The sequence below is a fragment of the Serratia sp. PL7 genome (genome assembly GCF_945957435.1).
Map to the genome: position 1 here is coordinate 56,287 of NZ_CAMFLB010000033.1, position 41,884 is coordinate 98,170.

A 41,884-nucleotide genomic window follows, 5' to 3' on the forward strand; every position below is an offset into this window, starting at 1 on the left:
AGCGCAAAAGGCCATGCTACAGGACGCCATCAACCGCTTCTGGTGGCCAGCGCTGATGATGTTTGGCCCCAACGATAGCGATTCACCCCACAGCGCGCAGAGCATGGCCTGGAAGATCAAACGCCACAGCAATGACGAGCTGCGGCAGAAGTTTATCGACAACACCGTACCGCAGTTGGAAGCCTTGGGCATGACCGCCCCCGATGCCGATTTGGCATGGGATGAGGCCAGCGGACATTACCGCTTTGGCGAGATCGACTGGGCAGAGCTGCACGAAGTGATCCAGGGGCGTGGGCAGTGCAACCACGAACGTCTGCAAGCCAAGCGTAAAGCCTGGGACGACGGCAGTTGGGTACGGGATGGTGCCATGGCACATGCCAGCAAACGCGCGGCAAATGCAGCTTAATCGAGGAGAGAAAAATGACTCACGCCGAATGGCCGTTGTATGAAGTGTTTATCCGCAGCAAGCAGGGTTTGGCCCATCGTCACGTGGGCAGCCTGCATGCAGCAGACGATCAGATGGCGCTGGAAAACGCCCGCGATGCCTACACCCGCCGCAGTGAGGGCTGTTCGATCTGGGTGGTGCAATCCTGCCACCTGATCGCCTCTCAAGCAGAGGATCGGGCGGCATTCTTCGATCCTTCCGACGATAAAATCTACCGTCATCCCACGTTCTACACCATCCCCGACGGCATCAAGAACATGTAGAGGCAGGCCATGACGATGAGTAACGCAGCAACAATCAGCTATGCCCTGCGCTTGGGCGATACACCGCTCATTCTGGCACAGCGCCTGTGCGCTTGGTGTGGCCATGCTCCTGAGCTGGAGATCGACCTGGCACTGGCCAATATTGGCCTCGATCTGCTGGGTCAGGCACGCAATTTCCTGGCCTATGCCGCCGAGCTTTCCGGCCCGCAACACAGCGAAGACAGTCTGGCCTTTGGCCGCGACGAACGTGAATTTCACAACCTGCTGTTGGCAGAACAGCCCAACGGCGGCTTTAACGACACGCTGGTACGCCAGTTCCTGCTCGATACCTACCACGTACTGCTGCACCGGGAATTGAGCCGCAGCAAAGACAGCCAACTGGCCGCCATTGCCGCCAAATCGCTGAAGGAAGCGGATTATCACCTGCGCTTCAGCCACGACTGGATGATCCGCCTGGGTGACGGCAGTGAAATCAGCCACCAGAAGATCCAACAGTCATTAAACGACCTGTGGCGCTTCACCGCCGAGCTGTTCCACGCCGATGAGATTGAACTGCAACTGGCCGAGCTGGGCATTGCCGTCGATCCACGCCAGTTGCAGGCACCGTGGCAGGCCATGGTGAACGACACGCTGCAACAGGCCACGCTCGCGCTGCCCACCGAGCAGGCATTTCGCCACGGCGGTAAGCAAGGGCGGCACACTGAACACCTCGGCCCGATGCTGGCAGAAATGCAGTTTCTGCCACGCGCTTACCCGAACTGTAGCTGGTAGAGGCAAAGATGAATATCACCCGACTGCAACCGGCCGAGATCCCGCAGATCTGGCACTGCTTACAGCAGATCAACGATCCCGAACTGCCGGTACTGTCCATTACCGATCTGGGCATGGTACGTGACGTGGAGCGTGACGGTGCAGGCTGGCACATCACCTTTACCCCCACCTATTCCGGCTGCCCGGCGACCGAATACCTGCTCAACGCCATTGAACAGACGCTGAACGAGGCAGGTTTCAGCCCGGTAAAGATCACCATCTGCCTCAGCCCGGCCTGGACCACCGACTGGATGAATGCGGATGCTCGCCAGCGTCTGCGTGAATACGGCGTGGCGCCACCGCAGGGGAAAACCTGTGAAAAGCCTTTGGCTCACGGCCCGGTGCAGTGCCCCCGTTGCGGCAGTGAGCACACGGAAAAGATCAGCGAGTTCGGTTCCACCGCCTGCAAAGCGCTTTACCGCTGCTGCGAATGTCGGGAACCGTTCGACTATTTCAAATGTATTTAGGAGCACTGAAAACCATGACGGTCTTTCATCGCCTGAATGTCGCAGCCATCGAGCGCGAAACGCCGGACGCCGTAGCCATCACGCTGCGCGTCCCGGACGAACTGAAATCCCATTACGGCTATACCCCTGGTCAACACCTGACGCTCAAGGCGCGGGTCAACGGTGAAGAGCTGCGCCGCTGCTATTCCATCTGTAGCGCACCGCAGGACGGCGTATTACAAATCGGCATCAAGGCGATCCATCAGGGGCGTTTCTCTTCGTTTATCAACCAAAGCCTGCAGGTGGGCGACGAGTTGGAAGTGATGCTGCCGCAGGGCCGCTTTGGCTACCAGCCGCAGGCACAAACCCAGGGCAACTATCTGGCGATCGCCGCTGGCTCCGGTATCACGCCGATGCTATCGATCATCAAGGCGACGTTGCAATTGGAACCCAACAGCCAGTTCACGCTGATCTACGGCAACCGCACCAGCCGCTCGGTGATGTTTAAGGAAGCCCTCTCGGATCTGAAAAACCGTTATCCACAGCGCTTCCAACCGCTGTATCTCTTTAGCCAGGAAAATCTCGACAGCCCGCTGCTCAGTGGCCGCATCGATCGTGACCACCTGACCGCGCTGGGTAACACGTTAGTGAACTTCAACGAGTTCGACCACGCCTTTATCTGCGGCCCGGAAACGATGATGGACGACGCGCACACCGTGCTGGAGCTGGCCGGTATGCCTGCCGAACATATTCACAGCGAGCGTTTCAACACCAGCGGCATCGTCGCCCGGCCGGCCAACGCAGGCAGCCGCAACGCGACTCAGGTAGAGATCCGGCTCGACGGCCGCAGCCTCAAAATCGACGTCGGCAGCGAGGATGACAGCATTCTGGATGCCGCATTACGTCAGGGGGCCGATTTGCCCTACGCCTGCAAAGGCGGCGTCTGCGCCACCTGCAAATGCAAGCTGAAGGCCGGTGAAGTGGATATGGCGATCAACTACAGCCTGGAGCCGGATCAACTGGCGGCAGGCTATGTCTTGAGCTGCCAGTCTTGGCCACGCGGAGAAGGCGTGGTGCTGGACTTTGACGTTTAGGAGCCGACGATGGAAACCCCTTGGATCCTGCGCGAACAGCAGCAACGCGTGGTCACACTGACGCTGCACCGCCCCGATGCCCGCAATGCGTTGAGCACAGCCTGCCTGGAGCAGTTGGTTTATCAACTGGAACAAGCCGATAGTGACGCCGACGTCGGTGCCGTGGTGATCGCCGGTGCCGCCCGGTTCTTCGCTGCCGGTGCCGATCTGCGCGAATTACAGCAGCAGGATGTCGCCGCCACCCAGCTCGATCACCGCCCTTTGCTATGGCAGCGATTGGCCCAGTTCAGCAAACCCTTGCTGGCGGCAGTGAACGGTTACGCGCTCGGTGCAGGCTGTGAACTAGCTCTGGCCTGCGACATTACCCTCTGCGGCGAAAGCGCCCGCTTCGGCCTGCCGGAAATCACTTTAGGCCTGATGCCCGGTGCCGGTGGTACTCAACGCCTGATCCGCAGCGTGGGCAAGTCCCGCGCCTATCAAATGGTGCTGACCGGCGAAGCCATCGACGCCCGCTGCGCACTGCAAACCGGGCTGGTAAGCGAGGTTTGTGTCGACGCATTAACGCTGGAGCGTACTCAACAACTGGCCCAACGCATCAGCCAACAGGCACCGCTGGCGCTGCGCGCGGCCAAACAGGCACTAAAACAGGCACAGGAAACCAGCCTAAGCCAAGGCTTGCAGATGGAACGCCAGCAGTTTATCACCCTGGCCGCCACCGAAGATCGCCGGGAAGGCATTGCCGCCTTCTTCGAAAAACGTACACCGAACTATCAAGGGCGCTGATTTATGGAAAACGCATTAATTCTTAGCCACATCGAAGCCGGGGTGTTGACCATTACCCTGAACCGCCCCGATCGGCTCAACAGCTTTAACGATGAAATGCACCACCAGCTCAGCGAGGCGCTAACCGTAGCGGAGCGAGATGACAGCGTGCGTTGTGTGCTGATCACCGGTGCCGGGCGCGGCTTCTGCGCCGGGCAGGATCTGAACGATCGTAACGTCAGTGTGGATCAGGCCCCCCCGGATCTTGGGCTGTCCGTAGAACGTTTTTACAACCCGCTGATCCGACGCCTGAGCGCCCTACCCAAGCCGATTGTCTGCGCGGTCAATGGCGTTGCTGCCGGAGCAGGTGCCGCGCTGGCAATGGCCTGCGATATCGTGGTGGCCGCCGACAACGCCAGCTTTATCCAATCCTTCTGCAAACTGGGCCTGGTGCCAGACTCCGGCGGCAGTTGGTATCTGCCACGCCTTGCCGGGCATGCGCGAGCCATGGGTATGGCGCTGCTGGGGGACAAAATCAGTGCTCAGCAGGCGCTGGAGTGGGGAATGATCTGGCAGGTCGTGGCTGCCGCAGAACTGGCCGATCACACCCAAAGCATGGCCAAACAGCTTGCCACCCAACCTACCTACGGCCTGGGGCTGATTAAAAAGGCCATGTACCGCTCGGCCAGCAATACGCTTGACCAGCAGCTCGATTTAGAGCGCGATTTGCAACGCTTGGGTGGCCGTAGTGACGACTATCGCGAGGGCGTCAGCGCCTTCTTTGCCAAACGCCAACCGAACTTCAGCGGGAAATAGCATGAGAGAGAAAATGGCGGTGAATGCCATAGCCACCTCCGCTACGGTGGCCGTGATTGGTGCCGGAACCATGGGGATCGGCATTGCTCAGGTGGCCGCCGCAGCAGGGCATCAGGTCAAGCTGTTCGATATCGCCCTGCCCGCCGCCTCCCGCGCACTTGAGCAGCTCGAGCAACGCCTGCGCAAGCGGGTCGAGGCAGGTAAAGCCGATGCCCACAGCACCGAAACCCTGCTGGGTCATATTCAGTTGACCGGCTCGTTAAGCGATCTGGCTGACTGCAGCCTGGTGATCGAAGCGGTGGCAGAAAAGTTGCCGATCAAACAGAGCCTGTTTCGCGATCTGGAGGCGATATGCTCTACCGATACGCTGTTTGCCAGCAATACCTCGTCACTCTCTATTACCGCCATCGCCAGCGCGCTGCAGCATCCGCAGCGCATGGCGGGCCTGCACTTCTTCAACCCGGCTCCGTTAATGAAACTGGTGGAGATCGTCGGTGGGCTGGAAACCAGCCCGGAAACGCTGAGCAGCCTGCAAACCTTGGCTCAACAGTGGGGTAAACACAGTGTCGTGTGCCGTTCTACGCCAGGCTTTATCGTCAACCGCGTCGCCCGGCCTTTCTACGGTGAAACCCTGCGCGCTCTGGAAGAACAGATTGCCGATCCGGCCACCCTGGACGCCGTACTGCGTGATGCTGGTGGCTTCGCCATGGGGCCACTGCAACTGACGGATCTGATCGGTCAAGACGTCAACTATGCCGTCACCGAATCGGTCTATCACGCCTTTTATCAGGACAGCCGCTTTACTCCTTCACTGGTGCAGCAGGAACTCGTTGCTGCCGGGCATTTGGGCCGCAAGAGTGGCCGGGGTTTCTACCGTTATGACAGTGAGCAGGCCCTACCGTCAGCAACTTTTGCTTCGGCGGTAACGGCTGACTTGCCTCAGTCCGTCACGTTGCACGGCGACTGGTCGGCCATGGGCGAGTTTGCACAGTTGCTGACGGGAAATGCGGCGGCGATCAAATATCCTGGCCAGACCAGTCCGTTTGCTCGGATCGATGAAGTTACATTTATGTTAACAAATGGTAAAACGGCAAGCCAAGTCGCCGAAGAAATCGGATCGCCCGTGGTTCTGTTCGACCTGTCCGTCAACTATCAGCACGCCCCCGTTATCGCCATCAGCAGCGCCGAACAGAACACGGTGCCGCACACGGCCAAGGTCATCCGCCTGCTGCAATCGCTGGGTAAACAGGTGATCCACCTGCCGGACTACCCGGGCCTGCTGGTGATGCGCACCGTCGCCATGCTGGCTAATGAAGCCCTGGACGTGGTGAACAAAGGCGTGGCCAACGCCGCCGATACCGACGATGCCATGCGGTTTGGCGTCAACTACCCGCAAGGTCCGCTGGCCTGGGGCAGCAAGCTCGGCTGGCAACAGATCCTCACCACGCTGGAAAACCTGCAACGTTATTACGCAGAACCCCGCTATCGCCCAATTCCGCTGCTGCGCCGTTATGCCGCCAATTATTCAGGAGCCCAATGCTGATGAATGCCAACACTCCCCGCGCGCTGGCCCAGCGCTGCGCCGAACAGATGTTTAGCCAAGATACTTGTGCACAGGCAATGGATATGCGCATTGATGCCGTGGATGCTGGCATGGCCAAAGTCAGCATGACCGTCGGCCCGCAGATGCTCAATGGCCACCAGACCTGCCACGGTGGCCAACTGTTCAGCCTCGCAGATACCGCCTTTGCTTATGCCTGCAACAGTCAGGGGCTGGCAGCAGTCGCTTCTGGCTGCACCATCGATTTTATCCGTCCCGCGCTGGCAGGCGACCGCCTCACCGCCTGCGCTGAAGTGCGCCATCAGGGTAAAACCACCGGATTGTACGACGTTGAGATCGTTAATCAATTAGGGAAAACCGTCGCCTGGTTCCGTGGCCGCGCCCATCGGTTGGGCCACAGCATTTTAGGAGAGCAGCCATGAATCAGGCTTTTATTTGCGATGGCGTCCGCACGCCGATTGGCCGTTACGGCGGCGCGCTGGCAAACGTGCGGACCGACGATTTAGCCGCCCTGCCGCTGCGTGCTCTGTTGGAGCGCCACCCCAACGTGGACTGGTCACGGGTGGATGATGTCATCCTCGGCTGCGCTAATCAGGCCGGAGAAGACAACCGCAATCTGGCCCGTATGGCGGCGCTGCTGGCCGGACTGCCACAAAACGTTTCCGGCACCACCATCAACCGGCTATGCGGTTCGGGGTTGGATGCGTTGGCGATGGCGGCCCGCAGCATCAAGGCCGGAGAAGCCAGCCTGCTCCTGGCCGGAGGAGCCGAATCCATGACCCGTGCCCCGCTGGTCATGGGCAAGGCGGACAGCGCCTTCAGCCGTCAGGCACAGATGTTTGATACCACCATCGGCTGGCGGTTTGTTAACCCACTGATGCATGCGGCTTTCGGTACCGACTCGATGCCGGAAACCGCCGAAAACGTCGCGGCGCAGTTTGGCATCAGCCGTGCCGATCAGGATGCCTTTGCTCTACGCAGCCAGCAGCGCACCGCCCTGGCACAGCAGCGGGGGATCCTGGCACAGGAAATTATTCCGGTGAGCCTCAGCGGCAAGAAAGGAGTCATTACTCAGTTCAGCGAAGACGAACACCCACGCGCAGAAACCACGCTGGAGCAACTGCAAAAACTGAAAACACCGTTCCGTCAGCCGGGTTGTATCACCGCCGGGAATGCCTCTGGCGTCAACGACGGTGCGGCGGCGCTGATTGTCGCTTCCGAAGCCATGGCCTTGCAGCAAGGTTTGACGCCACGGGCACGCATTGTCGCTACCGCCACCTGCGGCGTAGAACCGAGATTGATGGGGATCGGCCCGCTGCCCGCTACCCGCAAAGTTCTGGAAATCGCCGGGTTAAGCCTGGCGCAGATGGACGTCATTGAACTTAACGAAGCATTCGCCGCACAGGCGTTGGCGGTGTTGCGCCAGCTTGGTCTGCCGGATGATGCCGAACAGGTCAATCCCAACGGAGGTGCCATCGCTCTTGGCCATCCATTGGGCATGAGCGGTGCGCGCCTGGCGCTGGCCGCCCTGTTTGAGCTGGAACGTCGCGCTGGCCGTTACGCACTGTGCACCATGTGCATTGGCGTCGGTCAGGGCATTGCCATGATTATAGAGCGTGTCTAACACCTGCGAGGCTAAAAAGATGACTACAAATCCACGGCCCATCGACGCGATTGAATTTGCTTCACGCGACGAAATCGAAGCATTACAGCTGGAGCGCCTGCAATGGACCCTGCACCATGCCTACAACAACGTACCGATGTATCAACGCAAGTTCGATCAGGCCGGCGTTCACCCGAGCGATCTGAAACAACTGAGCGATCTGGCGCTATTCCCCTACACCACCAAGCAGGATCTGCGTGACAACTACCCGTTCGACACCTTTGCCGTGCCGATGGAACAGGTGGTGCGCATTCATGCTTCATCTGGCACCACAGGCCGCCCAACGGTCGTAGGTTATACCCAGCGGGATATCGATAACTGGGCCGATATTGTCGCCCGCTGCCTACGCTCTGCCGGGGCCACAGCCAAAGACAAAATCCACGTTGCCTACGGTTATGGCCTGTTTACCGGCGGGTTGGGCGCGCACTATGGCGCAGAACGTCTGGGTGCGACGGTGATCCCGATGTCCGGCGGCCAGACGGAGAAGCAGGTGCAGCTGATCCTGGATTTCAAACCCGACGTGATCATGGTGACCCCTTCCTACTGCCTGACACTGATCGACGAGCTGGAACGCAAAATGGGGGGCGATGCGCGCAACTGCTCCCTGCGTTTGGGCGTGTTCGGTGCAGAGCCCTGGTCAGAATCCCTGCGCCATGAGATCGAGTCACGCATGGGGATCAAAGCGCTGGATATCTACGGCCTTTCCGAAGTGATGGGGCCGGGGGTAGCGATGGAGTGTGCCGAAAGCGGCGGCGGTCCGACCATCTGGGAAGACCACTTCCTGCCGGAGATCATCAATCCTGAAACGGGCGCGATACAGACTGACGGCGAGCATGGCGAACTGGTTTTCACCACGCTGACCAAAGAGGCACTGCCGGTGATCCGCTATCGCACGCGCGACCTCACCCACCTAATGCCAGGGGATGCCCGCAACATGCGCCGGATGGGCAAAATCACTGGCCGTTCCGACGATATGCTGATCATTCGCGGCGTGAACGTATTCCCGTCACAGGTTGAAGAACAGATTATGCAGTTCGAGCATCTGTCGCCGCATTATCAGTTGCAGGTGAGCCGTGCCGGGCATCTGGATACGTTGGCCGTGCGGGTGGAGCTGAAAGAGTCGGCTCTGACGCTCAACCACCAGCAGCGTTGCGATATCTGCCACCAGTTGCGTCACCATATCAAATCGATCGTTGGGGTCAGCACCGACGTCAGCATTGCCAACTGTGGCGATATTCCTCGCTCGGAAGGCAAGGCCCAGCGCGTGATCGATCTGCGACCACGTTAAGTTTTGCCCCCTCACCCTAACCCTCTCCCACAGGGAGAGGGAACCGATCGAGTGTGCTTGAAATTAGTGTGACTCACCTTGGATGGGGAGGCGATCACGTTTGTGGAGGCTACCTCTTTACCTCCAAACGAGTAGGGGCTATCAGCTCCCTCTCCCTGTGGGAGAGGGTTGGGGTGAGGGGCAAGCCTTTGTCATTTATGCTAATGTCGTGTCTCAGCAAAAGCTTACCCAGGGAAAAATATGGAACATAAACTGGACGACTTTATCCGCCATGCGTTAAGCGCCCAACCGATCAGCGGCACCTCGCTGATCATCTCACTCTACGGCGATGCGCTGAGCCATCGCGGTGGTGAAGTTTGGCTGGGCAGCTTAAGCGCACTGATGGAAGCCCTGGGCTTCGGCGATCGTTTTGTCCGTACCTCAGTGTTTCGTTTGCAAAAAGAGGGTTGGCTGGACGTAGAAAAGATTGGGCGGCGCAGCTATTACCGCGTTACCGAACAGGGGATGCGCCAGTTTCGCCATGCCGAATCCAAAATCTACCTTAGCGAACAACCGCAATGGGATGGCAAGTGGGAGCTACTGCTGTTGGAAAGTGCGGAAAAAACCGAGCGCGCACGGCTGAAAAAAGAGCTGGGCTGGCTGGGCTTTGGCCAGATCGCCAACAACCTGATGGCCGCCCCTACCCATGCGCAAACCGACGTCACCGCCCTGCTTGGCGAGCTCAACGCCAGTGAACAGGTGATCTACTTCCGTGCCGACTATCCCTATAACCGTTCCGAACAGACGCTGCGGCAAATGGTCGCCAACTGCTGGTCGTTGAGTGAGGTGGCCGGTTACTACCATGAGTTTATCGTCTCCTTCCGCCCGTTGATGGCCTTACTGCGCGAAGCCGACGAGCAGGAACTGACGCCCCTGCGATGCTTTCAGATTAAGCTATTGTTAATCCACTTTTTCCGCCGCGTGGTGTTGAAAGATCCCCTGCTGCCTGATGCCCTGTTACCCGCTCAATGGGAAGGCCAAATAGCCCGCAACCTGTGCATCAATATCTATCAGCGAGTGGATCGCGCCGCGACGGAATATGTCAGCGCCTTGGCAGAAACCTCCATCGGCACCTTACCTGCACCCAGTGCCGGTTACTATCGCCGCTTTGGCGGACTGCCGCGCGATCCCACTACATTTTAAGGAGTTTGTGCTATGCCTGTGTATCAGATTGACGGTTTGACGCCGGTGGTCGATCCCAGCAGCTATGTTCACCCCACCGCGGTACTGATTGGCGACGTGATTATCGGCAAAGGCGTCTACATCGGCCCCAATGCCAGCCTGCGCGGCGACTTTGGACGCATTGTGGTCGAAGACGGTGCCAACGTGCAGGATAACTGCGTAATGCACGGCTTCCCGCTGCAAGACACGGTGGTGGAACAAGATGGGCATATCGGCCACAGCGCCATACTGCACGGCTGCCGTGTGCGCCGTAACGCGATGATCGGCATGAATGCCGTCATCATGGACGGTGCGGTCATTGGTGAGAACTCCATCGTCGGCGCGGGTTCCTTCGTCAAGGCCGCCGCAGAGATTGCCGCCAACCAACTGGTGATCGGCAGTCCGGCAAGGGTGATCCGCGAGCTGACCGAACAGGAATTAGCCTGGAAACGCACGGGTACGCTCCAGTATCAGGAGTTGGTCTTACGCTGCAAAAACAGCCTGAAAGAAGTGGCCCCTCTCACTGAACCAGAGCCAGGGCGCCAACGCCTAAACTTCGGCGACCACATCATCCCCAAAAGCCAGCTTTAGTTGTTGGCCGGGCCGCAGCCCGGTCAACATTACTCCATACCCTGCACCGGTGCTTCAGTTGCAACCGATGCCTGCCCTCGTCGACTGTAGAAATAGATAGCTACCAACAACGCGGTGAAGGGAATGCCAAACCACAGCGTCATTCTAAAGAAGTCCGTGAACAACGTGGTTATCATCAAGCCGGCCATCAGCAGCGCCCCCGCCAAGGTAAAGTAAGGATAACCCCACATGCGGAACTTGAGATGCGTCTGCGTATGCTGGCGGCGGAAGAACAGGTGGGTAACAAAGATCATCAACCAGGTGAAACAGGCACCGTATACCGAAATCGACATCATCACCGCAAAGGATTTCTCTGGAGCGGCAATACTCAGCACGATAGAGACAATAATCCCCACGCAGGAGAGCGCCAGCGCGTTGACCGGAATACCCCGTTTGCTAAGCCGCCCCAGCGCCGCCGGAGCCTGCCCGGCACGGGACAGTGAAAACATCATCCGGGTGGTGATATACAACTGGCTGTTCATGGCAGACAGTGCCGCAATCAGTACCACAAAGTTAAAGATCCCGGCGGCGGCTGGCAGATGGATCACGTTCATCGCCACCAGGAACGGGCTTTCACCGGTGCCAGACTGCCGCCACGGCACGATGGCCAGCATCAGCGATATCGACATCATATAGAAGATAAACAGCCGCAGAATGGTGCCTTTAAACGCGCTTTTCACGGCAACCACCGGGTTTTTCGCTTCCCCTGCGGCAACCGCGATCATCTCAATACTCAGATAGCTGAATATCGATACGATCACCGCAAACCACATGCCTTTCACCCCAAACGGGAAAAAGCCGCCGTTGTCAGTGAAGTTACGGATGCCGAAAGTCGGGTTAGCGGAAAACGCCAGGATACCGATGCCAATCATGATAAACGCTGAAATGGCCACCACCTTGACGGTAGAGAGTGCATACTCCACCTGGCCAAAAGACTTGACCCCAACCACGTTGACGACGATCACCGCCGCCGAGAACAACAGTACCCACGGCCAGATCGGCGTGCCTGGGAACCAGAACTGCATATACATGCCGATGGCGGTCACCTCAGTGCCCACCGCCAACACCACGCAAGACCAATAGGAATAGCGCACCAGAAAGCCAAACAGCGGGCTGAGGTAGAACTCGGCATAGTCGCCGAACGATCCTGGGGTTGGGTGCTCAGAGGTCATTTCCGCCAGGCATCCCATCAGCAGTAGCGCAATCACCCCGCCGATAAAATAGCTCAGCAGTACGCTTGGCCCAGCCATCTGGATCGCGTAAGCACTCCCCAGAAACAGGCCGGTACCGATGGCCCCACCGATCGCCAGCATCGACATCTGTCCGGCGGTCAGGTGTTTTTTCAGCCCATCCTGCCGCTGGGCGATAGCGTCAAAACGTTTCGCATCTTTCATGGTTGCTCACCTTTTTATGCGGTACGGGTAACGTCAAGGATGGCGGCGGTCACATAGTCCAGGTTTTGCTGGTTCAGGCCAGGCAGACACATCCTGCCGGGCGCCACCAGATAAATGGAATATTGCTGCCGCAGTTGGCCGAGCTGGCGTTCATTCAACCCGGTGTAGCTGAACATGCCCTTTTGATCGCGGATGCGGGTATAGTCCAGCGTGGTACCGCCCTGCTCCAGGCCAGCCGCCAGGCCAACGCGCATCTGTTTGATGCGTTGACGCATGGTGGTCAACTCACTGGCCCACAGTTGGTATAGCTGCGGGTCTGCCAGCAGGGTTTCCACAATTTGGCTACCGTGTGTCGGCGGGCAGGAATAACTGCGACGGATCAGCGTTTTCAATGCGCCCTTCACGTTCACCGCAGCCTCTGCAGTAGCACAGCGCACCGACAGCCCCCCTAAACGCTGGCCATACAGCGCCACATTCTTGGAAAATGAGTTGCTGACCAGAAAATCCACGTCGGTTTTCAACATCGCCAGCAGCGCGAAGCAGTCTTCTTCAAGCCCGTCGCCAAAGCCTTGATAAGCGATGTCAAAGAAAGGCAACAGCCGACGCCGTTGCACCACCTCGATCACCGCTTGCCATTGTGCTGGGCTGAGATCGGTACCGGTGGGGTTATGGCAGCAAGGATGCAGTAGCACCACAGCCCCTTCCGGCAAGGCAGAGAGCGTGTCGAGCATGGCTGCAAAACGCAGTTCACCAGACGCATCATCAAAATACGGGTAGGTATTCACCTTCAAGCCAGCCCCTTCGAAGATCGCCCAGTGGTTGGCCCAGGTCGGATCGGAGACCCAGATTTCGCGGCGCGCCAGATAGTGATAAATAAAATCGGCACCCAGCTTCAGCGCGCCAGAGCCACCTACGCTTTGCACCGTGGCAATACGGTCCGCTGGTTCACCAAACAGCAACGTCTGGATCTGGCGGGCAAACAGTGCAGAACCTTCGATTGGCGGGTAAGTATGTGGCCGCTGTTGTTCCAGTAAACGCTGTTCGGCAATATGGACGGCCTGCATCAGGGGAATATTACCCTGATGATCGTAATACAGACCAATACCCAAGTTAACCTTTTGCGGATTAGCATCCTGCATATAGGCTTCCATCAGTGACATAATTGGATCGGGCGTTGACGGGGTAATATGATCGAACATAGATTATCCTTAACTCATTATGTAATGAATCAGCAGGTGAATATTATTTTATGAGAATTAATTACGCTGTAGCGCTAACGGTGATTTCTATTTTCATCCCCGGCACCACCAACTTATCAACTATCACCGTGGAGCGGTTGGGATACGGATAATTAAAATACTGTTGGTAGATTTTATCGAGCAGCTTAACGTCATTAACATCGGTAAGATAAACAATAACCTGTAATACATTATCACTATGGCTATTGGCAGCTTTCAGCGTGGTAGCTAAATTATCAAACGTCAGCGTAATCTGTTTTTCCGGGTCGCCAGTTTCAATAGTGCCATCCTGGCGGACCGGGCCATGGGCGGTGAATAACATCCCGCCACCTTTGGTTGCCCAGGAAAAAGGTTGCCCGATCTCTGGCAGGCCGGTTTCAATGACTGTGCGCATCAAGGTACTCTCCATCGGTAAGCAGGAAACGGTGCAGAGCGCCATCGGCAGCAAATACCGCGTCCAGCACACTGTAATGATTAGCACCGGGGAGCGCATAGCGGCTAACCGGCAGCCCCTGCGCCCGCAATGCGGAATAATAATAAAGCGATTGTCCAATCAGCTCAGGCAGCTCTGCCGCGCCGTAAAATAGCACCATGGGCTTCAAAGATGGCGGCATATTACGCGCCGGGCTTAAGGCCTCTATCTGCTGAGTGGTCAGCTTTAGCTGCTGGTTTACGTAGCTCGCCAGCAGCGGCTGCAACTCAAAAATACCGCTGATGGGAAACACCGCCTGCACCAGCGGATGGTGTTGCCAATACGCCGCCAGATGTCCACCAGCAGAATGACCGGTGAGATAAACCGGCTTATCACCACGCGGCTTCAGCCGACGCTCGATGGCATCCAGCGCCGCCCCTATTTGCTGGCAAATATCGTCCAGGTTAACCGCCGGTGCCAAAGTATATTCCACCAGCACCACATCAAAACCTAATGACAATGGCGTGCTGGCAATAAAAGCAAAATCCTGTTTATTACAAAATTGCCAATAGCCGCCGTGAATAAATATTATCGTGCCTTTATATTCTTCAGTTGAATAAAACCAGTCAAAAACTTCACGCGGCGAATTTCCATAAGCAATATTCAACTCATGGCGTTGCTGTTGGTAAACTCGCTGACTGCGGGATTGAAATGAGAGCAGGATCTCGTTTTCATCAGCCACCGTCGTAGCGTTATCGTAACTGCCCGCTAGAAGTTTCATATATTAAACTTTGTTTATTATTTAAGATGTGAGTTAACTATTAGCAACATGTTAAAATATTGTCAAGACGGCTGATGCGGCAATGCGTGATCGGCGATATAAATTTAATTTTTCGGGCAAAAAGTTTCACTGGTTAAACATTTCGAGCTTATTTTAAAGTTTCATCCATGAAACTCGAAAATAAATTGATGATAAAGAATGAGTGGGCACAGCATACGTCGCCCCTACGGGCGAGCCGGTTGTATTTGCGCAATTTGGCTGAGGTGCTGATAGGCATAATCCCAAAAGGTACGCACCTTCAGCGGCATGTATTGCACGTTATTTGCCACCAGTTGCACCGGTACTGGCTGGGGTTCGTAGGCGGCCAACAACCGCACCAGCGTGCCATTGGCCAGATCGTCCGCCACCTGATAAGACAGTAGCCGAGCAATCCCCTTGCCTGCTCGCACTGCCAACAGTTGAGTTTCCACCTCGTTCAACAACAAGCGCGGTGTCAAACGTACTCGCTCACCGCTTTCATTAGGCCCAAAGCGCCATTCACCTGACGTCGGACGAAGAGTACCGACAATAGTGTCATGATCGCTCAACTGCGCCGGTTCCAGCGGCTCCCCGCGTTGCGCCAGATAGGCTGGGCTAGCCACGGTGACGCGTGTCACCTCTCCGAGCTTACGCGCCACCTTGGAGGAATCTTGTAAATGCCCGATGCGCACCGCCACGTCCAGCCCTTCATCGATCAGCTCCAGATTGCGGTCATTTAACTGCATATCGATCTGGATTTGCGGGTAACGTTCGAGAAAAGCCATCACCATCGGTGCCACGTGCTTGCGCCCGAACTGCACCGGCGAAGTCATACGCAGCAGCCCGCTCAGTTGAGCCTCTGCGGTATCCATTACCGCGTCTTGATAGTCATGCAACAGAGCACGCGCGCGTTCGGCTAAGCGCAACCCGGCCTCCGTGGGGGCCAGACGCCGGGTCGTGCGCTCCACCAACCGCGCACCAAACCGCTGCTCCAAAGAAGCGATAGCTCGGGTTACCGCCGGAGCGGAACGGCGCAGCTTGCGGGCCGCACCGGCCAAACTCCCTTGCTGGATCACCGCCACAAAAATCGCCAACTCATCCAAACGATCCATAGACTATTCCGCCAAGTGAAATTATCAATTGCCATCTTCCCGGATACCCATCATCTGGCGCAAGAGTATTCTGGTCAGGAAGACTATATAAGGAGACTCACTATGCAAACGTTGAAACTGTACGGCACCCCGGCCTCTGGCCATTGCCACCGCGTCGAGCTGCTGCTGCGGATGCTCGAGCTGCCTTATGAGTATTGCGAAGCCCCAGCGATGGTGCGCCAAAGCGAGGCGTTCCTGCGGCTTAATCCCATTGGGCAGATCCCGGTATTACTGGCCGATGGGCAGGTATTGACCGACAGCAACGCCATCATGGTGTACCTGGTGAAACGCTATGCGCCTGATAGCCACTGGTTGCCAGAAGATCCGTTGGCGGCCGCCCAGGTGCAGGCCTGGCTTTCCAAAGCGGCCGGAGAGGTGCGCTATGGCCCCGCATCCTGTCGGATGGTGGTGCAATTTTCTGCGCCAGAGAACTACCAGTCTGCACAAACCATAAGCGCTCGTTTTTTACCCCAGTTAGAGCAACACTTGGCAGAACGCGAGTTTTTGGCAACGTCTTTGCCGACAATTGCCGATCTGGCCTGTTACAGCTACGTGGCGGTCGCCCCGGAAGGTGGGCTTTCCCTCAAGACCTTCCCGGCAATCCAGCGCTGGTTAGATCGTATTGCCGCTCTGCCCAGGTTCTTCCGTATGCCTGCGTTACCCCTGCCTGACCAGGCTGTAGGCCAATAACATGTCTCCCTCCATGTTTCATCCCGATGAGCAGTTGGCTCAGGTTCTGGCCGGTTTTGATGCGGTGAGCGGGAATATCTACACTGCCATACCTGATCAACATCGCGAGTTCTTCGCTCATCTGCCCTACCTGTTTGTTGCCACTCTGGATGAGCGGCAGTGGCCGGTTGCTACGTTGTTCAGTGGCCCCGCCGGTTTTTTGCGCTCGCCGGATGAAACACATTTGCGGATCGTTTCGCCACGCCGGGCGGACGATCCTGCTCAAGTGGCACTCTATCCCGGCCAGCCCATCGGCGCATTAGGATTAGATTTCAGTAACCGCAGGCGCAACCGGGTTAACGGCGTCATTAGCCGCACGGATAAAAACCGCGTGGAGATTGCGGTGCAACAAAGCTTTGGTAACTGCCCACAGTATATACAACGGCGGGAGCTGTTCGCCGAGCCGAGCGTCGCCGCACCCATTGAGCCGTTGAGTTCGTTAGATGATCAGGCCCGACAACTGATCGTGCAGGCGGATACCTGCTTTGTGGCCAGCTATGCTCACGGTGATTTAGCGCAAGGCGGTATGGATATCTCGCATCGCGGTGGTAAACCGGGCTTCATCCATCTGACTGGCGAAACCCTGTGGATCCCGGATTTTCGTGGTAACCGCTATATGAACACGCTGGGTAATCTGTTGGCTCAGCCACGGGCTGCACTACTGTTTATCGATTTTACACACGGGGACATTCTTCATTTACAGGGGAAAACCCAGATTTTATGGCAGGCAGAAAATGCAGCCGTCGAAGGTGCCGAGCGCTACTGGCGGTTTGATATCATCAGTGCGTGGCGCTTTCGCCAAGCTCTGGGCTGGCGCGGCAGAAACGTTGAGTTCTCTCCAGCAACGTTACGCACGGGTATTTGGCAAAATCACGTAGAAAGCTAAGCGGGTTTAACATGCGGCGCCCCTACTCATTCAGCCACATTGCCACGCTGTCATCAATCTGCACAGCAGGATCTATTTTTGCTAGCTAGCGCCATTTTAAATAAATCCACGCTGGGTTACAGTGAAAGTGGAGAAGCCCTCCAGTGTACAGTTTGACTCAAAGGAGCTTGAGTATGTTTCCAGAATACCGTGAGTTAATATCGCACCTGAAATCAAGCCACCCCCGCTTCCAGTCATTGTTTGATAAGCACAACCAACTCGACCACCAAATCTCCAGGTTAGAAGGGCCAGCAGGCAACGGCTACTCTGACGAGGTGGTTCGCTTGAAAAAAGAGAAGCTACATATTAAGGATGAGTTACACAAAATACTAAAGGCAGAGGAAGCCGCAGCCAAGTAGCGCACGTCGATCCCCGCGCTACTGCGGGGATCACCGCTTGAGCTCCATTAAGCCCATTTGAATAAAATTGCTTATTTAACGCTTCGGATTCTATTCTTCGGGACTTTGGTCACAGACAAACTTAAGCGTAAGTGATTGAATAGTAGCGCAGAGAGGGTTTTAAATCCTCGCAGTGGGCAAAGCCCTGACAGTGTGCAAGGTCATCCCGTTCGCCACCCCGTTATCTCTGCGTGAAACGCTTGCTATAGAGCCCCCTTTTGCGGCATGTTGACGCTATCAGCCCCAGCCGAATGTTCCAGTGACCCTTAGAGCAACGCAATGATTAAATGGCCGTGGAAAGCAAATCAAGCGCAGGCGGAAACGTTTGCCGACTGGCAGGAAGCCCTGTCCATCCCCCTGCTCTCACCGTTGGATGAGCAAGAGCAGCGGCGTTTGGCAGCGGTTGCCAGCCAGATTTTGCAAAATAAACGTATCGTGCCTTTACAAGGGTTGGAACTGACATCCCTGATGCAGGCGCGTATTGCCCTGCTGTTTGCGTTGCCGGTGATGGAACTGGGGGCAGAATGCCTGGACGGTTTTAACGAAGTCCTGCTCTACCCAACCCCCTTCGTGGTGGAAGATGAATGGCAGGATGATATTGGTCTGGTGCATTCCGGGCCGGTGGTACAAGCGGGCCAAAGCTGGGAACAGGGACCTATCGTGCTCAACTGGCTAGACGTGCAAGACTCCTTCGACCTTTCCGGTTTCAACCTGGTGATCCATGAAGCGGTGCACAAGCTGGATATGCGTAATGGCGGTACCGCCACCGGCGTCCCCCCCATCCCGCTGCGCGATATTGCCGCCTGGGAATACGACTTGCACGCCGCGATGGAAAATCTACAAGACGAAATCGATATGGTGGGTGAAGAGGCCGCCAGCATGGATGCCTACGCCGCCAGCGATCCGGCTGAGTGCTTCGCCGTGCTTTCCGAGTATTTCTTTAGCGCCCCAGAGCTGCTGGCCAACCGCTTCCCCGCGTTGTACGAGCACTTCTGCCGCTTCTACAAACAAAACCCGCTGGCCCGTTTGCAGCGTTGGTATGCAGACAGCGAGCCACAACGGGGCTGAGTTTGCTCAGATGATGAGCTGTCGCACCCCCAGAATCAATTTTGCGTTGACACGATCTGAACGGCTGGATATGATGCGCCCCGTTCACACAATTCCTCTGTAGTTCAGTCGGTAGAACGGCGGACTGTTAATCCGTATGTCACTGGTTCGAGTCCAGTCAGAGGAGCCATATTTAGAAAAGCCCGCTTAGGTAACTAAGCGGGCTTTTTGCTGTCTGTGAAGCCATGCCCCCCAAATCGAATCGCCGATGACGCGGGCAAGCTGGCACCGCCGGGAAGTCTGAATACATGCATCATGGTGCAATCTTGCGCTCATCGTGGTGCATTATAGGGTGACTAATATTATAAATATCAATAAATCAACAAGTTGAAAACTGGCATGATTCCTGCGTGATCGCCTTGCAGTTATTTTACGACAAGGAGAAAACGTTATGTCAGCACATACTGTGGTAAATACACAGCGTCGCCAATTATTAAAACTCTCTGGAGCTCTAGCTGGCACTGTCACATTGGCTGGTCTCAGCCACCCTGCATTGTCAGAAACACTCCCCGCAAGTGATACCTTCGCGGTTCCTACTGCCGATAAACCCATTCGTATTAACTTTAATGAAAATGCGCTCGGCATGTCACCCAAAGCACAGGTTGCCGCACGTGATGCCGTCACCAAAGCCAATCGTTATGCCAAAGAAGAAATAATCACCCTAAGACACAAGCTAGCCAGTCAGTATCAGATACCAGAAACTGGTATTTTACTGACAGCGGGTTCTTCAGAAGGTATACGTGCGTCGATAGAAGCGTATGCCACACCGGACTCACAGTTGGTGATCCCGGAACTGACTTACGGCGACGGTGAACATTTCGCCGCCATTGCGGGTATGAAAATCACAAAAGTAGCGATGCTTGATGGTTGGCAATTTGATATCAACGGATTAAAACAAGCCGTAGAAAAGCATAAAGGCCCGTCGCTAGTCTATTTGGTCAATCCCAACAACCCGACTGCAACGATTACTCCGGCCGATCTGATCGAACCCTGGATTAATAGCAAACCGGCTAACACAATATTTATTGTTGATGAAGCCTATGCAGAATTTGTTAACGATCCCCGTTTTCGTTCAGTTTCACCATTGGTAAGACAAGGTGCCGATAATGTGATTCTGTTGAAAACCTTTTCGAAGATTTTTGCCATGGCCGGGATGCGTGTCGGTTATGTGGTGGCACACCCGACAGTGATTGCCCGTCTTGAAAATTATGTTGCAGGAGAAAAAATCAACTTCTGCGGGGTAGATGCCGCTTTGGCTTCAATGGATGATCAATCTTTCATTCGTTACAGCAAAAAAAGCAATGATACCTCGCGACAAATTTTACTACAGGCTCTGGATACGCTGAAAATCCCTTACCTGCCTTCCGAGGGAAATTTTGTTTTTCATAAGCTGGATGTGCCGTTGAAAGACTATCAGCAGCATATGAAAGATGCGGGGATTTTAATTGGTCGGGCATTTCCACCTGCGCAAAGCTGGTGCCGAATTTCGTTAGGGACACCTCAGGAAATGGCGTTTGTTGCAAAAACCATGCTCGACTTCCGTTCCAAGGGCTGGATATAACGAATGGCCCAGAAGCAGTCAGTCTTGCTCCTGGGCCAGATTTTCCCCTCTGCGACGGATGCTGTGGGCCCCAGATTCACTGGCTTTACTGACCATGGATATGTGCATAACTCAATGACCTTTATCATATATCATTTTTATAGCCGTTACACTTTAGCCGTAATAATTCATCATAGTATCAAATAAATTTTTTAACGTAACCAAGCCAACCTATTATTGAGTTTTTCATTTCTTCTATCGTATTAAAATTGAAGTTGCCAGTACACATATCCGAATTGAAATGAGGTATAAAGTTCACATCCGAATAGCAATTTAACAAACTTTCCGCATCATCCATTGAAATAAGGCGTGTAATAAAATCAGATGTTTCATACATTTTCTTTCTCTGTATGGATTGCTCATTGTTAACTCCGTTGTATTGTCAAATTTATAATATACCCGATAATTTTCAAGATACGTGTGACTTTGTTGAATAAATCGGCGTTAAAAGTTGACTACTGCGTCACCTGATGATGGGTTTTATTGTTGATGCTTTCCCACTATTTAGCTAACTAAATGTAAATAAATTGTTTCCCCCAGCCTGCCCGGCGTTCCAATAATAAAACCATGTTAATTGGAACGAGTGTATGACATGTCTTATCGAATCAGCCTGCTGGATAAAAGCCCGGTTGCAGCAACGGAAACCGCGTCTGATGCCTTGCAGCGCACGCTGTACCTGGCAAAACAGGCCGAAACCTGGGGTTATCATCGCTTCTGGATTGCTGAACACCACAATAGCCCTCACCTCGCCAGCCCTTCACCGGAACTGGTGATTGCCTGGATCCTTGGCCAGACTCACCATATCCGCGTGGGTTCCGGCGGCGTAATGCTACAGCACTACAGCCCGTATAAGGTGGCTGAAAACTTCAACCTGCTGGCCTCGTTGGCACCTGGCCGTATCGATCTTGGCGTGGGTAAGGCCCCGGGCGGATTGCCATTGGCAACTAGGGCGCTGCAACAAGGTCTTCATCAGCAAGAGAAAGGCTCGTTTGCCGACCAGCTTGCGCAGCTTGATAACTGGCTCTCTTTGCCCGCCACAGACGAAGGAGATGAAGCCGTGCGAGCCACCCCCACCCCGTCGCATATTGCAGACCGTTTCCTGCTAGGAGCCAGCAACGAGAGCGCTTTGCTGGCGGCACAGCTGGGCTGGAATTTCGTTTTCGCGGCTCATCTTAATGGCGATAAGTCCCTGATGAGGGAAGTCCTTACTACCTGGCGAAACCACAGCCAACGCGACACGCTGGTGGCCGTGCAGGTGATTGTGGCCGCGAGCGAAGCTGAGGCAACCGCGCTGGCGGCTCAGGTGGAGATATGGGGGGTTGAGCTGGAGAATGGTCAGCGTGTAACCGTGGCAAGTGAGGCTCAGGCCCAGGCCTTTGCCCGCCAGGCGGGCAGCCCTGCCCGTCTGATTGAACAACGTACCCGTTCGCTGATTACAGGAACCGCCGCAACCGTCCATGCGGAGCTTTCTACCTTGCAACAGGCGTTTGGGATTGACGAATTCATCATCGACACCCCGATCGCCGAGGGATCGGCGCGGATCGCTTCATTACGCCTGCTCGCAGAAGGTATTGCGAGCTATGCCACCGAAAATGAATCCGCCTAAAGGGTAAAAGATGACATTTGCACAGCAACTCATTGACTGGCGACGCGAGCTGCATCGCAACCCGGAACTTTCCGGACAGGAAATCGCCACCACCGCGCGGCTGCGCCACTGGCTAGAATCCGCCGGGCTGCGTCTACTACCGTATGATCTCGCTACGGGTGTCGTGGCCGAGGTTGGCAAGGGCGAGAAAGTCATCGCCTTGCGTGCGGATATTGACGCCTTACCGATTGAGGAAGCAACAGGAGCCTCCTTTAGTTCACGCCATAAAGGAGTCATGCATGCCTGTGGGCACGATGTTCACAGCAGCGTGATCCTAGGAGCGGCATTGCTGCTTAAAAAGCGTGAAGCGCAGCTTGCTGGCCGGGTACGGTTGCTGTTTCAACCTGCGGAAGAAAACTTCACCGGGGCCAGAATGTTGATACAAGCTGGCGTTCTGCATGACGTGAGCGCTATTTTTGGCATGCACAATGAACCCGGCCTGCCGGTAGGGACCTTCGCCACCAGAGGAGGTGCCTTTTATGCCAACGTCGATCGCTTTGTGATTGGCGTAAAGGGCAAGGGAGCCCATGCGGCGCGCCCGCATGAAGGCGTGGATGCAATCGTGCTGGCCAGCCAACTAGTGACGGCGTTCCAGAGTATCACCAGCCGCAACATTAATACGCTTGAGTCCGCTATTGTCAGCGTTACCCGCATTCAAGGCGGCAATACCTGGAACGTGTTACCCGAAAAGGTTGAGCTAGAGGGCACGATACGCACGCACTCTGCCGATGTACAACGCCAGGTTGAAGGACATATCCGGCAGATCGCAGCCGGGTTGGCTGCCGCTTTCGGTGCAGAGATTGAGGTGGCGTGGTTTGCCGGTCCGACCATGCTGATCAACGACGACAAATGGGCAGCCTTTGCAACCGAAGTCGCTCAGGCTGAAGGGTATAAAACCCAGACCGCCGCCTTGCATATGGGGGGCGAGGATTTTGCCGCCTATCTGCACCAAATCCCCGGGGCGTTTGTCAGCATCGGTAGCGCCAGTGAATACGGCCTGCATCACCCGGCATTTAGCCCTGATGAAGCCTTGATTGAAGACGCCGCGCGCTATTTTTCGGCGTTGGCCGAAAGAGCACTGCAAGCTATCTGACAGAGTAAATCAATATCAAGGGGATCTATATCCCTTGGAAAATCTATTGTCTGAAAATGAGGGGTAAACATGTCATTAAAACGACAACTGCGCCTGGGTTCAATATTACACGGCGCGTCTGGCAATATGTCCGCATGGCGACACCCGGCAGCACAGGCAGATGCCAGCATTAATTTTGACTTTGTGAAAAACACGGCCATCAAGGCCGAAGAGGGAAAGCTTGATTTCCTGTTTGTGGCTGACGGCCTATACATTAATGAGAAATCCATACCGCATTTTTTAAATCGCTTTGAGCCACTGACGGTATTATCTGCACTCGCCGCCATTACCAGCCGTTTGGGATTGGTGGGCACCGTATCGACGTCCTACAGTGAACCCTTCACCGTGGCTCGTCAATTTGCCAGCCTGGACCATCTGAGCAACGGCAGAGCTGGCTGGAACGTAGTGACCTCACCGCTGGAAGGCTCGGCAAAAAACTTTTCCCGCGAAAAGCATCCTGAGCATGCATTGCGTTACCGCATTGCCGATGAATACCTGGATGTGGTGAAAGGACTTTGGGATTCTTGGGAAGAAGATGCATTTACTCGCGATAAAGCCACAGGCCAATATTTTGATCCTGCTAAATTACACACGCTGGATCACCACGGTGATTTTTTCCAGGTGGCTGGCCCACTGAATATTGGCCGCACGCCACAAGGTCGCCCCATTATATTTCAGGCTGGCGCTTCGGATGATGGAAAGAAATTAGCGGCGCGCCATGCAGATGCTATTTTCACCCACCATGAAACTCTGGAAGCGGCACAGGAGTTTTATCGTGACGTAAAAAGCCAGCTTGAACGCTTTGGCCGCAGCCCGGAGGAACTGCATATTTTCCAGGGTGTCAGCCTGATTGTCGGAAAAAATGCCGAGGATGTTGAACGCCAGTATCAGGTGACCGCAGCCCTGGTTTCCATCAAAGACGCGCTCAACTACCTTGGCCGTTATTTTGAGCACCACGATTTCAGCCAATACCCTCTGGATGCGCCCTTCCCCGATGTGGGTGAGCTCGGGCAAAACAGCTTTCGCAGCACCACCGATGAAATCAAGCGTAATGCCCGCGAACGTGGCCTGACGTTGCGCCAGGTAGCGCTGGAAGCCGCAACTCCCCGCCCACGCTTTCACGGTACGGCACAGCAGGTTGCCGATGGCCTGCAGCACTGGTTCGAAACCTTTGCAGCAGACGGTTTTATTATCCAGGGCGGTACGCCAGATACCTTCCCGCGTTTTGTCGATGAAGTGGTGCCCGTACTGCAAGCACGCGGCCTTTTCCGTACGGAATACCCGGGCACGACGTTGCGTGAAAGTCTGGGTCTGAGTTCGCCGGCCAACCAGTTCGCACCGCAATAAACCAATAACGATAAAAGAGACAACGCTATGCAGAAAACCCTATTACTCCTGGCGCTGGCGCTTAGCCCTGCCGCCTGGGCACAGAGTGTGACGATTAACGGCGCGGGCGTCAGCCTGGAGGCGAACAAGGCGCCGATCAATACCAAGATCAATCCGCAGGCGGTGGCCCAATTGCCGCAGGGTTATCACTTTGCCGTCCCTGGTAAATTCACCGTCGCGGTGTCAGCGCTCAATTCACCGCCGCTGACCGTGTTTGCCGAAGATAACAAAACGCTATTGGGCAGCGAGGTCGATATCGCCCGCCTGGTAGCGGATAGCCTGGGGCTGGAACTTAACGTCGTTCCGACTTCCTGGGAGGATTGGCCACTTGGCGTTTATTCCGGCAAATATGATGCCGCTACCAGCAATATTACCGTTACCAGGGAGCGCAAAGAGAGGTTCGACTTCGCCACTTACCGTAAAGACTCCCTCGGGTTCTACGTTAAGTCCGATAGCCCGATCAAGTCCATTGAGAAGGCAGAAGACATTCCCGGGCTGCGCATTATCGTCGGTTCTGGCACCAACCAGGAAGCCATTCTTCTGGCCTGGGATCAGGCAAATCAGCAGAAAGGGTTGAAGCCTTTTACCCCGATTTATACCAAAGACGACGCAGCCCAAACGCTGGCACTGCAGTCTGGGCGCGCCGACGCCTTCTTTGGCCCGAACGTGACTGGAGCCTGGAAGGCGGCACTCACTGGCAAAACCCGTCTGGCCGGGAGCGTGGACGGTGGCTGGCCAAAAGCGGCACATATCGCAGTAACGCTGAAAAAAGGCAGCGGCCTGGTAGCACCCGTACAAACCGCGCTGAATGGCGTTATCAACAATGGGGATTATGAAAAAGTGCTTAACCGCTGGGGAGAAGGCATTGAGCGCCTTTCGGCCTCCGAGATCAACCCGGCAGGATTAGGCGATTAAGGAGGCCACATGAGTGACATATTTCGTGATGTTTCGCCTGAAGCCAAAGAGTTGCAACCGATTATCAACGGGTTATTCGGCGAATATGCCGCCCGCTATGGCGACTATTTCTCCCGCGATGCCGAAGTGGAACTGGTGCAATGGTATCTGCCGCCGCAGGGGTTGTTTCTGGTGCTGGAGCGTGATGGCGAAATCATTGCGACCGGTGCTTACAAACCTTTTGACCCGCATACCGCAGAGCTGAAACGTATCTGGACACATCCGTCACTGCGCCAACAGGGCCTGGCGGGCCGTGTGGTACGGGAACTGGAACGTCGTGCCTTGCTGGCGGGTTATAGCCGCGTCTATCTCACCACCGGATTTCGCCAGCCGGAAGCCGTGCAGCTTTATCTGGGGCAAGGATACGAACCGCAGTTCGACGTTCACCGCGACCATGAAGAGTACAGCGTACCGCCCTATGACGGCCGCCTGCGTTTTATCAAAACGCTGACCTTCGCCAGTCAAAGCAATATCGCCTGAGGAGCCCACCGATGAATTCATCTTCCAGCATTAAAGTGGTTCCGGCGCGTTATCCGCTACGCACCGCTGGGGCCGTCGTGGCGCTGTTTGTATTGGCGATCGTCGTCCAGTCGATCGCCTTTAATCCTCGCTGGGAATGGGCGGTTTTTGCCCGCTGGTTCTTTGATCCGGTGATCCTCTCGGGGGTAGCGCAGACCTTGCTGCTGACGCTGCTAGGCACCGTACTCAGCCTGATCATCGGTGGTGCGCTCGCGCTGTCGAGGCTATCGTCTTCATGGCTGTTAAACAGCCTGGCATGGGCCTATATCTGGCTGTTCCGTTCGCTACCGCTGATCGTGGTGCTGATTATTCTGTACAACTTTTCCTACCTGTACGAGCGGCTTTCCATCGGCATTCCCTTTACCGATATTGCTTTCGGCAGCTTTGCCACCATCAACGTGCTCGGCCAGTTTTCCACCGCAGTGGTGGGGTTAACGCTGGTACAAAGTGCCTATACGGCAGAGATCATTCGCGGTGGTTTTCTGGGTGTCGATCACGGTCAATATGAGGCCGCAGCTGCGCTAGGCTTACCCGCCTGGCGGCGTACCCTGCGTATTATTCTACCTCAGGCGCTGCGTACCATTCTGCCTGCCGGTTTCAACGAAATTATCAGCCTCGCCAAAGGGACCGCGATGGTTTACGTCTTAGCCATGCCTGAGCTGTTTTATACCATCCAGATGATTTACAACCGCACTCAGGAAGTGATCCCCCTATTGATGGTGGGTGCCGTCTGGTATCTGGCGATCACCAGCGTGTTATCGCTGTTGCAACACGTCGTCGAGCGCTGGTTGGCACGCAGCGAACGCCGCTCCGCCGTTAATCAGGAAGCGGGCAAACAGAACCCATCGCATCAGACTGCCCCAGCTGCACCGGAGGTGATCCATGTCCCCATCGCATAACACCCAAGGCCACATCTCCATTACCGGCGTCAGCAAGGTTTTTGGCCGTCATAAGGCGCTGGATAACGTTTCTCTGGAAATTCCACCCGGGTCGGTAACGGTGATCCTCGGGCCGTCCGGCTCAGGAAAGTCGACGCTGTTACGCACCATTAACCATCTGGAGCGCGTTGATGAAGGCTTTATTCAGATTGATGGCGACTACATCGGCTACCGTCTGTCGGGCGATAAGCTTTACGAACTGAAGGAGAAAGAGATCCTGCGTCAGCGCATCAACGTAGGGTATGTGTTTCAGAACTTCAATCTGTTCCCGCACCTCACCGTGTTGGAAAACCTGATTGAAGCCCCAATCGCCCATGGTCATCTGAACCGCCAGGACGCCATTAAGCAAGCGCTTGAACTGCTGGATGTGGTGGGCCTGCGCGATAAAGCCGATTCCTGGCCGCGTCATCTGTCTGGCGGCCAGCAGCAACGCATTGCGATTGCACGTGCACTGGCACTGCGCCCGCGCGTCATGCTGTTTGACGAACCCACCTCTGCACTGGACCCGGAACTGGTGGGGGAAGTGCTTGACGTTATCAAGAAGCTTGCCCGCTCCGGTGCCACGCTGGTGGTGGTAACGCACGAGATTGGTTTTGCCCGGGAGGTAGCCGATCAGGTGGTGTTTATGGTTGATGGCAAGATCGTTGAACAAGGCCACAGCGAGGCGGTGCTCAAACGCCCGCAGCACCCTCGCACCCGTCAATTCTTATCTAAAGTCCTTTAAGGGAAAAAATGAAATATACACTTCTGGCGCTGCTCTGGTTCAGTTCCGTCGCCTTGGCACAAGGGAATATCGATCTGGCTGCCAATGAACAACCGCTCCGCACAACTAAAAATCCGCAGGCCATCAGTAAGATCCCAGCAGATTACCGCTTCGTAGAGCCAGGGACGCTGACGGTAGCCATCTCCGCGCTCAATTCACCACCGCTAGCGCTGTTGGCCAGCGACAATAAAACGCGCATGGGTAGCGATCCGGACATCGCGCGGCTGCTCGCCGACAGCCTGGGGCTAAAGCTGAAGCTGGTGCCAACCGCCTGGGAAGACTGGCCACTAGGGATCACTTCTGGCCGCTATGACGTTGCGCTAGTCAACATTGCCGTCACGGAACAGCGCAAGACCAAATTTGATTTTGCCACTTATCGCGCTGACTCATTGGCGTTCTCGGTCAAATCGACCAGCGATATTCAATCTATCAGTAAGCCCGAGGATGTGGCGGGGCTGCGGGTAATTGTCGGCTCAGGTACCAACCAGGAGAGAATTCTGCTGGGTTGGAATGAGCAGAATCAACGTGAGGGCCTGAAACCCGCACAGCCGATTTATCTGACCGATGACGCCTCCGGCAATCTTTATATTCAGTCTGGACGGGCAGATGTCATGTTCGGCCCGCAGTCGGTAGCCGCCTACAAAGCCGCGCTGACGGGCCAAACCCGCGTAGTCGGGCTGGGGCCAAAGAAAGCCTATGTGGCCACCACCACCAAAAAGGGCAACGGGCTGGTTCATGCCCTACAGGCTGCGCTAGACGGTACGATAGCGCAAGGTGAGTATCAACAGGTGCTGGCGCGCTGGGGTGAGCAAGGGGAAGACGTTGCAGTATCCGAAGTAAATCCACCCGGGATCTCATACTAAGCCAAGTGGGCGCTGCATGCGGCGCCCACTACGCTGGAACATGTTCGTCCCCTAAAAGTCAACATTGCCACTTTGTCCGTCCCCCTCCCCCTACACAGCCCACACTTGACTTATTTTGTCTAATTTGTATTTTAAGGACATGCACACTTTTTTGATTATCGTCCCCGAAGGGGGCATGCTATTCGAGCCTACGGGCATTGCCGATATCCTGATGCAAGCCAACCGCTTGAGGCCGACGGATACCGCGCATCCACCGTATCGGGTGTCGATTGCCACGACCCAGGCGCACCGCGTGATCCATGGGGGCTCAGGGCTGAATCTACTGGCCGATCACCGTCTCACTGATCTTGACCCTACGCTGCCACATGACACCATTATGATCACCGGCAGAGGTATGAGCGTTGAGGAAAGCGATATCGTCGTCAATTGGCTGCGTCAGGCTGCGCCGTATGCACGGCGGATCGTATCGATTTGCGGCGGTGCGTGGCTATTGGCTCAGGCCGGTTTGCTTGATGGCCGCCGAGCCACCACACACTGGCGGCTACTTGAAGCGATGCAAGCTCAATTCCCCAATGTCCACGTTGAGAAAGGCCCGATTTATCTTCAGGACGGCAATATCTGGACCTCCGCTGGCGTCAGTTCAGGCTTCGACCTCACCCTGGCTTTAGTGGAAGACGATCACAGCTTCACGTTAGCGCGCGATGTCGCCCAAGACTTGGTGATGTTCCTGCGCCGCCCCGGAGGACAATCTCAGTTCAGCCGTTTTCTGCTCAGCCAAGCCAGCTCGCCTGGTCCAATCCGGGACCTGCAAACGTGGATACTGCAAAATCTGTCCGACGATTTATCCGTTGAAAGGCTGGCGGAACACGTTGCCATGAGCCCAAGGAATTTTACCCGCGTTTTCACCCGTGAAACCGGGATCAGCCCCGCCAAGTATGTGGAAGAAGTCCGCCTCGACGTAGCACGGCAACACCTGGAACAAAGCTCGGATAAGCTCGAACAAATCGCCACCGCCACGGGTTTTGGCAACAGCCTCAACCTGCGTCGCGTGTTTGAAAGAAATCTACAACTCACGCCGTCAGATTATCGAGAGCGTTTTCACGCTCGCAACATGTCCTAAATTGATTGTTATTTGTCATTTACGCCAAATCACCCACGCACTATTTTGGAACCAGATAACTCACCTAGGAGCACATCATGGTCAAAGTAGGCATTAATGGATTTGGTCGAATTGGCAGAAACGTACTGCGCGCCGCGCTGGGTCGCAATGACTTTCAGGTGGTGGCAATCAATGACCTGACCGACAGCAAAACCCTGGCTCATCTTCTGAAATACGATTCGCTGCAAGGTACATTGGCCGCCAGTGTAGAAGCCTCTGAAGGGCAGTTACTGGTGGATGGCCAAACCATCCACGTCTTCTCCGAGCGCGATCCAGGCGCTATTGCGTGGAGCAGCGTGGGAGTTGATGTAGTCATCGAAGCCACCGGATTCTTCACCGACAAAGCCAAAGCTGAAGTACACATCACCAAGGGTGGCGCAAAACGGGTGATTTTATCTGCGCCCGGTAAAGACGATGACATCACGGTCGTGATGGGTGTCAACCATGAGAAATACGATCCCGCCTTGCATAAAGTGGTTAGCAACGGCAGCTGTACAACTAACGGTTTGGCACCGGCAGCACAGGTCCTGCACCAAAGCTTCGGTATTGAACATGGTTTGATGAACACCACCCATGCCTATACCAACAGCCAGGCCTTGCACGATCAACCTGAAAAAGATCTGCGCGGAGCCCGTGCCGCCGCACTGTCTATCGTGCCTTATTCTAGTGGCGCGGCGAAAGCGCTCGGTAAAGTGATCCCGGAATTGGACGGACGCCTGACCGGCTATTCACTGCGCGTGCCAGTGCCCGTGGTGTCGATTGTTGATCTGACCGTCACGCTCAAACGTGATGTGACGGTAGAAGAAGTGAACGCGGCATTTCGCAAAGCGGCAACCTCAGGACCCTTGCAAGATATCTTGGGCTACAGCGATGAGCCTTTGGTATCGAGCGACTATCAGGGTGACCCACGGTCATCAATTATCGACGGGCTGTCTACGTTGGTCATTGGCGGCAATCTGGTGAAGATCCTCGCCTGGTATGACAACGAATGGGCTTTCTCTAACCGTCTGGTTGACCTGGCTGTTTTGATGGATCAACGCGGTTTGTAATTTCTCTAAGCGGGCGCTCTATGCAGCGCCCCTTCTCGCCCCCCCCTCCTCTCCATCCGCTCCACAAACCAGCCAATGAATTTTAGCGAGGACCAGACAGAAAAGCGCCAGCCATCGGCTAGACTTTAACTTGTCAGTGTAATACTGCTGGTACGATACCTATAAAGAGAAAAATTACTTCATAAACAGAATACTATGGGTCATTACTCATCAAAGGAGCACGCTATGCGGATGTTTCTTGCAGTGGTCTGGACAGGGCTGTTATTGCTAACCATGCCAACTCATGCAGCAGAACCGGAACCCAGTACCGGGAGGGTCTCGGGTTGGTGGAATTCTTTAACCAGCGGAGTCGCACAAACCTGGGAGGATCCGCAATACCACGATTTGTATCTCCCCTTTATCAGTTGGCACGCCCGCTTTATGTACGACAAGGAAAAAACGGATAACTACAATGAGATGCCGTGGGGCGGTGGCTTTGGGATCTCCCGCTATAACGAAGAGGGAGACTGGAGCGCCCTGTATGCCATGATGTTTAAAGACTCCCATAATGAATGGCAGCCGATTGCCGGCTATGGCTGGGAAAAGGGCTGGTATCTGGATCAGAATCAAGATTTCCGCCTTGGGCTTGGAGTGACGGCGGGGATCACCGCACGCCGGGATTTCGGTAACTACATTCCATTGCCTATCGTGCTGCCACTGTTCTCCGCTGGCTATAAGCAGGCAACCGTTCAGTTCACCTATATCCCCGGAACCTACAACAACGGCAACGTGCTGTTTGCCTGGTTACGCTTTAGTTTTTAATAACCGGGGATTTATGGCGGGTAGAAAAAGGCCCATTTACTCATTTAAATGGGCTTTCTTTCGAGCAACTTACAACACACTGACCGTTCCGGTCTTACCATCCAGCCGAACACGCATGCCGTTTTCCAAACGGGTCATCACGCCCTTGACGCTCATTACGGCGGGCAATTGCAGCTCACGTGCCGTTACTGCTCCGTGAGATAGCGGCCCGCCGCTTTCGGTAATGACGCCACTGGCACGATAAAACAGCGTCGTCCAGGCCGGGTTGGTGGTGCGCGCCACCAGGATCGCTCCTTTGGGGAATAGGGCAAAATCTTCCGGGCTGTGGATCAGGAACACGTCGCCCTCAATGGTGCCGGGGCTACCCGCCAAGCCTTTCAACTCGTTGCCGGTCGGGATGTCTTCCGGATTGGCCTGCTCGCCGAAATTCCACGCTGGGCTTTGCTGCTTAGCCTGTTGCCAGCCCACCTTGTTATCTCGCACCGCCTGTGCCAGTGGTTCAAACCGATCCTGCCTCACCGCTTCATCAATCACGTTGAACGGTGCGAAGTAGATGTCGCTGGCCTCGCTCAATACCCCACGCGCCACCAGTCTTTCCCCCACCTCTTTGATCCCTTTGCGGAACGGCAACGTCAGGCGCGTGGTCTGGTAATGCTCCAGATCGTCCAGGTAGGTATAAACTCGGGCCAGACGGATCACTTCTTCAATAAAATAACGCATCCCTTCCGGGGCCTGGCTCAAAAACTGGTGCTGTGCCGCCGAGGCCGCCAACTTGGCATTCAACGCCTGTCCAGCCAAATCTTCATCGGCCAGCTCCACCAGCATATTCAACTGATCGAGCACGATATGCGGTGCCTCCAGCCAGGTTGGATAGTAGGCATCAAAGTCCAGCTCACGGTGACCATGGCGCTGCAGGAACTGCGTCAGCTGTGCCTCAAATACCGGGTAGGCGTGCAGTTGATTGACCAACTCTCTTGAAGGCAACTGTTCAAACGCCTGCTGCAAGGCCACGTCATTGCGTATCTGCCGGGAAAGCTCCCAAAGCTCCGCATTCACCTGCCCGGTTTTGGTATCGGAAACCGACAGCAGCAGGTCAAACATCGCTTTGGCCTCCGTTGGCGCCAGCGACATGTTCAGGATCTGGTAGAGCACGGCATACAATGTGCGCTGAGTTAGTGAAATGGCAATATTAGGCAGGAAGTAGCGTTTACCAGCATCGCGCACGTTCAGTACGTATTGCCAACACTCATCCAGTTTGCGGGCAGAAAGGTCTTCACGTAGCAGTGCACCGATCTCTAACAGGTAGGTATCCAGATCGCGCATCCAGAAAACAGGTAACTCCTGAACCCAAGAGTAGCGCCTGGCCAGCTCAGGGAGTGCCACCTGCAGTTGTTCGATAGAGCTGATGCCCCCCGGCATGCCGCCCGCATAGAGCTCTACCGCATTTTGATTGCCATAAATATAGAAATTCTTGATAGCAAACCACTTACCACCAAAGTGCGGCAGGCCCATCAACTCAAAGGAAAAGTTCAGCGATTCATGGAAACCCTCTTCGGCCAGATCCCAGGTCAGCGGGGTCACCGCATTGGGGAAGCGCTCTGCGGACTCATCACGCGTCCAGCGTTCAGGTACATAGGTCACTGGCCGTGATTGCAGCAGATAGCAGTCTCCGGCAGAAAACGCCCACTCGATGTCCTGCGGAAAACCAAAGAATGTCTGCGCCTGCCGGGCCATTTTTGCCACCATCTGGCACTGGGCATCGGTCAGCGAGGGTTGCCCCATCTGCTCGGCAGAGAGTGCCAGATGCTTAACCCCTTGAGTATCCTTGAGGATAATCTCGCGTTTGTGCCCGATATTGCGCTCCACCACAGTAAAGTCTGGTAGCGCTACGCGGAACTCATCGATTTCCTGCTCTCCCCCGACCACCGATTCGCCCAGCCCAAAGCAGGCATTAATCAGCACCTGGTTCAGATCGCCCTGCACAGGATCGATCGAGAAAGCGACCCCCGCACTGTCTGCTGCCGTCATCTCCACCATCTTCTGTACCACCACCGCCATTGAGGCATCCAGGTGGGCAAGACCCAGGCGAGAGCGATAAAGCATCGCATGCTCATGCCACAAGGAGGCGTAACAATCCCGTAGCGCTGTGAGGGTTTCTGCCATTCCATGTATATTGAGGAAAGTATCGTGCTGCCCGGCAAAGGCGGCGCCTGGCAAATCCTCAAAGGTGGAAGACGAGCGTACGGCAACTGCCCAGTGCTCCTCCCCCATTGCCTGCAACCGTTCGACAATCGGCTGCGACAGCGCCTCATCAATAGGTTGTGCGCGAATCAGTTGCTGAATACTCTGACTCTGCGCGGCGACATTGTCACTCTGCTGCAAAATAGCGGCGATCTGTGATTTTAGAGGGGCGAGAAACTGGCGGTATGCCCCGCTGGTAACGATAAACCCTGGGGGGACCGGTAAACCACCAGCGGTAAGGCGTGCCAGACTGGCACCTTTCCCCCCGCTCAGTTGCAGCTCGGTGGCACGGACATCGGAAAAGACCAACGTAAAATCTGTTGCTACGTGCATGTGCTATATCCTTAGCGTGGCATCGTGACGAAAATAACCGCAGTTGCGCAACCACGCCAGCACCGAGCTGGCGAGTAATGTCCCCGCCATCAGATCGATGCCATAGTGGTAGCGCAGATAGAGCGTTGCCAAGACCAGTCCGGCAACAACGGGGAAGATCAGCAAGGCTATCCAGCAGTGCCGCTGCAATAGCAGATAGCCGAGAATATACAGGCTGATACCGCAGTGCAGGCTGGGGAACACATCCATCCCGGTCCCTCCCTGTGCAACCAGGCCCACCAGAAAACCAGTGATCGCGCCCCCAAGCGGCGGATAGGTAAAGAGTTCGGGGAATTGCAGGTAAGGGCCAGCGGCAGGGATCAGGCCATAGCCGATAAAACCAAACAGATACATCAGCATCAAACCATAGAAGAAGCCACGGCTGGCCTGCGTTTTACGCTTAACGGCATAAACGATCACTGGCACCAGTATCAGCAGGTAAAAGGCGAGATAACACAGGCTCAGGATTTCCGAAAGCCAGTAATTTTCGAGCACGCGGACTCGCTCAGTCGCGCCAACGCCTGCAAACAGTGCGCGGTCTAACACCAGTAACTCGGTATCAAAGGATCTCTGTGTCACCAGGTGGATCGCCTTGAATAGCGGAAAAACCAGCCAACTGCAGGCAAACTGGATCACCCCAAGCCAACTTTTCCAACGTTCCGAACGGGCATAGGTGGCTTTGAACAGCAAACACAGGGCAAACAGGCCAAACGCACCGGGGATAATAAACTGGCGGTCCCCCAGGCGGATGGCACTAACTATCCCGGCCATCAAGATCAGAGCAATCACCCCAAGGTAGCAGCGATAGCTGAACCTCACGCCATACTTGGCTACCCCTGGATGAGGTTCGATACGACTATTCAAGCTTTGCCTCCTGCAAATTTACCCCGCCGCAGCCATCCTAACGCGGCCGCACCATAAAGCAGCAACAACCAAGGATAAAACATCACGGCTATCAACAAACAGGGGAGCCAAACCAGCGCCATGGCGAAACCACCAGCAAGGCGGAAAAAGGTGGTGGTATTGCGGCCATCGGCGCGGCGCCCTGTCCACCAGCCAGCAAGCCACACCGGTAACAGAGTAAGGATGAACAGCCGCCATAACAGCTGATCCCATAAAGAATGAGTTACCTGCGGGGCCGCGACAACAGGCTCACTTAACGTCTGCTGCTCTGCCTGCTTAAACGCCCGTGCGAAAGAATCCCCATCACGGAGAGAATTCCAGGCCTGCGCTTCCACCTGAGCCAGCATATGTTCATCACGGCAGTTAACAGAGACGCTGTCCAACGCCTGGCTCAGGCACTGTTGAATACTCTGCTCCCACTCTACTGCGCTGACATCGCCCTGCTCAGGCAGAACCAGAGGTTCACCCACCATCAGTTCGACGCCAGAGCCAACGCGATCCGGAGCCCGATAGAAGCAACCGGCAACCACCACCTGAAAACGACATTTATCCTGCATCAGCCGCCGGATAATTTTCGCCGCTCCAGGATAATAGGGTTGCGGCCCTGGCCCCCATTCGCTGGTACCTTCGGGGAAGACGATCACACTGCCGCCCTGCTTAAGATGAGCGATAGCATGCACAATAGGGTTCCCCGCCTGAGCGCGGCTATAACCATAACGCTGGCGATCCTTATCACGAACGACTGGGATCCCTGCGAACATTAACCGCAGAAAGCGCGAGCGCAGCAGTTGAACCGAGGTGAGAAACTGCGCGACGGGCAAAAGTTGGTTGAATACCCAACCGTCCGTCGCTCCGTTGCGATGGCTGGCTAGCAGCAGCGTTGGTATCTTGCCGTCCAACGGATCGATACGTTGCCCGTTCGGCGTCATGAATTTCAGGGAAGAATAGTAGAAGTGCACTAGCAAGCGGGCAACACAGCGGTGCCAAAGCGAGAGTGGCTGCCCTGGCGTAAAACGTAAATAGCCAGGTGTCTGGCTGGAAGCTCCCTGCTCCATATCCCTATGTCTCCCGAGGTCAAACGCACCGCGCCCATCAACCAGACGCCATGCCTACTTCTGAGCCCGCCCTTTGCAGACTCAGCGCTCCATCATAGCTGGACACAATCAGCTTTAACAACAGAAACCTCATGGAAATAAACGCTATCCTGGCACCCAATCTGCTCCATTTATTATCCAAGCAGGCGCAGTATGCAACGCCCCAACGCCACGAGCCGATTACGGTTTTGTCAGCAATAAAGGTCCCTGAGCCTTATAGCGACTTCACACAAGTGCAGTTGCAGATAGATTCATTCGGCCAACGCTTTACGCTATGCTGGGGTATCGCAAGAACCGAGGAAAAACAATGAATACCCCTAACAATACGTCGCTGACTGCCCTGCAAGCCCTCGACCAACTCGAAGTTCTGTATGACGCATCGGTCAACGCCTTGCGCGCTGCCATCAAACAATTTATCGCGGATGGTACCCTACCAGAGGCGCAGGCCCGTGCCTCGGGGCTGTTTTCCTACCCGGAACTACGTGTACGCTGGGATGGTGAACATCCCGATCATCCAAGAACTCGCGCCTATGGCCGTTTTACCCGGCCTGGCAGCTACACCACCACCATCACCCGGCCGCAGCTGTTCCGCCCTTATCTTGCCGAACAGCTAGCAATGCTGACCAGTGAATATGCCGCCGTGATCGAAGTCGTTCCCTCTCAACAAGAGATCCCCTTCCCTTATGTGATTGACGGCTCCGATCTGGCCTTGGACAGAACCATGAGTGCCGGGCTTACCAAGCATTTCCCCACCACCGAACTGGCGCAGATTGGCGATGAAAATGCAGACGGCCTGTCTCCTTTTGCCAACCATTTTCCACTCTCCCATTTCGACGCACTGCGGACCGATTTCTCACTGGCCCGCCTGCGGCATTACACCGGCACGCCAGTGGAACATTTTCAGCACTTTGTGTTGTTTACCAACTACACACGCTATGTTGATGAGTTTGTCCGCTGGGCGTGTAGCCAGATCGCCGATCCGGCCAGCCCCTATATCGCACTGTCTTGCGCCGGCGGGAACTTTGTGACGGCAGAAACGCCAAATCCAGAGCAGACGGTGTCCGATCTGGCCTGGAAGAACCACCAGATGCCCGCCTATCACCTGATCGCCAACGATGGCCAGGGGATCACGCTGGTCAATATCGGTGTTGGCCCTTCCAATGCTAAAACCATCTGCGATCACCTGGCAGTGCTGCGGCCCCATGCCTGGCTGATGATTGGCCACTGCGGCGGCCTGCGGGAAAGCCAGTCGATTGGCGATTACGTGTTGGCCCACGCCTACCTGCGTGACGATCATGTCTTAGATTCAGTGCTGCCACCGGATATCCCAATCCCAAGCATCGCGGAAGTTCAGCGCGCGCTGTATGACGCCACCAAAACGGTAAGCGGTATGCCGGGAGAAGCGGTAAAACAGCGGTTACGCACCGGTACGGTGGTCACCACCGACGATCGCAACTGGGAGCTGCGCTATTCGGCTTCCGCGCTGCGCTTTAACCTCAGCCGCGCCGTCGCCGTCGATATGGAAAGCGCCACCATCGCGGCACAGGGTTATCGCTTCCGGGTGCCTTATGGCACGTTGCTGTGCGTATCTGATAAACCGCTACACGGAGAGATCAAACTGCCAGGCCAGGCCAACCGTTTTTACGAAGGTGCGATTTCTGAACACTTGCAGATCGGGATTTGTGCCATCGACCTGCTGCGGGCTGAAGGTGAACATCTGCACTCACGCAAACTGCGCACCTTCAACGAGCCTCCGTTCCGCTGATACAAAGGACTGGCTTTGGCGCCCCTACAGCGCCAAAGCCAGCACTCGCGTCGGCTGATGATGGCTGGCGGTAATTTCCAGCAGGATTTCCCTCACCGCTCCCGCCGCCGCAGTGAGCGGCTTTTGGCCGCAAACCACCAACGCCAGCGGTACCGAAAGCGCTGGCGCATTGAGACGGATCATCCAGGCCTTGGCTGGGCCGATCGTCGCCCTGGCAAGCGACTCTGGCAGGATCGTCGCCCCCATTCCACTAGCGATAGCGGCGCAAAGCATACTGTGGGATTCGATCTCACCAATGACATTCGCCGTGAGTTGGCGCAGCGCCAGAGCCTCATCAACCAGGTCGCGCACCACGTCCCCCTCCCGCGGCAAGAACAGATTAAACCGGCTCACCGCCGATAAATCGATGCTGTTGCCCGGATGAGGGATGCTTCTCGCTGCGACCAGATACAAATCTTCTTTCGCCAACGCCGTGACGCTCAGGTTCGGTGGCATGTTCTGCCCGTACATCACCGCCATATCTAGAGCCTGCGTCACCACCTGTTGGCTCAACGTATTGCCGATATTTTCATGCAGGCTCAGCAAAATCCCAGGGTGTCGATCGCGTACCGCTTGCAACAGCGGCAGCGCCAACTGCGGGGCCGCACTGCCTTGTACCAGGCCGACCGCCACCTGACCAACCAGCGTTTCCCCACTGCTGATCACCGCTTGCTGGGCCTGCTCGCACTGCTGAAGAATGGTTTGCGCATGCGCATAAAGAATATTGCCGGCCTCCGTGGGCATCACTCCACGTTTGGTACGGATCAGCAATTGTTGTTTCAGTTCCCCTTCCAGAGTGGCAACTTGCTGGCTCAGCGCAGGCTGCGCAATATGTAACACCTCCGCCGCCTGAGTCAGGCTGCCGATATCGACGATCTTTACGAAATACTTCAAGCGTCTGAAATTCATCGTGGCTCCTACCTGCGGTTAACTGCGTTCAATATCAACTACTGCAACTACAGCAAAAAACGGGCCAGGCAGAACAAGCGGTGTGTTATCAGTCTAATTGATTAAAAAATAATGAAAGTTAACGATAAGATGGGAATGGATGAAGAGGTAAAACCGGGTTCTGCACCACACTGGGGCATTGCCAGTCCCCAGCATGGTTCAGATAGAAAAAAACCCGCCAATCATCTGGCGGGTTTGTTATAGGGTTATGGAGCTTTTTGCTCGGAGGCCGGTATTACATCCAGGATGCGTACGTTATAGACCATGGTCGCGCCCGGTGGAATATCCGGTGCCATGCCTTTCTCGCCATAGGCCAGTTCAGGTGGCACCACCAGCGTCATGTTACCGTGGTTCTTCAACTTGCCTAGCGCTTCACGGAACAGCGGTGGATAGGCGCTCAGCGGCTGCGAAATTGACGTCCCGGCCAGATCCATGTCCTTGATCACTTTACCGTCGGTCAAGCTCTCTTTAACCACCACGGCGACGGTATCCCCCTCACCAATCACGCTATCGCCAACATAGTCGATGCGGTAATAGAAGCCTTGCTTAGACTGAACAACGCGTGGCTGCTTCTTGAACTTATCGATATAGCTGCTGCCTTGCTTTTCGTTCTGCTGTTTGATCTTTTTATGCTGATCGTTCAGCTCCAACTCACTTTCATACAAGGCTTTGGCAATCTGTTCTTTGGCCAGTTTGGTCTGGCCATTGATCACATCGGTTACCCCTGCCAGTGCCAGTTGGCGGTTCACGTCTACACCCTGCGTCTTTTTGCTGTTGAGCAAATCCAGGATGTCATTACCCAACGCGGTACCGATCGCATAATCGCGTTTTTCCACCTGCGTTTTAGGCTCCGTGACCACGGACGTGCCAGCCGTTTGCTTTTTCTCGGCTGCAGTCAGCTTTTGCTGCAGTTGGGCGAGATCCTGCGCCTTCTGCTCATTATCTTTGGTTTGTGCCGCCAACTGCTCTTGCAGCTTGGCACTCTCCTGCTGACTCGCCTGTTGCAACTGGGCTATCTGCTGGGCTTTCTGCTCGCTATCTTTGGTCTGAGCAGCTAACTGCTCCTGCAGCTTGGCGCTCTCCTGCTGACTCGCCTGTTGCAACTGGGCTATCTGCTGGGCTTTCTGCTCGCTGTCTTTAGTCTGAGCGGCCAACTGCTCCTGCAGCTTGGCTCTCTCCTGCTGACTCGCCTGCTGCAACTGAGCAATCTGCTGGGCTTTCTGCTCGCTGTCTTTGGTCTGAGCGGCCAACTGTTCTTGCAGCTTGGCACTCTCCTGCTGACCCGTCTTCTGCAACTGAACGATCTGCTGGGCTTTCTGCTCGCTGTCTTTAGTCTGAGCGGCCAACTGCTCCTGCAGCTTGGTACTCTCCTGCTGACTAGCCTGCTGCAACTGGGCAATCTGCTGCGCTTTCTGCTCACTGTCTTTGGTTTGAGCGGCTAACTGCTCCTGCAACTTCACCAATTCCTGCTGGCTTTGCTGGAGTTGTTTAACCTGCTGAGCCTTCTGATCGTTATCTTTGCCATAAACCGTCAACTGTTCTTGCAGCTGCTTTATCTGCTGCGCTTTCTGTTCACTGTCTTTGGTCTGCACGGTCAGTTGGTCTTGCAGTTTCGCCAACGTTAGCAGCTCTTGCTGCAATTTCTTCATTTGCTGAGCTTGTTGCACGAAATCTTTGTTATTCAGCGCCAATTGCTCCTGCAACTGCTTGGCCTGTAGCGCTTTTTGTTCGCTATCTTTGGCCTGTGCAGCCAGTTGAGCCTGCAACTTGGCCAACTCTTGCTGGCCTTGCTGGAGTTGCTTCACCTGCAGGGCTTTCTGCTCATTATCCTTACTGGAAGCGGCTAACTGTTCCTGCAGTTGTTTGACCTGCTGCACTTTCTGCTCGCTGTCCTTGGCCTGAGTAGCTAACTGAGCCTGCAGCTTGACCAGCTCTTGCTGGTTTTGTTGCAGCTGTTTCAGCTGTTGCGCTTTCTCATCATTGGCTTTGGTTTGTGCGGCTAGTTGCTCTTGCAGCTTGCTACTGGCCTGTTGCAACTGTTTCACCTGCTCGGCTTTTTGCTCGCTGTCTTTGGTCTGGATAACTAGCTGTGCCTGCAACTCTGCGACGGTTTGCTTATTTTGTTGCAGCTGCATCACTTGCTGCGCTTTCTGCTCATTATCTTTGGTTTGCGCGGTCAACTGCTCCTGCAGCCTGGCGCTGGTCTGCTGCAGTTGCTTCACCTGTTCGGCTTTCAACTCACTGTCTTTGGTCTGAGCGGCAAGCTGTTCTTGCAGTTTTGCCAACGACTGTTGGTTTTGCTGCAGCTGTTTCAACTGCTGGACTTTTTCGTCAAGGTTCTGGGTTTGCGCGGTCAGTTGCTCCTGCAACTTGGCGCTCGCCTGTTGCAGTTGCTTCACCTGTTCGGCTTTCTGCTCGCTGTCTTTGGTCTGGGCAGCCAGCTGTTCTTGCAACTTCGCCATCGCCTGTTGGGTCTTCTGCTCGTTCTCTTTGCTGCGCGCCGCTAACTGATCTTGCAACTGTGTAACCTGCAGGGCCTTTTGCTCACGCTCTTTGGTCTGGGCAGCCAACTGTTCCTGCAA

The 41,884-nt window shown here is 55.4% G+C and carries 38 protein-coding genes, 1 tRNA gene and 1 pseudogene (1 of these 40 cut by a window edge); 30 read left to right on the forward strand and 10 right to left on the reverse strand.

Annotated elements, in window-relative coordinates:
- From paaA to paaY, 13 genes are all read left to right on the forward strand, one after another.
- Positions 1-406: the 3' portion of a 1,2-phenylacetyl-CoA epoxidase subunit PaaA gene (gene paaA, locus N6G83_RS48940; protein ID WP_024528936.1), read on the forward strand. 533 nt of this gene lie to the left of the window's left edge; 406 of the gene's 939 nt are visible here — the last part of the coding sequence; the start codon falls outside the window, past its left edge; it ends in the stop codon at positions 404-406.
- Positions 407-420: 14 nt separating this feature from the next.
- Positions 421-708 (forward strand): 1,2-phenylacetyl-CoA epoxidase subunit PaaB, encoded by a 288-nt coding sequence (paaB, locus tag N6G83_RS48945; protein WP_021180891.1) that lies wholly within the window; start codon positions 421-423, stop codon positions 706-708.
- A gap of 9 nt (positions 709-717) precedes the next feature.
- Entirely contained in the window at positions 718-1,479 is a 762-nt protein-coding gene (paaC, locus tag N6G83_RS48950; protein ID WP_260524229.1) for a 1,2-phenylacetyl-CoA epoxidase subunit PaaC, read from the forward strand.
- An 8-nt stretch (positions 1,480-1,487) separates the two neighbouring features.
- Positions 1,488-1,985 carry a 1,2-phenylacetyl-CoA epoxidase subunit PaaD gene (gene paaD / locus N6G83_RS48955; protein WP_211134742.1) on the forward strand — a complete coding sequence of 166 codons (498 nt, stop codon included), beginning with the start codon at positions 1,488-1,490 and terminating at the stop codon, positions 1,983-1,985.
- A 14-nt stretch (positions 1,986-1,999) separates the two neighbouring features.
- Complete coding sequence (paaE, locus tag N6G83_RS48960; RefSeq protein ID WP_024528939.1) at positions 2,000-3,058, forward strand: 1,2-phenylacetyl-CoA epoxidase subunit PaaE; 1,059 nt, start codon at positions 2,000-2,002, stop codon at positions 3,056-3,058.
- A 9-nt stretch (positions 3,059-3,067) separates the two neighbouring features.
- Entirely contained in the window at positions 3,068-3,841 is a 774-nt protein-coding gene (gene paaF / locus N6G83_RS48965; protein WP_211134743.1) for a 2,3-dehydroadipyl-CoA hydratase PaaF, read from the forward strand.
- A gap of 3 nt (positions 3,842-3,844) precedes the next feature.
- Positions 3,845-4,636 carry a 2-(1,2-epoxy-1,2-dihydrophenyl)acetyl-CoA isomerase PaaG gene (gene paaG / locus N6G83_RS48970; protein WP_024528941.1) on the forward strand — a complete coding sequence of 264 codons (792 nt, stop codon included), beginning with the start codon at positions 3,845-3,847 and terminating at the stop codon, positions 4,634-4,636.
- A 1-nt stretch (position 4,637) separates the two neighbouring features.
- Positions 4,638-6,179, forward strand: a complete 1,542-nt coding sequence (locus N6G83_RS48975; protein ID WP_248006597.1) for a 3-hydroxyacyl-CoA dehydrogenase — start codon at positions 4,638-4,640, stop codon at positions 6,177-6,179.
- Positions 6,179-6,619 (forward strand): hydroxyphenylacetyl-CoA thioesterase PaaI, encoded by a 441-nt coding sequence (gene paaI / locus N6G83_RS48980; RefSeq protein ID WP_024485592.1) that lies wholly within the window; start codon positions 6,179-6,181, stop codon positions 6,617-6,619. The genes N6G83_RS48975 and paaI overlap by 1 nt, the downstream gene beginning before the upstream one ends.
- Entirely contained in the window at positions 6,616-7,821 is a 1,206-nt protein-coding gene (gene pcaF, locus N6G83_RS48985) for a 3-oxoadipyl-CoA thiolase (protein WP_211134744.1), read from the forward strand. Before paaI ends, pcaF begins: the two co-directional genes overlap by 4 nt.
- Positions 7,822-7,840: 19 nt before the next feature.
- Complete coding sequence (gene paaK, locus N6G83_RS48990; RefSeq protein WP_024528944.1) at positions 7,841-9,148, forward strand: phenylacetate--CoA ligase PaaK; 1,308 nt, start codon at positions 7,841-7,843, stop codon at positions 9,146-9,148.
- A 240-nt stretch (positions 9,149-9,388) separates the two neighbouring features.
- Positions 9,389-10,330 (forward strand): phenylacetic acid degradation operon negative regulatory protein PaaX, encoded by a 942-nt coding sequence (gene paaX, locus N6G83_RS48995; RefSeq protein WP_074031571.1) that lies wholly within the window; start codon positions 9,389-9,391, stop codon positions 10,328-10,330.
- Between the two features lie 12 nt (positions 10,331-10,342).
- Positions 10,343-10,939 carry a phenylacetic acid degradation protein PaaY gene (paaY, locus tag N6G83_RS49000; protein ID WP_024485596.1) on the forward strand — a complete coding sequence of 199 codons (597 nt, stop codon included), beginning with the start codon at positions 10,343-10,345 and terminating at the stop codon, positions 10,937-10,939.
- Between the two features lie 29 nt (positions 10,940-10,968).
- Here the strand turns inward: paaY and N6G83_RS49005 are convergent, their stop codons facing one another.
- The 5 genes from N6G83_RS49005 to N6G83_RS49025 form a co-directional block, all read right to left on the reverse strand.
- Entirely contained in the window at positions 10,969-12,372 is a 1,404-nt protein-coding gene (locus tag N6G83_RS49005; protein ID WP_211134745.1) for an amino acid permease, read from the reverse strand.
- A gap of 14 nt (positions 12,373-12,386) precedes the next feature.
- Positions 12,387-13,571, reverse strand: a complete 1,185-nt coding sequence (locus N6G83_RS49010) for an aromatic amino acid transaminase (protein ID WP_211134746.1) — start codon at positions 13,569-13,571, stop codon at positions 12,387-12,389.
- A gap of 61 nt (positions 13,572-13,632) precedes the next feature.
- Entirely contained in the window at positions 13,633-14,004 is a 372-nt protein-coding gene (locus tag N6G83_RS49015; protein WP_021805760.1) for a RidA family protein, read from the reverse strand.
- Positions 13,988-14,803, reverse strand: a complete 816-nt coding sequence (locus tag N6G83_RS49020; RefSeq protein WP_024528948.1) for an alpha/beta hydrolase — start codon at positions 14,801-14,803, stop codon at positions 13,988-13,990. The genes N6G83_RS49015 and N6G83_RS49020 overlap by 17 nt, the downstream gene beginning before the upstream one ends.
- Before the next feature lie 224 nt (positions 14,804-15,027).
- Entirely contained in the window at positions 15,028-15,933 is a 906-nt protein-coding gene (locus N6G83_RS49025; protein WP_024528949.1) for a LysR family transcriptional regulator, read from the reverse strand.
- A gap of 102 nt (positions 15,934-16,035) precedes the next feature.
- Here N6G83_RS49025 and N6G83_RS49030 point away from each other — a divergent pair, with 102 nt between their 5' ends.
- The 16 genes and pseudogenes from N6G83_RS49030 (at position 16,036) to pagP (ending at position 31,940) form a co-directional block, all read left to right on the forward strand.
- Positions 16,036-16,662 carry a glutathione S-transferase family protein gene (locus N6G83_RS49030; RefSeq protein WP_211134747.1) on the forward strand — a complete coding sequence of 209 codons (627 nt, stop codon included), beginning with the start codon at positions 16,036-16,038 and terminating at the stop codon, positions 16,660-16,662.
- 1 nt (position 16,663) lies between these two features.
- Positions 16,664-17,587 (forward strand): pyridoxamine 5'-phosphate oxidase family protein, encoded by a 924-nt coding sequence (locus N6G83_RS49035; protein WP_211134748.1) that lies wholly within the window; start codon positions 16,664-16,666, stop codon positions 17,585-17,587.
- Between the two features lie 173 nt (positions 17,588-17,760).
- Positions 17,761-17,985, forward strand: coding sequence for a YdcH family protein (locus N6G83_RS49040; RefSeq protein ID WP_021180872.1), 225 nt, complete (start codon positions 17,761-17,763; stop codon positions 17,983-17,985).
- 318 nt (positions 17,986-18,303) lie between these two features.
- A complete protein-coding gene (mtfA, locus tag N6G83_RS49045) occupies positions 18,304-19,092 on the forward strand; it encodes a DgsA anti-repressor MtfA (protein ID WP_024528952.1) in 789 nt (262 codons plus the stop codon).
- Between the two features lie 93 nt (positions 19,093-19,185).
- Positions 19,186-19,261, forward strand: a tRNA-Asn gene (locus tag N6G83_RS49050).
- A gap of 261 nt (positions 19,262-19,522) precedes the next feature.
- Positions 19,523-20,692: a histidinol-phosphate transaminase gene (locus N6G83_RS49055; protein ID WP_211134749.1), complete on the forward strand. Its 1,170-nt coding sequence runs from the start codon at positions 19,523-19,525 to the stop codon at positions 20,690-20,692.
- 631 nt (positions 20,693-21,323) lie between these two features.
- Positions 21,324-22,337, forward strand: coding sequence for an LLM class flavin-dependent oxidoreductase (locus N6G83_RS49060; protein WP_211134750.1), 1,014 nt, complete (start codon positions 21,324-21,326; stop codon positions 22,335-22,337).
- Positions 22,338-22,347: 10 nt separating this feature from the next.
- A complete protein-coding gene (locus tag N6G83_RS49065; RefSeq protein WP_199061916.1) occupies positions 22,348-23,469 on the forward strand; it encodes an amidohydrolase in 1,122 nt (373 codons plus the stop codon).
- Positions 23,470-23,538: 69 nt separating this feature from the next.
- Positions 23,539-25,809, forward strand: a pseudogene (locus tag N6G83_RS49070) (NtaA/DmoA family FMN-dependent monooxygenase).
- Positions 25,810-25,818: 9 nt separating this feature from the next.
- Complete coding sequence (locus tag N6G83_RS49075; RefSeq protein ID WP_199061922.1) at positions 25,819-26,328, forward strand: GNAT family N-acetyltransferase; 510 nt, start codon at positions 25,819-25,821, stop codon at positions 26,326-26,328.
- Between the two features lie 11 nt (positions 26,329-26,339).
- Entirely contained in the window at positions 26,340-27,266 is a 927-nt protein-coding gene (locus N6G83_RS49080; RefSeq protein WP_211134753.1) for an amino acid ABC transporter permease, read from the forward strand.
- Positions 27,250-28,029, forward strand: a complete 780-nt coding sequence (locus N6G83_RS49085; RefSeq protein WP_211134754.1) for an amino acid ABC transporter ATP-binding protein — start codon at positions 27,250-27,252, stop codon at positions 28,027-28,029. Before N6G83_RS49080 ends, N6G83_RS49085 begins: the two co-directional genes overlap by 17 nt.
- A gap of 8 nt (positions 28,030-28,037) precedes the next feature.
- Positions 28,038-28,931 carry an ABC transporter substrate-binding protein gene (locus N6G83_RS49090; protein WP_211134755.1) on the forward strand — a complete coding sequence of 298 codons (894 nt, stop codon included), beginning with the start codon at positions 28,038-28,040 and terminating at the stop codon, positions 28,929-28,931.
- A 139-nt stretch (positions 28,932-29,070) separates the two neighbouring features.
- Positions 29,071-30,051, forward strand: coding sequence for a GlxA family transcriptional regulator (locus N6G83_RS49095; RefSeq protein ID WP_024530898.1), 981 nt, complete (start codon positions 29,071-29,073; stop codon positions 30,049-30,051).
- 77 nt (positions 30,052-30,128) lie between these two features.
- Complete coding sequence (gene gap / locus N6G83_RS49100) at positions 30,129-31,139, forward strand: type I glyceraldehyde-3-phosphate dehydrogenase (protein ID WP_024530897.1); 1,011 nt, start codon at positions 30,129-30,131, stop codon at positions 31,137-31,139.
- A gap of 273 nt (positions 31,140-31,412) precedes the next feature.
- Positions 31,413-31,940, forward strand: coding sequence for a lipid IV(A) palmitoyltransferase PagP (gene pagP, locus N6G83_RS49105; protein ID WP_051372450.1), 528 nt, complete (start codon positions 31,413-31,415; stop codon positions 31,938-31,940).
- Between the two features lie 69 nt (positions 31,941-32,009).
- On the opposite strand, the gene N6G83_RS49110 is transcribed toward pagP, so the two are convergent.
- Genes N6G83_RS49110 through N6G83_RS49120 form a run of 3 tightly spaced genes read right to left on the reverse strand, consistent with a single transcriptional unit; the run spans position 32,010 to position 36,511 of the window.
- The gene (locus N6G83_RS49110; protein ID WP_211134756.1) at positions 32,010-34,514 is read right to left on the reverse strand and encodes a PEP/pyruvate-binding domain-containing protein; all 2,505 of its coding nucleotides are present in this window, start codon (positions 34,512-34,514) and stop codon (positions 32,010-32,012) included.
- A 3-nt stretch (positions 34,515-34,517) separates the two neighbouring features.
- A complete protein-coding gene (locus N6G83_RS49115) occupies positions 34,518-35,417 on the reverse strand; it encodes a phosphatase PAP2 family protein (RefSeq protein WP_211134757.1) in 900 nt (299 codons plus the stop codon).
- On the reverse strand, positions 35,414-36,511 hold the full coding sequence (locus N6G83_RS49120; RefSeq protein WP_211134758.1) for a hypothetical protein: 1,098 nt from the start codon (positions 36,509-36,511) through the stop codon (positions 35,414-35,416). The genes N6G83_RS49115 and N6G83_RS49120 overlap by 4 nt, the downstream gene beginning before the upstream one ends.
- A gap of 346 nt (positions 36,512-36,857) precedes the next feature.
- Here N6G83_RS49120 and N6G83_RS49125 point away from each other — a divergent pair, with 346 nt between their 5' ends.
- On the forward strand, positions 36,858-38,315 hold the full coding sequence (locus tag N6G83_RS49125) for an AMP nucleosidase (RefSeq protein WP_024530891.1): 1,458 nt from the start codon (positions 36,858-36,860) through the stop codon (positions 38,313-38,315).
- A gap of 24 nt (positions 38,316-38,339) precedes the next feature.
- Here the strand turns inward: N6G83_RS49125 and nac are convergent, their stop codons facing one another.
- On the reverse strand, positions 38,340-39,263 hold the full coding sequence (nac, locus tag N6G83_RS49130) for a nitrogen assimilation transcriptional regulator NAC (protein ID WP_211134759.1): 924 nt from the start codon (positions 39,261-39,263) through the stop codon (positions 38,340-38,342).
- Positions 39,264-39,508: 245 nt separating this feature from the next.
- Positions 39,509-41,884, reverse strand: a 2,376-nt coding sequence (locus N6G83_RS49135) for an FKBP-type peptidyl-prolyl cis-trans isomerase N-terminal domain-containing protein (RefSeq protein WP_260524230.1), incomplete at its 5' end; no start/stop codon positions are given.

Bases quoted from the DNA above. Each gene is read 5' to 3' on its own strand.
- N6G83_RS49035 (WP_211134748.1), top strand. From the start codon at position 16,664: ATGTCTCCCTCCATGTTTCATCCCGATGAGCAGTTGGCTCAGGTTCTG.
- paaE (WP_024528939.1), top strand. From the start codon at position 2,000: ATGACGGTCTTTCATCGCCTGAATGTCGCAGCCATCGAGCGCGAAACG.
- N6G83_RS49090 (WP_211134755.1), top strand. From the start codon at position 28,038: ATGAAATATACACTTCTGGCGCTGCTCTGGTTCAGTTCCGTCGCCTTG.
- paaC (WP_260524229.1), top strand. From the start codon at position 718: ATGACGATGAGTAACGCAGCAACAATCAGCTATGCCCTGCGCTTGGGC.
- N6G83_RS49040 (WP_021180872.1), top strand. From the start codon at position 17,761: ATGTTTCCAGAATACCGTGAGTTAATATCGCACCTGAAATCAAGCCAC.
- paaK (WP_024528944.1), top strand. From the start codon at position 7,841: ATGACTACAAATCCACGGCCCATCGACGCGATTGAATTTGCTTCACGC.
- N6G83_RS49025 (WP_024528949.1), bottom strand. From the start codon at position 15,933: ATGGATCGTTTGGATGAGTTGGCGATTTTTGTGGCGGTGATCCAGCAA.
- N6G83_RS49110 (WP_211134756.1), bottom strand. From the start codon at position 34,514: ATGCACGTAGCAACAGATTTTACGTTGGTCTTTTCCGATGTCCGTGCC.
- nac (WP_211134759.1), bottom strand. From the start codon at position 39,263: ATGAATTTCAGACGCTTGAAGTATTTCGTAAAGATCGTCGATATCGGC.
- N6G83_RS49010 (WP_211134746.1), bottom strand. From the start codon at position 13,571: ATGTTCGATCATATTACCCCGTCAACGCCCGATCCAATTATGTCACTG.
- N6G83_RS49065 (WP_199061916.1), top strand. From the start codon at position 22,348: ATGACATTTGCACAGCAACTCATTGACTGGCGACGCGAGCTGCATCGC.
- paaY (WP_024485596.1), top strand. From the start codon at position 10,343: ATGCCTGTGTATCAGATTGACGGTTTGACGCCGGTGGTCGATCCCAGC.
- paaB (WP_021180891.1), top strand. From the start codon at position 421: ATGACTCACGCCGAATGGCCGTTGTATGAAGTGTTTATCCGCAGCAAG.
- N6G83_RS49030 (WP_211134747.1), top strand. From the start codon at position 16,036: ATGCAAACGTTGAAACTGTACGGCACCCCGGCCTCTGGCCATTGCCAC.
- N6G83_RS49120 (WP_211134758.1), bottom strand. From the start codon at position 36,511: ATGGAGCAGGGAGCTTCCAGCCAGACACCTGGCTATTTACGTTTTACG.
- N6G83_RS49095 (WP_024530898.1), top strand. From the start codon at position 29,071: ATGCACACTTTTTTGATTATCGTCCCCGAAGGGGGCATGCTATTCGAG.
- pcaF (WP_211134744.1), top strand. From the start codon at position 6,616: ATGAATCAGGCTTTTATTTGCGATGGCGTCCGCACGCCGATTGGCCGT.
- N6G83_RS48975 (WP_248006597.1), top strand. From the start codon at position 4,638: ATGAGAGAGAAAATGGCGGTGAATGCCATAGCCACCTCCGCTACGGTG.
- paaX (WP_074031571.1), top strand. From the start codon at position 9,389: ATGGAACATAAACTGGACGACTTTATCCGCCATGCGTTAAGCGCCCAA.
- paaD (WP_211134742.1), top strand. From the start codon at position 1,488: ATGAATATCACCCGACTGCAACCGGCCGAGATCCCGCAGATCTGGCAC.
- N6G83_RS49060 (WP_211134750.1), top strand. From the start codon at position 21,324: ATGTCTTATCGAATCAGCCTGCTGGATAAAAGCCCGGTTGCAGCAACG.
- N6G83_RS49085 (WP_211134754.1), top strand. From the start codon at position 27,250: ATGTCCCCATCGCATAACACCCAAGGCCACATCTCCATTACCGGCGTC.
- paaI (WP_024485592.1), top strand. From the start codon at position 6,179: ATGAATGCCAACACTCCCCGCGCGCTGGCCCAGCGCTGCGCCGAACAG.
- N6G83_RS49075 (WP_199061922.1), top strand. From the start codon at position 25,819: ATGAGTGACATATTTCGTGATGTTTCGCCTGAAGCCAAAGAGTTGCAA.
- pagP (WP_051372450.1), top strand. From the start codon at position 31,413: ATGCCAACTCATGCAGCAGAACCGGAACCCAGTACCGGGAGGGTCTCG.
- mtfA (WP_024528952.1), top strand. From the start codon at position 18,304: ATGATTAAATGGCCGTGGAAAGCAAATCAAGCGCAGGCGGAAACGTTT.
- N6G83_RS49015 (WP_021805760.1), bottom strand. From the start codon at position 14,004: ATGCGCACAGTCATTGAAACCGGCCTGCCAGAGATCGGGCAACCTTTT.
- N6G83_RS49080 (WP_211134753.1), top strand. From the start codon at position 26,340: ATGAATTCATCTTCCAGCATTAAAGTGGTTCCGGCGCGTTATCCGCTA.
- N6G83_RS49055 (WP_211134749.1), top strand. From the start codon at position 19,523: ATGTCAGCACATACTGTGGTAAATACACAGCGTCGCCAATTATTAAAA.
- gap (WP_024530897.1), top strand. From the start codon at position 30,129: ATGGTCAAAGTAGGCATTAATGGATTTGGTCGAATTGGCAGAAACGTA.
- N6G83_RS49020 (WP_024528948.1), bottom strand. From the start codon at position 14,803: ATGAAACTTCTAGCGGGCAGTTACGATAACGCTACGACGGTGGCTGAT.
- paaG (WP_024528941.1), top strand. From the start codon at position 3,845: ATGGAAAACGCATTAATTCTTAGCCACATCGAAGCCGGGGTGTTGACC.
- paaF (WP_211134743.1), top strand. From the start codon at position 3,068: ATGGAAACCCCTTGGATCCTGCGCGAACAGCAGCAACGCGTGGTCACA.
- N6G83_RS49125 (WP_024530891.1), top strand. From the start codon at position 36,858: ATGAATACCCCTAACAATACGTCGCTGACTGCCCTGCAAGCCCTCGAC.
- N6G83_RS49005 (WP_211134745.1), bottom strand. From the start codon at position 12,372: ATGAAAGATGCGAAACGTTTTGACGCTATCGCCCAGCGGCAGGATGGG.